General features: G+C 40.8%; 56 protein-coding genes and 1 pseudogene (1 of these 57 running past the window's edge). 39 read left to right on the forward strand and 18 right to left on the reverse strand.

The window, feature by feature from the left end; genetic code table 11:
* Window positions 1-225 precede the first annotated feature (225 nt).
* The 3 genes from L6773_RS15360 to L6773_RS15370 all read left to right on the forward strand — a co-directional run bounded on the left by L6773_RS15360 (window position 226) and on the right by L6773_RS15370 (window position 1,227).
* The gene (locus tag L6773_RS15360) at window positions 226-462 is read left to right on the forward strand and encodes a GxxExxY protein (protein WP_237855326.1); all 237 of its coding nucleotides are present in this window, start codon (window positions 226-228) and stop codon (window positions 460-462) included.
* Between the two features lie 83 nt (window positions 463-545).
* Window positions 546-737: a GxxExxY protein gene (locus L6773_RS15365; RefSeq protein WP_237855327.1), complete on the forward strand. Its 192-nt coding sequence runs from the start codon at window positions 546-548 to the stop codon at window positions 735-737.
* A 184-nt stretch (window positions 738-921) separates the two neighbouring features.
* On the forward strand, window positions 922-1,227 hold the full coding sequence (locus L6773_RS15370; RefSeq protein WP_237855328.1) for a TIGR03643 family protein: 306 nt from the start codon (window positions 922-924) through the stop codon (window positions 1,225-1,227).
* Window positions 1,228-1,304: 77 nt separating this feature from the next.
* On the opposite strand, the gene L6773_RS15375 is transcribed toward L6773_RS15370, so the two are convergent.
* Complete coding sequence (locus L6773_RS15375; protein ID WP_237855329.1) at window positions 1,305-2,444, reverse strand: nuclear transport factor 2 family protein; 1,140 nt, start codon at window positions 2,442-2,444, stop codon at window positions 1,305-1,307.
* Window positions 2,445-2,737: 293 nt separating this feature from the next.
* Here L6773_RS15375 and L6773_RS15380 point away from each other — a divergent pair, with 293 nt between their 5' ends.
* Window positions 2,738-4,399 (forward strand): N-acyl-D-amino-acid deacylase family protein, encoded by a 1,662-nt coding sequence (locus L6773_RS15380; protein ID WP_237855330.1) that lies wholly within the window; start codon window positions 2,738-2,740, stop codon window positions 4,397-4,399.
* Window positions 4,392-5,720: an AGE family epimerase/isomerase gene (locus tag L6773_RS15385; protein ID WP_237855331.1), complete on the forward strand. Its 1,329-nt coding sequence runs from the start codon at window positions 4,392-4,394 to the stop codon at window positions 5,718-5,720. The genes L6773_RS15380 and L6773_RS15385 overlap by 8 nt, the downstream gene beginning before the upstream one ends.
* A gap of 199 nt (window positions 5,721-5,919) precedes the next feature.
* On the opposite strand, the gene L6773_RS15390 is transcribed toward L6773_RS15385, so the two are convergent.
* Both L6773_RS15390 and L6773_RS15395 read right to left on the reverse strand, forming a co-directional pair.
* Window positions 5,920-7,419: a hypothetical protein gene (locus L6773_RS15390; RefSeq protein WP_237855332.1), complete on the reverse strand. Its 1,500-nt coding sequence runs from the start codon at window positions 7,417-7,419 to the stop codon at window positions 5,920-5,922.
* A gap of 165 nt (window positions 7,420-7,584) precedes the next feature.
* Window positions 7,585-8,052: an META domain-containing protein gene (locus L6773_RS15395; RefSeq protein ID WP_237855333.1), complete on the reverse strand. Its 468-nt coding sequence runs from the start codon at window positions 8,050-8,052 to the stop codon at window positions 7,585-7,587.
* Between the two features lie 181 nt (window positions 8,053-8,233).
* On the opposite strand from L6773_RS15395, the gene L6773_RS15400 reads away from it, so the two are divergent.
* Window positions 8,234-9,913 (forward strand): peptide MFS transporter, encoded by a 1,680-nt coding sequence (locus L6773_RS15400; protein WP_237855334.1) that lies wholly within the window; start codon window positions 8,234-8,236, stop codon window positions 9,911-9,913.
* 305 nt (window positions 9,914-10,218) lie between these two features.
* Here the strand turns inward: L6773_RS15400 and L6773_RS15405 are convergent, their stop codons facing one another.
* A complete protein-coding gene (locus tag L6773_RS15405) occupies window positions 10,219-10,902 on the reverse strand; it encodes an ankyrin repeat domain-containing protein (RefSeq protein WP_237855335.1) in 684 nt (227 codons plus the stop codon).
* Between the two features lie 238 nt (window positions 10,903-11,140).
* Here L6773_RS15405 and L6773_RS15410 point away from each other — a divergent pair, with 238 nt between their 5' ends.
* Window positions 11,141-11,536, forward strand: a complete 396-nt coding sequence (locus L6773_RS15410; protein ID WP_237855336.1) for a VOC family protein — start codon at window positions 11,141-11,143, stop codon at window positions 11,534-11,536.
* Here the strand turns inward: L6773_RS15410 and L6773_RS15415 are convergent.
* From L6773_RS15415 to L6773_RS15430, 4 genes are all read right to left on the reverse strand, one after another.
* Window positions 11,533-12,021 (reverse strand): ASCH domain-containing protein, encoded by a 489-nt coding sequence (locus tag L6773_RS15415; protein ID WP_237855337.1) that lies wholly within the window; start codon window positions 12,019-12,021, stop codon window positions 11,533-11,535. The two genes, L6773_RS15410 and L6773_RS15415, sit on opposite strands and share 4 nt — an antisense overlap.
* 46 nt (window positions 12,022-12,067) lie before the next feature.
* Window positions 12,068-12,412 carry a DUF6122 family protein gene (locus L6773_RS15420; RefSeq protein ID WP_237855338.1) on the reverse strand — a complete coding sequence of 115 codons (345 nt, stop codon included), beginning with the start codon at window positions 12,410-12,412 and terminating at the stop codon, window positions 12,068-12,070.
* Between the two features lie 26 nt (window positions 12,413-12,438).
* On the reverse strand, window positions 12,439-12,810 hold the full coding sequence (locus tag L6773_RS15425) for a VOC family protein (protein ID WP_237855339.1): 372 nt from the start codon (window positions 12,808-12,810) through the stop codon (window positions 12,439-12,441).
* 95 nt (window positions 12,811-12,905) lie between these two features.
* Window positions 12,906-13,640 (reverse strand): FkbM family methyltransferase, encoded by a 735-nt coding sequence (locus L6773_RS15430; protein ID WP_237855340.1) that lies wholly within the window; start codon window positions 13,638-13,640, stop codon window positions 12,906-12,908.
* Window positions 13,641-14,263: 623 nt separating this feature from the next.
* Between L6773_RS15430 and L6773_RS15435 the strand changes: the two genes are divergently transcribed.
* From L6773_RS15435 to L6773_RS15445, 3 genes are read left to right on the forward strand one after another with little or no spacing between them, the layout of a single operon-like run.
* Window positions 14,264-15,304 carry a Gfo/Idh/MocA family protein gene (locus L6773_RS15435; protein WP_237855341.1) on the forward strand — a complete coding sequence of 347 codons (1,041 nt, stop codon included), beginning with the start codon at window positions 14,264-14,266 and terminating at the stop codon, window positions 15,302-15,304.
* A 30-nt stretch (window positions 15,305-15,334) separates the two neighbouring features.
* Window positions 15,335-16,123: a PIG-L deacetylase family protein gene (locus L6773_RS15440; RefSeq protein ID WP_237855342.1), complete on the forward strand. Its 789-nt coding sequence runs from the start codon at window positions 15,335-15,337 to the stop codon at window positions 16,121-16,123.
* 14 nt (window positions 16,124-16,137) lie between these two features.
* Window positions 16,138-17,067, forward strand: coding sequence for a sugar phosphate isomerase family (locus tag L6773_RS15445; protein WP_237855343.1), 930 nt, complete (start codon window positions 16,138-16,140; stop codon window positions 17,065-17,067).
* A gap of 310 nt (window positions 17,068-17,377) precedes the next feature.
* On the opposite strand, the gene L6773_RS15450 is transcribed toward L6773_RS15445, so the two are convergent.
* Complete coding sequence (locus tag L6773_RS15450; protein WP_237855344.1) at window positions 17,378-18,808, reverse strand: amidohydrolase family protein; 1,431 nt, start codon at window positions 18,806-18,808, stop codon at window positions 17,378-17,380.
* 588 nt (window positions 18,809-19,396) lie between these two features.
* Between L6773_RS15450 and L6773_RS15455 the strand changes: the two genes are divergently transcribed.
* The 6 genes from L6773_RS15455 to L6773_RS15480 all read left to right on the forward strand — a co-directional run bounded on the left by L6773_RS15455 (window position 19,397) and on the right by L6773_RS15480 (window position 25,726).
* Window positions 19,397-20,044: a hypothetical protein gene (locus tag L6773_RS15455; RefSeq protein WP_237855345.1), complete on the forward strand. Its 648-nt coding sequence runs from the start codon at window positions 19,397-19,399 to the stop codon at window positions 20,042-20,044.
* Between the two features lie 61 nt (window positions 20,045-20,105).
* Window positions 20,106-20,894: a hypothetical protein gene (locus L6773_RS15460; RefSeq protein WP_237855346.1), complete on the forward strand. Its 789-nt coding sequence runs from the start codon at window positions 20,106-20,108 to the stop codon at window positions 20,892-20,894.
* A 253-nt stretch (window positions 20,895-21,147) separates the two neighbouring features.
* The gene (locus tag L6773_RS15465; protein ID WP_237855347.1) at window positions 21,148-21,651 is read left to right on the forward strand and encodes a P-loop nucleotide/nucleoside kinase family protein; all 504 of its coding nucleotides are present in this window, start codon (window positions 21,148-21,150) and stop codon (window positions 21,649-21,651) included.
* 89 nt (window positions 21,652-21,740) lie between these two features.
* The gene (locus tag L6773_RS15470; protein ID WP_237855348.1) at window positions 21,741-22,331 is read left to right on the forward strand and encodes a Crp/Fnr family transcriptional regulator; all 591 of its coding nucleotides are present in this window, start codon (window positions 21,741-21,743) and stop codon (window positions 22,329-22,331) included.
* A 79-nt stretch (window positions 22,332-22,410) separates the two neighbouring features.
* Window positions 22,411-23,889, forward strand: coding sequence for a nitrilase-related carbon-nitrogen hydrolase (locus L6773_RS15475; RefSeq protein ID WP_237855349.1), 1,479 nt, complete (start codon window positions 22,411-22,413; stop codon window positions 23,887-23,889).
* A gap of 223 nt (window positions 23,890-24,112) precedes the next feature.
* A complete protein-coding gene (locus tag L6773_RS15480; protein ID WP_237855350.1) occupies window positions 24,113-25,726 on the forward strand; it encodes a serine hydrolase domain-containing protein in 1,614 nt (537 codons plus the stop codon).
* 572 nt (window positions 25,727-26,298) lie between these two features.
* On the opposite strand, the pseudogene L6773_RS15485 reads toward L6773_RS15480, so the two are convergent.
* Window positions 26,299-26,649 (reverse strand): annotated as a pseudogene (locus L6773_RS15485) (alpha/beta fold hydrolase); the annotation flags it as partial.
* Window positions 26,650-26,684: 35 nt separating this feature from the next.
* Complete coding sequence (locus tag L6773_RS15490; protein WP_237855352.1) at window positions 26,685-27,617, reverse strand: NAD(P)-dependent alcohol dehydrogenase; 933 nt, start codon at window positions 27,615-27,617, stop codon at window positions 26,685-26,687.
* A 582-nt stretch (window positions 27,618-28,199) separates the two neighbouring features.
* Between L6773_RS15490 and L6773_RS15495 the strand changes: the two genes are divergently transcribed.
* Entirely contained in the window at window positions 28,200-28,499 is a 300-nt protein-coding gene (locus tag L6773_RS15495; protein WP_237855353.1) for a hypothetical protein, read from the forward strand.
* A gap of 234 nt (window positions 28,500-28,733) precedes the next feature.
* Here L6773_RS15495 and L6773_RS15500 read toward each other — a convergent pair whose 3' ends face one another.
* From L6773_RS15500 to L6773_RS15510, 3 genes are read right to left on the reverse strand one after another with little or no spacing between them, the layout of a single operon-like run.
* Window positions 28,734-29,423, reverse strand: coding sequence for a hypothetical protein (locus tag L6773_RS15500; protein WP_237855354.1), 690 nt, complete (start codon window positions 29,421-29,423; stop codon window positions 28,734-28,736).
* A 3-nt stretch (window positions 29,424-29,426) separates the two neighbouring features.
* On the reverse strand, window positions 29,427-29,942 hold the full coding sequence (locus L6773_RS15505; protein WP_237855355.1) for an RNA polymerase sigma factor: 516 nt from the start codon (window positions 29,940-29,942) through the stop codon (window positions 29,427-29,429).
* Complete coding sequence (locus tag L6773_RS15510; RefSeq protein ID WP_237855356.1) at window positions 29,942-31,009, reverse strand: alpha/beta hydrolase; 1,068 nt, start codon at window positions 31,007-31,009, stop codon at window positions 29,942-29,944. Before L6773_RS15510 ends, L6773_RS15505 begins: the two co-directional genes overlap by 1 nt.
* Window positions 31,010-31,383: 374 nt before the next feature.
* Between L6773_RS15510 and L6773_RS15515 the strand changes: the two genes are divergently transcribed.
* The 4 genes from L6773_RS15515 (at window position 31,384) to L6773_RS15530 (ending at window position 35,901) form a co-directional block, all read left to right on the forward strand.
* Window positions 31,384-33,198, forward strand: a complete 1,815-nt coding sequence (locus L6773_RS15515; RefSeq protein WP_237855357.1) for a helix-turn-helix domain-containing protein — start codon at window positions 31,384-31,386, stop codon at window positions 33,196-33,198.
* 236 nt (window positions 33,199-33,434) lie between these two features.
* Complete coding sequence (locus L6773_RS15520) at window positions 33,435-34,451, forward strand: AraC family transcriptional regulator (protein WP_237855358.1); 1,017 nt, start codon at window positions 33,435-33,437, stop codon at window positions 34,449-34,451.
* Window positions 34,452-34,525: 74 nt separating this feature from the next.
* Complete coding sequence (locus L6773_RS15525; protein ID WP_237855359.1) at window positions 34,526-35,017, forward strand: anthrone oxygenase family protein; 492 nt, start codon at window positions 34,526-34,528, stop codon at window positions 35,015-35,017.
* 41 nt (window positions 35,018-35,058) lie between these two features.
* On the forward strand, window positions 35,059-35,901 hold the full coding sequence (locus tag L6773_RS15530; protein WP_237855360.1) for an NmrA family NAD(P)-binding protein: 843 nt from the start codon (window positions 35,059-35,061) through the stop codon (window positions 35,899-35,901).
* Between the two features lie 683 nt (window positions 35,902-36,584).
* On the opposite strand, the gene L6773_RS15535 is transcribed toward L6773_RS15530, so the two are convergent.
* A complete protein-coding gene (locus L6773_RS15535) occupies window positions 36,585-37,574 on the reverse strand; it encodes an NAD(P)-dependent alcohol dehydrogenase (RefSeq protein ID WP_237855361.1) in 990 nt (329 codons plus the stop codon).
* Between the two features lie 327 nt (window positions 37,575-37,901).
* Here L6773_RS15535 and L6773_RS15540 point away from each other — a divergent pair, with 327 nt between their 5' ends.
* The 6 genes from L6773_RS15540 (at window position 37,902) to L6773_RS15565 (ending at window position 42,283) form a co-directional block, all read left to right on the forward strand.
* Complete coding sequence (locus tag L6773_RS15540; RefSeq protein WP_237855362.1) at window positions 37,902-38,768, forward strand: SDR family oxidoreductase; 867 nt, start codon at window positions 37,902-37,904, stop codon at window positions 38,766-38,768.
* A gap of 14 nt (window positions 38,769-38,782) precedes the next feature.
* Entirely contained in the window at window positions 38,783-39,367 is a 585-nt protein-coding gene (locus L6773_RS15545) for a porin family protein (protein ID WP_237855363.1), read from the forward strand.
* Window positions 39,368-39,571: 204 nt separating this feature from the next.
* Window positions 39,572-40,198, forward strand: coding sequence for a CatB-related O-acetyltransferase (locus L6773_RS15550; RefSeq protein ID WP_237855364.1), 627 nt, complete (start codon window positions 39,572-39,574; stop codon window positions 40,196-40,198).
* A complete protein-coding gene (locus L6773_RS15555; RefSeq protein ID WP_237855365.1) occupies window positions 40,191-40,739 on the forward strand; it encodes a DoxX family protein in 549 nt (182 codons plus the stop codon). The genes L6773_RS15550 and L6773_RS15555 overlap by 8 nt, the downstream gene beginning before the upstream one ends.
* A gap of 1 nt (window position 40,740) precedes the next feature.
* Window positions 40,741-41,421: a hypothetical protein gene (locus tag L6773_RS15560; RefSeq protein WP_237855366.1), complete on the forward strand. Its 681-nt coding sequence runs from the start codon at window positions 40,741-40,743 to the stop codon at window positions 41,419-41,421.
* 46 nt (window positions 41,422-41,467) lie between these two features.
* Window positions 41,468-42,283 (forward strand): UbiA prenyltransferase family protein, encoded by an 816-nt coding sequence (locus tag L6773_RS15565; RefSeq protein ID WP_237855367.1) that lies wholly within the window; start codon window positions 41,468-41,470, stop codon window positions 42,281-42,283.
* A gap of 114 nt (window positions 42,284-42,397) precedes the next feature.
* On the opposite strand, the gene L6773_RS15570 is transcribed toward L6773_RS15565, so the two are convergent.
* A complete protein-coding gene (locus tag L6773_RS15570; protein WP_237855368.1) occupies window positions 42,398-43,585 on the reverse strand; it encodes a metallophosphoesterase in 1,188 nt (395 codons plus the stop codon).
* 192 nt (window positions 43,586-43,777) lie between these two features.
* On the opposite strand from L6773_RS15570, the gene thrS reads away from it, so the two are divergent.
* Together thrS and infC are read left to right on the forward strand one after the other, a co-directional pair.
* Entirely contained in the window at window positions 43,778-45,745 is a 1,968-nt protein-coding gene (gene thrS / locus L6773_RS15575; RefSeq protein ID WP_237855369.1) for a threonine--tRNA ligase, read from the forward strand.
* Window positions 45,746-45,841: 96 nt separating this feature from the next.
* On the forward strand, window positions 45,842-46,366 hold the full coding sequence (gene infC / locus L6773_RS15580) for a translation initiation factor IF-3 (protein WP_369431587.1): 525 nt from the start codon (window positions 45,842-45,844) through the stop codon (window positions 46,364-46,366).
* An 83-nt stretch (window positions 46,367-46,449) separates the two neighbouring features.
* Here the strand turns inward: infC and L6773_RS15585 are convergent, their stop codons facing one another.
* Window positions 46,450-47,553 (reverse strand): acyltransferase family protein, encoded by a 1,104-nt coding sequence (locus tag L6773_RS15585; RefSeq protein ID WP_237855371.1) that lies wholly within the window; start codon window positions 47,551-47,553, stop codon window positions 46,450-46,452.
* 225 nt (window positions 47,554-47,778) lie between these two features.
* Here L6773_RS15585 and rpmI point away from each other — a divergent pair, with 225 nt between their 5' ends.
* The 10 genes from rpmI to L6773_RS15635 all read left to right on the forward strand — a co-directional run bounded on the left by rpmI (window position 47,779) and on the right by L6773_RS15635 (window position 56,035).
* The gene (rpmI, locus tag L6773_RS15590; RefSeq protein WP_237855372.1) at window positions 47,779-47,976 is read left to right on the forward strand and encodes a 50S ribosomal protein L35; all 198 of its coding nucleotides are present in this window, start codon (window positions 47,779-47,781) and stop codon (window positions 47,974-47,976) included.
* A 38-nt stretch (window positions 47,977-48,014) separates the two neighbouring features.
* A complete protein-coding gene (rplT, locus tag L6773_RS15595; protein ID WP_237855373.1) occupies window positions 48,015-48,362 on the forward strand; it encodes a 50S ribosomal protein L20 in 348 nt (115 codons plus the stop codon).
* Window positions 48,363-48,794: 432 nt separating this feature from the next.
* Window positions 48,795-49,799 carry a phenylalanine--tRNA ligase subunit alpha gene (gene pheS / locus L6773_RS15600; RefSeq protein WP_237855374.1) on the forward strand — a complete coding sequence of 335 codons (1,005 nt, stop codon included), beginning with the start codon at window positions 48,795-48,797 and terminating at the stop codon, window positions 49,797-49,799.
* Between the two features lie 71 nt (window positions 49,800-49,870).
* Window positions 49,871-52,282, forward strand: a complete 2,412-nt coding sequence (pheT, locus tag L6773_RS15605; RefSeq protein WP_237855375.1) for a phenylalanine--tRNA ligase subunit beta — start codon at window positions 49,871-49,873, stop codon at window positions 52,280-52,282.
* A 12-nt stretch (window positions 52,283-52,294) separates the two neighbouring features.
* On the forward strand, window positions 52,295-52,543 hold the full coding sequence (locus L6773_RS15610) for a hypothetical protein (RefSeq protein ID WP_237855376.1): 249 nt from the start codon (window positions 52,295-52,297) through the stop codon (window positions 52,541-52,543).
* Window positions 52,521-52,835 (forward strand): cell division protein ZapA, encoded by a 315-nt coding sequence (locus L6773_RS15615; RefSeq protein WP_237855377.1) that lies wholly within the window; start codon window positions 52,521-52,523, stop codon window positions 52,833-52,835. Before L6773_RS15610 ends, L6773_RS15615 begins: the two co-directional genes overlap by 23 nt.
* 67 nt (window positions 52,836-52,902) lie before the next feature.
* Window positions 52,903-53,517 carry a PAQR family membrane homeostasis protein TrhA gene (gene trhA, locus L6773_RS15620; protein ID WP_237855378.1) on the forward strand — a complete coding sequence of 205 codons (615 nt, stop codon included), beginning with the start codon at window positions 52,903-52,905 and terminating at the stop codon, window positions 53,515-53,517.
* A gap of 233 nt (window positions 53,518-53,750) precedes the next feature.
* On the forward strand, window positions 53,751-54,563 hold the full coding sequence (locus L6773_RS15625; RefSeq protein ID WP_237855379.1) for a TIGR00282 family metallophosphoesterase: 813 nt from the start codon (window positions 53,751-53,753) through the stop codon (window positions 54,561-54,563).
* 1 nt (window position 54,564) lies between these two features.
* Complete coding sequence (locus L6773_RS15630; protein WP_237855380.1) at window positions 54,565-55,254, forward strand: ABC transporter ATP-binding protein; 690 nt, start codon at window positions 54,565-54,567, stop codon at window positions 55,252-55,254.
* A 136-nt stretch (window positions 55,255-55,390) separates the two neighbouring features.
* The gene (locus tag L6773_RS15635) at window positions 55,391-56,035 is read left to right on the forward strand and encodes an HAD family hydrolase (protein ID WP_237855381.1); all 645 of its coding nucleotides are present in this window, start codon (window positions 55,391-55,393) and stop codon (window positions 56,033-56,035) included.
* Between the two features lie 123 nt (window positions 56,036-56,158).
* On the opposite strand, the gene L6773_RS15640 is transcribed toward L6773_RS15635, so the two are convergent.
* Window positions 56,159-57,671: the 3' portion of a glycoside hydrolase family 2 protein gene (locus L6773_RS15640; RefSeq protein ID WP_237855382.1), read on the reverse strand. It continues 353 nt past the right edge of the window; 1,513 of the gene's 1,866 nt are visible here — the last part of the coding sequence; its start codon lies beyond the right edge, outside the window; it ends in the stop codon at window positions 56,159-56,161.

A 57,671-nucleotide genomic window follows, 5' to 3' on the forward strand; every position in this document is an offset into this window, starting at 1 on the left:
AGGAAGTGATTTATCTACGTGCCCTGGCTTATGAAATGTCTCAGAAAAAGCTGGATTTCGAACGGGAACTAGAAGTTGGATTGTTAATCAATTTCAGATCTTAAAGTTTAACATTTAAAAGATTGGTCCTCTCAAAGAAAAATCCGTGAAATCCCAAAAAATCCGCGATTCCCACACTGAGATTTTTTCAAAACATCCTGAACCACAGATTAGATGGATTAAAAAATGAACACAGATCTAAAACACAGCCAGATTACAGAAAATATAATCGGGGCTTCGTTTGAGGTACATTCATTCTTAGGGAATGGTTTCCAAGAAGTGATTTATCAACGTGCCCTGGCTTATGAAATGTCTGAGAAAAAGCCGGATTTCGAACGGGAACTAGAAGTTGGATTGTTAATCAATTTCGGATCTAAAAGTTTAACATTCAAAAGATTGGCCCTCTCAAAGAATAATCGGTGAAATCCCAAAATCCCAAAAATCCGTGATTCCCACACTGAGATTTTTTCAAAACATCCCGAACCACAGATTAGACGGATTAAAAGATGAACACAGATCTAAAACAAAGCCAGATTACAGAAAATATAATCGGGGCTTCGTTTGAGGTACATTCATTCTTAGGGAATGGATTTCAGGAAGTGATTTATCAACGTGCCCTGGCTTATGAAATGTCTGAGAAAAAGCCGGTTTTCGAACGGGAACTGGAAATTGGATTGTTAATAAATTTTGGATCTTAAAGTTTAACATTTAAAAGATTGGTCCTCTCAAAATTAAATCCGTGAAATCCCATAATCCGCAAAATCCGCGATTCCAATACTGAGATTTTTTTCAAAAGATCCGAAAAAAACCTTTTAAGAATATCGAACGGTGTAGAATCAAATTTACTTATGAAGGCAATAGCAACCAAGATTTCTACAATTTATGAGCACAGACTATAAAGAAGATTATAACCTGAAATCCCACGAAGCAGACCGAATTATTGGAATGGCGTGGGAAGATAGAACACCGTTTGAAGCCATTGAAGTACAATTCGGCTTATCTGAAGATGAGGTGATCGATTTTATGAGAAGAAACCTGAAAGAGAAGAGTTTTCGCCGATGGAGACGAAGAGTTTCGGGACGAGAAACCAAACACAGAAAACTTCGAAAAGATGAAGTCAATCGATTCGTCTCCCCTGCACAGAACCCGATTACGAACAACCGAATTTCCAAGAAGAAGTATTCTTGACTGATTTTCACCGAATACTTATTAGATATAAAAAAAGCGCTGTATCTAACACAGCGCTTTGAAGTTAATTTTTACAATTAATTCATGGATGGCATGCCATCTCCATCAGGCATGGGAGCAAAATTGGAGTGAACCAATTTCCAACCACCATCCTCTAACTGCCATACTTCGGATGCTCGGGTATGATAATCGACTTCATCACCAGAGTCATTCATGGTATAATTTCCTGTACTTGTATAAGTGGTGATTGCCGTGTCCATCGATTCATTGAAATGTACATCAATCTCATCTACTTCCCACTCATTCCAAGTAAAGCTTGTGTTTTCCATGGGCTCGTCAATAGCCATGCATGGGTTCATGTTTGAAGTACAACCAATCATGCTCATCGTTTCCGGCATGAATTTCAAACTGCCCTCCGTATCATTCGTCATTGTATAACCAATACGTTCTTCAGTGTAAGCTTTGATTGAATCACTCCACGCTTCTTGATTACTTGATCGCCAATAAATTCCAGCATTTCTTTGATATGCTGAGGGTCCGGCTGCATAATTCATCGCCTGTAACTGGCTCTCGAGGGCTTTTTCAAAATCACCGGCTTCAGCATAGTGTTCAGCCCTGGAGTCGTAGGCATTGGGTCCGTCATGCATTGCTATGGTTTTCTCAATCGTTTCTATGGCCATGTCCAGGTCAAATTCTATGTCATCATTAAAGCTATAACTATAAGAAATCATATTGTACGCAGATGATGCGTAATCTGAAAACTCTTCTGCATACTCCTCAAGAGCGGCCATCTGATCTTCACTTGCCATAGCTCCCCAGAATTGAAATAGAGGGATTTCCGGATGGTCACTCGCTGCACTCATTCTAACTCCTTGCCAATCATCTTGTGCATTGACCATAATAGTATACCATACCATTTCAGTCTCCGAAAGATTTGATGTATCTAAATTTTCAAGCTGTTCAGCCCGATCTCCAAAGTTGCCAGCCATAGCTGCATTAATTTTCAGCAGTTTGGCTGAACCACAATCCGGATCAACCATAAGGGCGGCATTTGCCATACCTACTGCAAATGGTGTTTCAAGATTTACCATGTGAGCTATCGCCTGATCGGTGATATCCGATGCCGTTGAGTTGCATGATTTTCCCGGTAACCATTGTCCATATGCAATATTTGCAGATAAAAAGCATATAGAAATCGTTAATATGATATTTTTCATAATTGTACTCTTTTTTTAAAAGCCCTTAAGAAGTGCCGGGCAGTGATTGTTTTTCAGAAATCAAGGTTTGCTTTTGTAAACTCTGATCCCCCTTTTTTTTACAATCATTAATAAACGCTAAATCCACTGAATATCCTAATTGATTGTTTTTATTAAGGTTTTCTAATTTTTGAAATAATGATTGCTAAACCAATTTACCTGGCTATTTGATTTTCATTTCTGTTTGAGTTCAATTTCTTTAAACACCATATTCTAGGTATTCTGGTTTAACCTTCATTTTATTCTATAAATACATGAACAGGCCTTTCATTCTACTTGCAATTTTTTTGTTGATTGTTGTCTCTTGTAATCAACCGGAGCATTATGAAATCATCATTCAAAACGGGCAAATTTTAGACGGCTCAGGCGAGCCGTCCTATTGGGGGGATCTTGCCATCAATGCAGATACGATAGCTGCTGTCGGAGATCTATCAAATGATACTGCAGACACTCTGATTAATGCCGAGGGAATGGCAATATCTCCCGGGTTTATCAATATGCTGAGTTGGGCGAATGTTTCACTATTACACGACGGTCGTTCCTTGAGTGATATTTCACAGGGAGTTACACTGGAAGTGATGGGTGAAGGTTCTTCTATGGGGCCTTTAAACGAGGAAATGAAGCAGGAGATGCTGGAGGAGCAGGGAGATATCAAATTCGATGTTCCCTGGACAACACTCGGGGAATATCTTGATCATCTCACTGAGAATGGAGTTTCTACAAATGTCGCTTCGTTCGTTGGAAATGGGACATTAAGACAACATGTTATTGGCTATGAGAATAGAGAAGCCACACCTCAAGAGATTGATCAAATGAAAGACTTATTAAGAACAGCAATGGAAGAGGGCGCAGTTGGCCTCTCCTCTTCCCTTCTCTATGCACCAAGTGGTTCAGCAGATACCGGGGAACTCATTGAGTTGGCAAAAGTGGCCGCTGAATATGACGGCATCTATATCTCACACATTCGGGATGAGGGAGAGAATCTATTACCATCGCTTGAGGAGTTGATTGAAGTAGCACGCGAAGCAGATATTCGCAGCCAAGTGTATCATTTAAAAGCATCCGGCGAAAGTAACTGGCATAAAATGGACGATGCCATTCAGATGATCCAAGATGCACGCGATGAAGGATTACAAGTGACGGCTGATATGTATAACTATCCTGCCAGTTCAACGGGCCTCCATGTACAACTCCCGGATTGGGTTCGCGAAGGCGGTGTGGATGCAACTATTGAAAGACTTGCAAATCCAGACCTCCGTGAGCAAATTTTGAACGATATAGAGTTCACTCATACTCCTGATAAAATTCTGCTCGTAGGTTTCAGAAATCAGGATCTCAGAAATTACCAGGGAATGTATTTGTCAGACGTTTCGGAACAACTCAATAAATCCCCTGAAGAAACGATGATCGACCTGATTGTGGAAGATGACAGCCGAATCCAGGTTGTTTATTTTTCTATGTCGGAAGAAAACATGCATAAAAAAATCCGGCAGCCGTGGATGAGTTTCTGCTCCGATGCCGGCTCTTATGCTCCTGAAGGTGTTTTTTTGAACTACAGCACACATCCCAGGGCATATGGATCATTCGCCCGGTTATTGGCTAAATATGTCAGGGAAGAACAGGTCATTCCTCTCGAAGAAGCAATTCGTAAAATGACATCACTCCCGGCATCAATCTTGAAAATAAAAAAACGCGGATCTCTTCAACCCGGCTATTTTGCCGATCTTGTAATTTTCGATCCCGAGTCAATTCAGGATCACGCAACCTTCGAGGAGCCTCATCAACTGGCCACCGGAGTTGAACACGTATTTGTAAACGGTAGTCATGTTTTAAGAAATGGTGAACACACAGGAGCATTGCCAGGAAGAGTTGTTCGGGGACCCGGATATCAACAATCGGATGAAATAGATGAATAGTTTATTTCGGAACATTTTCAGTAAAAAAAGAGAGGTATCTGCAGATGCTGAAACTCTTTCCCGACTGAAAGATGAGATAGAGCAATTACTGGTAAAAGAGGTCGATGCCTGGTACCCGGCATCAATTGATACTTCGTACGGTGGCTTTTATACAGACTTGGATTACAAATTTGAACCTGATGGTGATCAGAAAAAAACAATCATTCACCAGGCTCGACATTTGTGGGCAATTTCAAGGGCCTGCAGTAGATATCCTTCAAATAATTCCTATAGAGAATATGCAGATCATGGTTTCAGTTTTATTTCACAGAAATTTTGGAATAACAAAAGCGGTGGCTTTTACACTGAGTCAGATCGAAATGGAGTCCTGGTCAGAACGGATATTCCCATGTCGGCTTTTGGCCAGTCTTTTGCGATATATGGTATTGTTGCTTATCACCGGGTTTCCCAAAAACCTGAAGCCCTGAAGCTGGCAATTGATACTTTTCACTGGCTTGAGAATTATATGTATGATAAAGAGTTCAAAGGCTATTTTTCTTACATAGATCAAAATAGAAAAATCATCGAGCGGCCCGGTGTTGGATCTGTATTGGATGGGAACTGTTTAAAAGGTGTGAATTCAATACTACACTTAGTTGAAGCATATACAGAGCTATACAAGATCTGGCCGGATCCACTGCTTCGTGTACGAATTTCTGAATTACTAGATCTGATCCAGTCTAAAATGATTCAACCAAAAGGATATCTCCATAACTATTTTGACAAGGACTGGACACCCGTTAGGATAAAAAAACGTACTAAATCACATGTAAGAAATTTTCTGTATCTCGAACATGTATCATTCGGGCACGATGCAGAAGCAGCATTTTTGATGTCGGAAACTGCCAAATTGCTAAAAAATCGGAATTCGAATAAAACTTTGGTGAAAGCTAAGCTGCTTACTGATCATTCAGTTACATATGGCCTTGACCGGAGAAAAGGCGGATTGTTTAAAAATGGATACTATTTTGATAGAAGAAGGAAACCAACCCCGATGGATAGATCAAAAATTTGGTGGATCCAGGCTGAAGCTTTGTACACTTTTCTGCTTTTTTCTTCACTTTTTCCGAAGGATGAACAAAACTATTTTGAAATATTCCATCAACAGCTGCTGTATATAAAAAAATACTTCATCGATTATAAATATGGCGGCTGGTTTGAGCAAGAGTTAGACAAGTCCCAAAAGCAAAAAAGAACACCAAAAAGTCACGAATGGAAAGCGACTTATCATACCTATCGTGCGCTTGAGAATTGTGTTGAGTTACTTGATGAAATGTTATGAGATAATAAAATAAGATAAGAGTTTGTTAAGGATTGTCCCCCTTTGAAGGGGGCAATGGGGGATGAAAAGTCGTTAATTCAAAGCTTAACAATGAATATTTGAGTTAAATCTTAGCTCAGAGTGTCATCCCCCTGGACTCTAATGAGCCACTTCCCCCTTCGAAAGGGGATTTTTTAGACTTATTTGTGTATCTCTCACGTTAATTTAGCGTTAAAGTTCTTGCCTGCTCTTTCCCAATCAAAGACCTTCTCCGCTCTGGAGTGCGTTCCAACTGTTTTTCGTAAGCATCGATTGCCTCGTTGTTTCTTCCAAGTTCCGTTAGAACATCACCTAATAGTTCATAAGAAGGTTTTACAATCGTTGGCGGGCCAAAACTGACCGGGAGTTCAGATTCAGCTATTACAGCCTTCTCTAAAAGTTCTAATCCTTCCTCGTGTTCACCATTCTCAATCAATAATAAACTTTCAATTTGCATGATTTGAATATCCAACTCCTCATCCTCATTGTACATACTACTGACATTCAAACTCTTCAGGTCTTCAAGGAATTGAGTTGCTTCGCTGATGTTATTGTTTTTTAGGGCAGCCAGGGCTGATGTAAAGTAATAATTCCTGCCGGCAGTGGTTTCTGTTGAAAAATCCTCCTTCCATTCATTGATTGATTCCCAATTCTCAGTATCAATTATTTGATGTGACATCATCACCCCATAATGCCAAAGCTCTCCAAACAAATTATCTCCGGACCCCTCTCCTTCAACCCGCTCTTTACAGGTACGGAGAATATCCATAGCTTCGCCAGCTTCACCCTTTTGAAGGTAACCATACTGTAACCACCAAGGATAGTGGCCGCACACCGTTGTTTTTTCATTCAGTTCTTTTTGTCGATCTGTTTGAACTCGTCGGGCAATAATATTTGCATCCACTACGTCCTCCCACATTCCCAAAGCCAGGAAAATATGAGAGGTCATATGTTGAGCGTGAGCCGCAGCGGGTGCGATTTCTGAATATACTCTTGCCATCGGCAAGCCCAACGGAGCATGAACAGGATCGTCAAAGGAATGGATAAGATAGTGTGCTGCTCCGGGATGTTTTTGGTTTTCAGTCCAAATAGGCAAAAGTTCTCCGGCTGCATACATGTAGATCGAATAATCTCGCCCCTCATGAGCAGTGCCAAGTATAGATAATCCGTAAAACGCAGCAGCTTCATGGTCATCCGGGTAGGTATTATGTAAATCTTCCATAGCATCCCGGTACAAGAAATCGCGCTCATTTTTACTTTTATCTTCAGATTCAGATGTATTCCCGTACAACAACTCCACAGTCATCAGATAATCTTTTTCCCGTTGCGTAGGCGCATTTGCCTGTCGTTCCTCCACTGAGTCCCCCAGTTTTTCCAGTACTCTCCGTGCTTCATTACGATCCTGCTGCATCCAAATTGGATGATTATGTGTCATCGCTTCACCCCAGTAAGCCAGTGCAAAATCAGGATCCGTTTCCTGGGCGCGACGAAAAGCGCGGGCTGCATCTTCATATTCAAAATTGTGAAGGAAGAGAACACCTTCAATAAAATCTGACTGAGCAGCGGTGGATCCTGAATTGGGAAAATTAATTTCACCAAGAAGATTTTGCTGTGCAGAAAGTGGTTGATAATATAGTAGGAAGGAAATGATGAGGAATAATATTGAGGAAGGTTTTTTCATGTAATTGAAGTTAAATTATCATCTGCTTTTTAAGTATAAATTTTGAGATGGATAGAGAGACAAGTTGTTACACCTTTATATGTACTTATTTAACGAATATAAAACAACCGGATCAATTTACCACTTTACCCGGGTCAATTAGTCTGAAAACTATTCTGATTGAATTTATTCAAGCCGTTCATTAAAAATGAGAATACCCAGTTTGTCATATAATAAAATCAGGCGACCATCTTCCAGTTCGTACTTTTTTACTTTTGTAATTGCACCCGCGAACTCCTCTCCCCAAGAGGGTTGGCGGCAAAGTGCTTCGGTTATATAAAACTCACCTACTGTGATTTTACCATCATTCTTAGCCGCATATTTTCCACCGTAATGATTGCATGCTGCTTCCCCTGCAAATTCCGACTCGTTTAAAAAGCGCAGTGTGTGAACCTCATAATCATATAAATCTAATTCATTACCATTACTGTCGATAAATGTCACCAGCTCCCAGGGCCTTTCGAGTGTTATACGATCAGTTGTATGGTGTCTGCCAAAATCTGAACAGGAAAAAATGAAGAGCAATAAAAGAACCAGGCTGTTTTTTTGACTGATCAAAATGCCGAGGTGTGATTTTTCTTTTTCAATGGGCATACATTTTCACGATTAACTTAAATGATTCAAATAGTTAACTGTACTACACTTTAGAAATTGGAATTACCTATCAGTTTAACTCTGCACGCTCGTCAATCGCTTCTTGCAACGAAGTAGCTGTTTAGGTATCATGCTCCTTTTTGAGCACTTATTGGAAACGCTAATCAAAACATCTTAATACATGGCCGACGCTACGCAAACTTCTCAAAATGATTTTTTTGGTCATCCGCGGGGATTATCAACTCTATTCTTTACGGAACTCTGGGAACGCTTTAGTTACTACGGAATGCGGGCCCTGCTGGTTCTTTATATGACCGCAGAAACGATGACCGCAAATCCCGGGCTTGGGTTTAGCGTTGGAAAGGCTACAGCAATTTACGGGCTGTATACATTTTTTGTATACGTACTTTCACTACCCGGAGGCTGGGTTGCTGATAAAATGTGGGGACAGCGTAAAGCCGTATTTATTGGCGGTTGTATTATTGCAGGCGGTCATTTTAGTATGGCGATACCCACCATTGAGTTCTTCTACCTGGGATTAGCCCTGATTGTGATTGGAACCGGACTATTGAAACCAAACGTCAGCTCTATGGTTGGTGACCTGTACCCCGAAGGCGGTGCACGACGAGATGCAGGTTTTTCTATCTTTTATATGGGAATTAACTTCGGTGCCATTTTAGGTCCCCTGCTTTGCGGCCTTCTCGGTGAAGGATACAACTGGCATTACGGTTTTTCTCTTGCCGGTATTGGGATGGTTTTAGGTTTGATTTCGTACAAAATCGGCGGTAAATATTTGGGTACAGCCGGCGACCTTAAAACGGGTGAATCTCAAGAGATTATTAAAAAACGAAGTCAGCGTTTTTATGTTGGAATTTCAATTTTTGCAGCTATTCTCGTTGTACTTGGTTTTCTAATGACTTCAGGTGTAATCAGTATTACCCTGGCTACACTTGCAGAGTATCTTGGCTATGCAGCCGTTGCTATTACAATCGGATTTTTTGCTTATATCATATTTTTTGGTGGACATACCACTGATGAGAAGAAGAAACTTGGTGTTATTTTCTGGCTCTTTATCCTGGCAGCTTTGTTCTGGAGTGGATTTGAACAAGCCGGTTCTTCCTTAAACCTGTTTGCGGCGGATCTTACTGACCGTTCATTTGGCCCGAGTGAGTTTCTGTCCAGCTGGGGAGCACTATTTATTACACTGATCATTGCCATCCCATCTTTTTATGCTGCTTACAGGGTGATTCAAAATGATAAAATCTGGAAGTTGGCGAAGGTAGTTGTCGGAGTTTCATCCGTAGCTGTAATTGCACTTCTATTTTGGATGTTTTACAATATGGGTATCGGTTGGCAAATTCCTGCTAGTACATTGCAACTTATTAATCCACTCTTCATCGTAATTTTTGCCCCTATTTTTGGATTTATGTGGACCTGGCTTTCCGCAAGAAATGCAAATCCATCGATTCCTGTAAAGTTTGGAATGGGGCTTTTTGGTCTCGCAGCCGGATTTTTTGTCCTGTCCTGGGGTGCAGCAAATGCCACTGAGGCCAATCCTGTTTCCCCCGCCTGGTTGGTGGTTACCTATTTCCTTCATACAGCCGGTGAACTTTGCCTCTCTCCTGTGGGTCTATCTTCTATGACAAAACTGGCGCCAAAATCACGAGTCAGCCAAATGATGGGAATTTGGTTTGTAGCGGCCGCTCTTGGCAATCTTTTTGCCGGATTGATTGCGGGACAGCTTGAAACACTCGCTCCAGACAGCCTATTCTGGAATGTAGCACTCATTATTGGCGGTGGTGGAATTGTAGCCCTGTTAGCTGCCCCACCCGTTCAAAAATTGATGGGCAATGTGGAGTAAAATTTAATCCCGCTCAGTCTGTCGCGACATTCAGGGAAGGCAAAATGCGTTTTCGACTCCGTTCCAACCAAAAAAAGGCCAGAACTGCACCTGCCTTTCAACAAGGTAGGCTCAAACTGACGTTAAAATAGATTTTGGCACAAATTGCTAACTTGCGCCAGTTATGATATCGAATGAGAAACCTTTATAGATAGATACTTAAAACCAAAAAGGCTTCCCCCGCAACAAGGGAAGCCTTTTTTATCTGACAGTAGTTGAGCAAAAAGAACAGACCTTCCGCTATGTTCGGAAGGATGGGTATGAGGTCACTGTACCTTGCTGTCTGCCAGATTTGAAGCTGTAATAGTAGGATTTGTAGCTAAAATTTCAGCCACAGATGTATGTCCATTTTGTTTTGCCCATTTCAATGCACTTTCTCCATTTCTGTTTACAAGGTCTTTTGCATCATTTCGCAATAACAGGTTTACCACGTCGTAATGGCCTTTGGCAGCGGCCAGCATAAGTGGAGTTACCCCTGTTTCACTCATTATATTGATGTCTGCTTGATTGGCTATAAGTGATGTCATGGAATCGTAATTACCTGTCAATGCAGCAATATGTGTGGGCGTCATCTTATCATTGTTGCCATAATTGGGATTGGCACCTGCTTGCAGAAGAATGTCTACTACCTGGTTTCTTTCATTGATGATCGCAATTGTTAACGGAGTGTTGTAGTGAGCATTCATTTCGTTAACATTTGCGCCCAGTTTGATCAGGCTTTTGACCATCTCTTCATTCCCTTCACTAATGGCATAGTGCAGAGCAGTATTTCCTTTATTGTTTTGAGCGTTGATATCCGCACCATCCTCAATAAATTTGTGAATTGAACTGATGTCATTCATTTTTAAAGCTTCGAACATCTTTTTTTCGTGATTCGATTGAGCAAATACACTAGAAGTAGCAAAAACAACTAAGATTGTAAGTATCGATATAACCTTATGTGTCTTCATAGTTAGGTCTCCGTTTTATTTGGGGTTTTGTTGAGTTGAGTTTTTATAGTTGAGCAAAATCATTTTTGATTTGTTTCGGGGTACGCCCTGTCTCCGAAAAAGGTTTCAAAATTATTTTCAAAAAAGCGGTTTTTTTTAATCTCCTTCCCATTTCTACCTTTTAGACGACGAAGTATTTAAAAAAGGTCTGATTTCATTACATTGGGAAGACGAGTAAAAAAGCCAAACGTTACATTTTATGTTTGATTTAATCTTCGACCATTACACGATCAGAGTAAAAGACCTCGACAGAAGTGCAGAGTTCTACCAAAATGTGCTCGGATTTTCCGAGATCGAGAACCGAACTCAAAAAGCACACATCCGATGGTTTTCCATGGGTGAAGGTCGTGAACTCCATATTGCAAAAGGAAATTCAGATATTATAAAAACAAATGTAGGTGTGCATATAGCCCTCCGCCTAAAAGATTTTGACGGATTTTTATCGCATCTCAACAGGTATAATATTAATCGGCACAACTCAAAAGGCATCCAGGACAGCATTACAACTCGGGCCGATGGCATTCGCCAGGTCTATTTCCAGGACCCGGATGGATATTGGATTGAGGTGAATGAGGCAGCTACTCTTGAAGATTAGTCGCTTTTATTCTTAGGATACACCACCTCAAATTGTTCAAAAACAATTGGCATATCCTCATCTACTTCGTAATAAGCACCGTCAAAAACCCGTTTATAATACTCCCAATGAGTCCTGCCCCAATACTCAAGTGAGCCATCTCCTTCACCTTCTAATGCCGCATGCTCGGACGTAATTTCCCGAAACTTCAATAGCTCAACATCTTTGGTCTGTATAATGCATTGAGCCGACCCTTTCCAATCCGTTACGATATTCAAATCTCCTTTATTGGGGATATCCAAACCTTGAATCTCCAATTTCCAAACGGAGGGAGAAGTTGCTCTTTTTTTACCTCTTAACACAAGTTCTGCACATTCATCTGCATCCTTTTGGTTATCACAAAAGTGCCAGGCGGGAATCCCTGTTACCAGTGATTGATCTGAAATCCCAAGATCATTCAGATAATTCCACCGCATCTCTTTCACTGAATTCTGCACTAAGCTCATCGAAAAAATTAATTGTTTGTATCTACTCTAACTTTAAGATCATAAATCAAACCAAACAATCCGTCCAGTCCAAAAACATATGAATCAAAAGACCCAGTCCCAGCAAGTGTATAATTCTCACTGAAGATGAAGCGCCGGTCTTTGTTGAAAAATTTTTATAAAGAAGTGGAATCAAAAACATCAAGAAGTAAAAAAGAATGGGAATAGATGTATGCAGCGGATGGAATCCGATTGAGCATCGGTTAGGATCATAGATCGGATCAGCTATGAGGTGATCAACATCTACGATCATCGTTAAAATCATTATCAAAGCAGCACTCCTCCACTTTTGATTGTAAAAGATAAATGCAACTACAAGAGGAACTGCAAAATGCAGAGCGATGTGAATCATTAAAAATAGGTTTAAATCCGTTTCAACTACATGTGCTGATCCACCAAAATCGGGTTCCCGTCCGGGTCTGCAATCACAAAACTGGCCGGACCTTCGGTATCTTCATCCGCCTCAATATCAAATTCGATACCTTTCTCTTTTAGTTCTTTTTGTAATTCGCGAACGTCTGTGAATGAATCCAGTTTTTCTGCATCCTGATTCCATCCGGGATTAAAGGTGAGGATATTCTTGTCAAACATCCCCTGGAACAGCCCGATGATGTGATCTCCGTTTTTCATGATAACCCAGTTCTGCTCGATGTCTCCACCAAACTCTTCGAATCCCAATTTTTCATAAAACTCTTTTGAAACATGGATATCTTTAACTGCCAAGCTGATTGAAAAAGCTCCTAATTGCATGGTTCTGTCTCCTATATTTGTAGTGAATTTACGTGAGTTTAATTCTTCCGGGAACTGTGCTGCACATCAAAGAAGCCCGAAAGTTGGTAAAATAATTATCTTGAACGCGGTAATCTCAAATACTTCTTATGGTAAAACTGAAAGAGATTGCTATGGTACTGGTCTAAAAAATCTCGATGGATGTAAAAACAATCTAAACCCGGAATCTCTTTAATCAAACAGTAATCGTTGTCTTCAAAAATAGATCGTAGTTTATCAGAAGGTCTCTCTATGGTAATAGATCGAAATTTGTATTCATTGAAATCAAATTCGCTCAATATTCTCTCTTCTGCACCTTCCACATCGATCGATAAATAGTCAATCACTTTTGGTGCATTATTCTCTTTTAAAACTTTCCGGAGTGTAGTTGTGTGTATTGATATCACTTCTCCCTTAAAGTCATCAGAAGCGGTGTTATCCAGGTCGTCATCAATGATCCCGCTCATAACGTGTCTCTGAATAAACTCAACCTCTCCTTCTTGTTGATCAAGACATACGTTCAGACAAGTTACATTCCTGTTTTTCTTTAAATCGTGAAACTGTTTCGGGTTAGCCTCAATACAAATTCCACTCCAGTTATAGTCAATTTCCAGCAAGTAGGAATTACTGATATGAAGACCGTCAAATGCACCGATATCTACGAAATATCCGTTTTCTTTCTCATTGAAAGCTTCCCCGTATACCCAAAAATCCTGACCCGCCTGCGAAATCGAAATTCGACGAAGATTCAGCTTTTTCCTAAAGATCTTTTTTGATGATACAGGTAATAATTTTCTTAAGAATTGAATCAAGTTGTTCTTTTTATGAGTTGAATCTGTTTTGCGGTTAAGATCTACCCAAGGAGTGTCCCCCCTCGAGAGGCTTGAAAAAATAAAGATTCTAAAGTAATCAGTTTCGTGGGATCAACCATGAAGAACCGATGGCCCGAAGGTATACGAAGACCAAAAGTTTGATATTACTAAGCTTCGTTTATCTTCATGACTTTGTGCCTAGGTGCCAAAAAAACTGATTGCTACATTTGTTAATCCCTTTTATCTCAGCCTCTTGTAGAGAATAATTCGTCCAATTTTAACTCAATCGCACAAAGCGTTAGTTGATAAAAATGCAGATTAAAAATCATTCCATCACCTGTCAATCTGCATCAATTTTCCTTTAATCTCAGAATCTATTCATAATCTAGTATTGGACCTATAATTACAAAAATGCTTTAGAAAGTTTAGAAGAGATAGAAATGAGCCCCTCCATAAAGCATTAAATATGAGTAGACTTTTTTTATCTAATAAATGGGACCGTATCCAGCAAAAACTTTGCAAAAGCTTTTGGTTATACCTGTTAATAATTTGTATCAGAGGTTTTATAAAAATACATTGAAATATTGAACCAAACTTGCAAAGCAGAATCAAAATCGATCCCTATGAGTAATTTAAATGTCGGTATCGTTGGCCTCGGGTGGGTGGCCGGCGCTCACATCGAAACGTTCAAGAATGTTACGGGAGCAAATGTAACGGCCGTATATTCGCGAAGAAACCTGGATGAAAATCAATTGCAAAAGCAGTATGGAATCCCTTTAAAGGCATACGATGATTTTGATGATATGCTTGCAGATCCTTCGCTTGATATTATTGACATCTGCACGGAACATCCGCTTCACGCCGAACAGGCAATTGCTGCTGCGAAGGCAGGAAAGCACCTGATAATCGAAAAACCGATCGCTTTAAACTACAAAGATGCCAAGTCTGTCGGTGATGCCATTCAGGAAGCCGGTGTACAAGCTTGCGTATGCTTTGAAGTCAGGTTTAGCGGCCAGGGATTGGCGATTCGTTCGATGATTGATGAAGGCCTTTTGGGTGACATTCATTATGGCGAGGTGGATTATTATCATGGCATTGGGCCTTGGTATAACCAGTACAAATGGAATATCAAAAAAGAGGAAGGCGGTAGCAGCCTTCTTACAGCCGGATGCCACGCACTAGATCTTTTACTTTGGTATATGGACGCTGAAGTGGAAGAAGTAACAAGTTATAGTAATCAATCCAAAAGCCCGCATTTTACGCCATACGAGTATGACACGACCTCGGTAACTCTGCTGAAGTTTAAAAACGGCCGACTTGGCAAAGTCGCATCTGTCATTGATGCACTTCAACCGTATTACTTTCATATACATCTAACAGGAAGTGAAGGTAGCGTGCTCGACGATCAGTTTTACAGTTCAAAACTCAAGGGAACGACTAAAGATCGCTGGAGTCGGATAGCCGCACCACTGATCGATTCCGGTGATGTGGATGACCATCCGTACCAACCGCAATTCCAGGAATTTATTGAAAGCATAAATAGGAATGAACCCATGAAACTGACTGATTTCAAAACAGCTTTTTATTCTCATAAAGTTGCATATGCAGCGGACTTGTCGGCCAAAACCGGACGTCCTGTAAAACTGTCTGATTTGGATTCATAGAAATACCGGGTAAATCTCAAAAGCAGGTAAATGTCTAAAAATCATAAGAATAGCAATAATTCTGTGCTGGCCGTTGTAGCGCATCCCGATGATGCAGAATTTTTATGTGCGGGTACATTATCACTGCTTCATCAAAAAGGATGGCAGATTCACATGGCCACGATGACCGCAGGTGATTGTGGCTCTCGAAACCTACCGCCCGAAGAGATCAGTCGCATCCGAAAAACCGAAGCACAAAAAGCCGCCGATGTTATTAATGCAGGTTACAAATGTTTAGGAAGTAAAGATCTGTTCATTATGTATGACCGGTCAACTTTGTTAAAAGTTATCGAACAGATCCGCCGGGTAAAACCTGCAATTGTTCTGACTATGAGTCCGTCATGCTATATGGTGGATCACGAAACAACAAGTAAACTTGTGCAATCTGCCTGTTTTGCTGCCGGCATTGTAAATATTAAGACAGATCCCGTTTCGCCTTATTTCCATGTTCCACATCTGTATTATATGGACCCGATGGAGGGCAAAGATAAATTTGGAAACTTCATAGAACCGGGTTTTGTCGTGGATATCACACCGGTTATTGATACTAAAGAAAAGATGTTGGGCTGTCACGAAAGCCAGCGCAGTTGGCTGCAGGAACACCACGGGATGGATGAGTATATGGACACCATGAAGCAGATGTCGGCAGAGCGGGGAAATCTGGGTGGTGTGAAATACGGTGAAGGCTTCAGGCAGCATCTTGGCCACAGCTTTCCACAAGACAATCTTCTTCAAGAAGTGTTGGAAAATGGCGTAAAACCAATCAAACAAAAATCATAAGATCACTAGAAAAGATGGCACGCAAACAGAGTATAATGGCACCCGGTTGGTGGGATTTTACAACATTAGATGATCAACTGCTCAACGATGCAGCACGTCTGACTGAAAAAGATCTTCTCCAGCTCAGCCGCGATGGTTTCAAAGTTGTTTTTTATGAAACGCTTGAGGAGTTTTACCTGGCGGAAGCCCTTGAGTATATCAATGCCTGGAAACAGTCTTCCGGCAATGAACCAGCCGGCATTTGCGGGCCAATCGGACCTACAGAACAATTGCCACTTGTTGCCAGGCTGGTCAATGAACTTCAGATCAACCTGGAAAACGCACACTTTTGGGGAATGGACGAGTGGGTGGTAGACGGCAAAGATGTGGATGAAACTCACCCATTATCATTCAAAAAAGCCGATATGAAGCTCTGTTTTAACCGGATTGATCCTTCACTGAAGATGCCTGAAAGCAATCTGCATTTTCCGAAAGCCGACACTCGTGAATTTACAGAAAGCTGGGACGGGGTCAGGTGTGTGGTTATGCAGGGCGGTCAAGGAGAGATTAAGCACTGGGCGTTTAACGACCCGGTAAAAAGGGAAGGCAAATACAAGGATGCGCCTCCCAAACCAGAAGAATACCGGAAGTTAGGTACACGTGTTGTGGAACTTCATCCCTCCACAATCACTCAAAACGCAAGAACCTCCGGTGGCGGTGTGGTAACCGGTGTACCTACGTCGGCTGTTACGGTAGGCCCGGTTGAAACATGGAAAGCGGAAAAAGTATCAATCTGGCACGGAGGAATGCACGACAATCCGTTTGGAATGCGTCTAACTACACTCATGATCAGTAAGAAAATTGCAGATAGTTCCGTACCCATGTCTCTATTAAGTGATCACTCGAATGTGCAATTTAATTTTTACCGGCCGGCCATTAAAAGCTGCGATGTTGAGATGCATTGACATAGCAAATAAAGCTAATTCGGTATAAGAATTTTATATAACGTCAGTTTGAGCCTGCACTGTCAGCAGAAAGGCGCAGTTACGGTCGTTTTTTGGCCGGAATTACATGTGAAGTATTTTATCATTTTGTTCTTTGTTATCCCGAACTCACATATAATACATTTTTTCAGGCCTTACATACTGTTTGTTATTAGCTGATTCAAAACATGTCAGCTCTCTTTAACGGCTTCTTCTGCTGCTAATCTATCTGTATGTTCGATGTATCTACATTAACTCTACCCGGACTTGCCAGAGTCTGATGGATTGATTTTTATAGATCGCCAATCTCTATCAGTTTTCCTTTAATTACAATATGAGTTCTTGATCTCATATTAGATATATCTGCTGATGGATCCTCATCCATAATCACAATATTAGCAAACTTGCCCTGTTCAAGTGTTCCAAAATCATCAAATCTCTGCATCGCTTTGGCACCGTTTTGAGTAGCCATCACGATCAGGTCTGCGGGATCAATTCCTGCTTGCTGCATCGCTTCCATCTCGTCAAAAATGGAAATTCCATGCAGTGTACCCGGATTCCCGGCGTCGGTTCCAACTACAATGGGGATGCCTGCATCATAAACCTTCATCAAGTTTTTTGCATCTATTGGATTCACCCTGTGTTGGTCCGGATCAAAGTTTCTGAGATTTTCAAGAAATGCCTCGTTAAATCTCGGATGGTCACTAAATTGTGAAGCCGTTTCAATCAAGATCCTGGTTTTTTCATCAACACAGCCTTTCGGGTCGTAAATCTCCATTGGCGTAATACCGGCAGCTGCCTGGTAAGCTATTCTATATCCACTGCTAACGATAAGTGTTGGATTGTAAAATGTCTCATTCTCCTTCGCCAGTTCAATGAATTCATCATCTACTTCTCTGTCACTCACGCTGTGAACCAGCAATTTGGTGCCCTGCCTGAGTGCCGCTTTTGCCTGATTGAGTGAAGTAGCATGGGCTACCATCATATTCCCTTGTTGTCTGATCTCTTGTGCCGCCGCCTCTACCCTTTCCATATAATTGTCATCATCAGCCGCCAGCTGCCAAAATTTGATTCCGGTTGATCCCAATTCAGATAAATATTGAACTGTCTTTATCCCGGTTTCTGCACTGTTCAAATGTACAAGTACTTTATCGGATGGCAGGTCAAATGGCGCATTCAATGCAGGTGTAATCAGGGGCCCGGCAGCAGCAACGTGAGGTGCTTTTGGGTTCTGCTCTGCCTCTTCTTGAAAGTCGATGGACCAGCTAAAACCTCCCACATCATAAACCCCGGTTATACCCGAACACAAATAGGCGTTGTAATACCGTTTAGGATTCTGTTTTTGATAGGCTGCAACATCGGGATATGGAAAAGTATCAGTGAGGTCTAAAGCGTCCGGGCGACTGTCGAAGAAACCGGTTTGAAAGAAATGAACGTGGGAATCAATCAACCCGGGAGTGATAAATTTTCCATTGAGATCGATTACTTCTGCATCTGTTGGAACTTCGCAATCGGATTCAGTTCCAACGCAATCAATTCGCTGCTCATTGATGATGATTATGCTATTTTCGATAGGTTGTGAGCCAGTACCGTCAAAAAGTGTAGCACCTTTTATAACTGTTGTAGTTGATTGTGGCGCAGCATATGATTTATCTGATAGTGTCAGGAAGATAAATAATAGATACAGAACAATAGAAAAAGAGGTCAGATTGATTGGTTTCATAAATAATAGATCAGTTTTTACTTAAATAACAGTATCAAACTATAAAAACCAATAATGACTCAAAGTTTGAGCAACATTACAAATATCTTCAAATCTCAGGTTCCATTTTTAAACTGAACCATCTTTCTCAAATTTCCAGGATAATGCTCAATCCCTGATCGCTATTATTTACCTTTTAAGTTCAACTTATCTGCCAACATTTCGAGTTTTTTACCCGATCAACAGTCATATTCACCAGATAAGAAAATAAATGTCACTACACTTTAAGTACCAAATACAATCTCCTTACACTTTTTTAGGGCTGGCTTAGAAAGTGGTTTTGATTCTTAAAAATGCATTCTACACTTTTTTCAAAAAAGGAAGGACTGACATCAAGGGAATGGGTAAAAACGAATAAATTGTAGGTAGCCTCAAGCACCAGACCCTAAAAGTCCCAAATCTCACCAATAAGTCCGCAATTACATTTCAGGACGATTCAGCTGCATTTCCTATCTACCTTTGGATTGTAGATTCGATAAAGTGGATTTTTTAAGACTGAATCTATCAACAAACATCAAACCGATCATTTAATCATAAAAATTCAGAACCATGAAATACCTAATCTTTATTGTTTTTACACTGGCCTCATTTAGCGCTTATGCTCAAGAAAACTCGCCTGAGGGTAAAGAAACTGAAGTCACCCATAAATGGAGGGTAAGTATACCTTATATCGTTCCAGATGAGATTATCTATGGTTATGGCAAGCGTACAAGTATTCAAATGGTAGAATTGCATGTAAAACGTAAACTGGACAACAAAAACATTGTAGGTGTGAAGTTTGCCACCTGGCGATTGTTTCAACCCATGGGAATCACCTGGTGGGATGGTGTTGTCGATAAAATAGAGTCTGGGAGTGACTATTACGATGGATATTTAAGGGAAACAGGAATTGGCGTCTCATACCAACGCATGCTTTGGAAAGGGTTATTTGCTTCTGTTGAAGTCCTTCCGCAAATTCAAACCTACACTGATTTAGACGGTGAAAAAATCAAAAATGGATTTAAGCTTTATAACTCGCTTCATTTGGGTTATCACGCAGCATTTGGGAAGAAAAAACGATTTTTCATAGAACCTCAGGTTCATATCAACCAGTGGATGTTTGATAACAATTCTCCTGAAGGATTTAAGGAGTTTGATGACAAATATGGAAACGTCTTTCTTTTTGAGCCGAACATTTACTTCGGGTTTAATTTCTAAAATTTATACCTCATGTATCGTCCTTGTAATAATCACGACTAATTTGCTTAAATATTTTTAGATGAAACGAATCCATCTATTTGAATTTGAAGATTTTGCCTGGTTTCCCGAATGGCTGCGAAGATGCATGACGCGATTAATTATAGTTATGCACAAACTATTGGGAACCAGTAACAAGGTTGCTGGTTTGCTTGCTAAGGTTTTAAAAAAATCTGAATCATCAACTATTTTGGATTTATGTTCCGGAAGCGGTGGCCCCATGCCTGACGTTCTGGATATCCTGCGTGAAAAGCATTGCATGCCAAATATCAGTTTAGTCTTGACTGACCTCTATCCCGATACTGAAACAGCAGAATTTTATAACAGTCAAGGTGGAGATAACATCAACTATCTGACTATCCCCGTTGATGTTACTCAATTAGATGGCCAAATGGATGGACTCAGAACAATGGTTGGAAGTTTTCATCACTTGAAGCCTCAAGAGGCAAGAAAACTATTAACCACATTTCAAGAAAGTGCTAAACCTGTGTGCATCTTTGAAGTCAGCGATAATAGTACTCCCATAGCACTATGGTGGATAGCATTTCCCATTAACTTTATTATGACTTTTTTTATAACTCCCATGGTTAGACCCATGACTTGGCAGCAGCTTGTTTTTACGTATCTCATTCCTATTATTCCAATCTGTTTCGCATTGGATGGTGCTGTTTCAAATGCCAGAACCTATACCCTTAACGATTTAGATGAGTTATTAGATGGGATTGTTTCCGAAAATTATATTTGGGAAAAGGGAATTATTGAGGGGAAAACGAATCAGATTTATTTGTTAGGTATTCCTAAATATTCATGAAATTCATGACCAGCCCAACAACAAATATGCTCTGTGCCATTGTAAGGCTTAGTGAAAACTAGAAACTGAATGTTCATTAGGATAAGCGGATGTTCATACTTTGATGTTGACTCCCATTTCTTCATTTTATCCTGAATATTTCAGAATAACATGAATAAATCTTGCTTACGAAGCAAGGATAACCTCAACAGCGTTGATCATATGCCAATGTATGTGCAAGCAGGACGAAAAAAAATGAAATAAGAAAAACTGAATGAGTAAAATACATATTGTTTTTGGACCTCAAGGGTCAGGAAAATCAACATATTCAAAGAAATTAACAGGCGAAGTTAAAGGAATTCATTTGGCAATAGATAATTGGATGTGGAAATTGTATGGAGATGATCTTCCTAAAACAATGAATCTAAAATGGATAATGGAAAGAGTTGAAAGATGCGAAAAGCTAATATGGGAATTATCAAAAAATATATCTAATCGATGTGATGTGATACTTGATCTTGGATTTACTAAGCGAGAGAAAAGGAAATTATTCCAGCAATTAGCCGAAGAAAACGGTAAAGAGATTCAATTACACTATGTGTCTGCAAAACATCCAATTAGACGAAAACGAGTTTTAGATAGAAACGTGAATAGAGGTGAAACTTTCTCATTCGAAGTAACACCAGAAATGTTTGATTTTATGGAAGGGGAATTTCATAAACCAAGAGAAAGCGAATTAACGAATGCAGTAATAATAGATAACAACCCTAAAGAATAGAAGCCAGCACCTAACATTAGATAAGAAGTAATAGCTCCTTCGTCGCTACTACTCTTATTTTTCACCGTTGTAGCAAATAAAAGATAATCATGAATTTCGAACAGATTAAAGAACGAACAAGACCATTAGTCAACAAGGTGTCACCTATATCCGAGGGGTCTTTAGATTTGGTGAGTGACTTGATTGTAGTTGAAGTTTATGAAAAAGGAGAGGTGTTTATCGATAGAGGCAAAAATAATAACAAGGAATATTTTGTTTACGAAGGCGTCTGCCGGAGCTTTTTGCTAAGCCCGCAAGGTGAGGAAGTAACTATATCTTATTTTCTTGAAGGTGATGTACTCTCTCCGAATAAAACGAGAACAGCTAATCAAATATCTCACCTCAACTATCAAGCACTTACAAAGCTAACAGTAGCCAGTCTAAACGCTGACATGTTTGAGCAGCTCATGATAAACCATACTGACATTCGCGAGTTTGGTAATACGGTTTTACAAAATGAACTTCTTGCAAAAGTTGAAAAAGAAATAGCACTAGCCTCCCTGAACGCTAAAGAAAGGCTTATTCTTTTTAGAGAAAAATATCACTTTCTGGAAAATCTAATTTCACATGTTGACATCGCCTCCTATCTGGGAATTACAAATATTTCCCTAAGCAGACTTCGTAAAGGACTCTTGAAGTAAAATGCCATTCTTTAACAAATGTTAATGGAATTGAAATCAACATCATCAATCTTTGTAGTGAACTTAAAAACAAAGAAAGATGAAGAACTTTTCAAGTACCACCACACAAGGATTTAATATAAATCAAATTAATCCACTATGGTATCTCGCAATTGGAGTAGCTACCATGGCCCTAACTCACATGACCTTTAGTATTGAAGTCATGGCTTGGGTTTCAAGTGTTCCATTTTTAATTTATCTAAGTCTCACAGAAGGCTGGAAGTCAAGATTAACCTTTTTTCTCGCTTTGGTTTTGGCTTGGTCATTGGTTGTAACGAAGATTATTAGCGATCCAATTCCATTAATGCTGGTCTTCCTCTACTCGATTCCAATTAGTTTATTTCACCTGCCGGGATACTTGATCTGGAGCAAATTTAAAGATCAGAAATATGCGCTGTTTCTATTTCCTGCCGTCATGATCATAATGGAATGGATTCAATACACTTTTACACCTCTTGCCAGTTGGGGTGTAGCCGCTTATACCATGCACGATAATGTATCACTTATTCAAACAGTATCCCTGTTTGGGTTGGCCGGTCTAAGCTTTCTGATTTATTGGGTGAATGTCTCAATTGCCAATATTATCATCAAACGAAAAATCTCTATCCCAACATTTCAGCTTCCGTTAATTATGCTGTTTCTGTTCATTTTTTTTGGCTCCATCCGATACGATATGAGCAAAGCCAATGGCAGCGACACAATAACTGTTGCAGCAGTTGGAACAGACTCGGAGGCAAGTGGTTTACCATTGCCAACTAAGGTAAGAACTGAACAGACTAAAACTGCACTGTTTAAACGAACCAGAACTGCAGCGGAAGGTGGTGCTAAAATAATATCGTGGAATGAAGCTGCTATATTTATAATGCCTGAAGATGAGAAGGAATGGATAAACTCCATCAAGGAACTAGCCGCTGAACTCAATATCACTTTGGTCGCTTCTTATGTGTCACCTATTTCACAATCTCCCTTGAGGTACGAGAACAAGTACCAGTTTATCGATTCGTCAGGAAACATTACGCATACTTACCTCAAGCATCAACCCGTACCGGGAGAACCCGCTGTGCAGGGAAAGTCGCCTTTAAAAGTTGCTGATATAAAAGGAACAAAAGTCGGAGCGGCAATTTGCTATGATTATGATTTTCCGTATCTGGCAAAAGGATATGGTGAATTAGGGGCAGATATGGTTATTCTTCCGTCAAGTGATTGGAGAGGCATTGACCCTGTTCATACAGAAATGGCAGCCTTTAGAGCTGTTGAGCAAGGTCACTCGGTACTTCGTTCAACGCGTTTCGGGCTCTCTGCAGCAATTACACCATACGGTGAAATGGTTTCACAAATGAGCAGTTTTGACGATAATGATAAAATCATGTATTCACAACTTCCTACCAAAGGTGTAACTACTTTATACTCAGTTATTCAAGATAGCTTCGTCTACCTGTGTATTGGATTCTTACTGTCGTTCATGGCTATTGCGTATCGATCAAGAAATAAATTAAAACCTATAAAAAAAGATGATTGATATAAATAAATAGAAGTATGTTACTATTACTTGCTATAACAAAACCTAAACTGCATTAAAAAGCAGTTTAGCCAAATCGTTATACGGCATATTGAAATAATAAAATCCAATATCAACAGTGAAAAAAGCTCCAATATTTATTTTTCTGATACTACTTGTCCTTTCTTGTCAGAATGGGGCATCGCAATGGAAGGGGTCTGTCCTGACACAACCCAGAGAGCACTTGACAGTTGAAGAATTGCTAGTAGGTAAAGAACAGCCTTTTATAGATATGAGTTATTTTGCAAAACCCGAATGGGCGAAGAATGCAAAAGATTCATTTTCCGGCACTATTACCCTTCATATCACCGAATTGAATTACCCCAAGGAAAAAGAATATTATCCGGGAGAGAATATTTTTCCGGAATTGCATTTAGACTTCGTTTCACATAACGGAGAACTGATTCCATTAATCAAAGAAAAAATCAGTACAAGGAATCAGCTTAGCAGCTACTGGGATGTTATGGTTGGAACGGGGAAACTGTGGTATGAAGAAAATGATGGTGAATGGAGTCGTGCTTCGTTCCCTCTTACCTTAACAGATAGATGGATTGGCACAGCCAGAAATTGTGTAGCAACATTTGTTTATAAACCGGAATCGATAAGCAATGTTTGTTTACAATGCAGTCAAGAGACCGCAGATATTGATGATAAAGGAATTGCCAATATCAATGGCATATTATCTGCTAATTTTCAAGCAAAGCAATTCGCCGATTCAATTCAAATAATTGAACAACATAATCTATCTGAGTCACGAAGACTACCAATGCATCCTCTAAGTGAAATTGATTTAAATAATGAAGTTGCTGACTACTTTGAGAAAATGATATTTACAAATGCACCAACAAGTTTGGGTGCTTTTTTAATGGATAGTACACTTTACTTACATCCACCTAAAACCCGCCATGGGTTGTATCCCTATCCGAGTGAAATGCGTCATGGTTTATATTCCGTTACCAAAAGTATGGCTGGAGCTTTAGCATTGATGTATTTTGAAGAACGTTACGAACAAGATGTTTTCAATGAACTTGTCTCGGATTATGTACCAGCACTAGCTGACCATGTGGGTTGGAGGGATGTGACCTTTTCTCAAACACTCAACATGGTTACAGGTACTGATGGAGGCGAAGACGCAGCACGCCTTTTAAATACATTAATCATTGCAGAAACAGCAGAAGAAGCCATAAATAACATTGCTAAACTCGGTGATTTATTAGAATCGCCCGGCCAAAAATTCCATTATGCTACTACGAATCTCTTTGTATTGTCTTATGCCCTGCAGAAATATGTAGAAGAAAAAGAAGGTGCTAATGTCAATTATTGGGATTTGGTGCATGAGCATGTACTTGTTCCTATTGGTGCAGAGTATTTCACTGTGCTGCATACCATCGAAGAAGATGAAAATGAAGCAATTCCAATTTTAGGTTATGGTGCATTACCAACCATTGACGAAGCAGCCAAAATAGCTTTGTTGTTTGCTAATGAAGGGCGCTTTCAGGGAATACAAATCTTGCATAAAGAAAGGGTAAAGGAAGTTTTTGCGGAAACAGATTGGAATGGATATCACACCAACAATGATTTTCGAGGGTCGAACTATCAACACGCATTTTGGTCAAAAGAAATAAAGACAGAGGAATGTAAAATACGAGCTACTTATATGTTAGGATTTGGAGAAAACTATGTAGTGTTCCTACCTAGTAAAGTAATTATTTTTAGGTTTTTAGATGAGCATGATTTGGATATTGATAAGCTGATAATATCTGTAGAAAACCTTAAATCTTCATGTCAACAGGAATAAAAAAATACGCTATATAACAATAGCTAAAACGGCAAAAGGCTTCAATCGTCGACTTCTGCGTTTAACCTGCTACTTATTCGGTTTGTAAACTAAAGCTTTATGAACGAAAAATTCGTCAATTACTTCTCTAAAATATCGCCTCTTTCAAGTGAAGAGTCAGAAGCGATTCTCTGAAAGTATGCAAACAAAGACATTCAAAAAGGACAGCTTTCCGTCAATACCTATTTTATTCAAGAGGGATGTCTTAGAGAGTATATCCTAACTGGAGGTGAAAAAAAAAACCACCCATTTCTTCACCGAGGAACAATGGGCGATTTCATTGAACAGTTTTTTCCAAAATAATGCTGCAAAATACAATTAGGTTTGTGTGAAGGATACCACGGTGGTTGTATGAGATAAACGGCAAGGCCAGACCTTTTCAAGCAATTTCCGAGATTTGAAACAATTTCCCGAAACATCATGGAAGCTGCCTTTGCAGAGCAAAGAGAAGCATTAACTTCCTACTATACTGACTCAACTGAACAGCGATATCTTAAGCTGCTAAAATCAAGACCCGAACTTGTGAAGCGAATACCCCAATCATGGCCTACAAAGGTGACATCTTTGTATCCATAGTGATCGAGAATTGCTGCTCGATCACCGGTCAAGTGTTCAATATCATAATCGATTACTTCGGAAGGACGAGAAGAGTTACCATATCTGCTCTGATTTTGGACAATGACATGATAACCCGCTGCGGCAAGAGTTGGCACCTGGTAACGCCAGGGAAAAGCATGTTCCGGAAAGCCGTGGCAGAGTACGATAGGGTTACCTAAATTTTCCAGACCTGCTTCAAAGACTTCGAGTTCCACACCGGTGACTGAAAAAAGAGTAGGCTTGGGAAAATCGGTTGGGTTAAATTTGGTATTAGTTACATTTGTCATTTGTACGTGTTTTAAAGAGTATTAATAAGACAAGACTAAACAGTAATAATCACATTTCCTCTTTTATGCCCTTTCTCAACATAAGCGTGAGCTTCGGCCATTTTTTCCAAAGGATAAACACGATCTATCAATGGTCTGATCTTCCCTTGTTCTGTTAAACTTTTCAGGTGTAGAAAAGCACTTTTTGGCGTCAAAGGTGTTCCATGATCAATTGATATGTATTTACCCTTTGGAGTAAGTGCTTTTTTACTTTTTTCTTTAATGACTGAAGATTTTGATTTGCCAACAGCGTCTATTACATATTTATAAGTTTTTAAATGTAACTCAGCGTCATGCGCAGTGTAATCAATCATAGTATCACTACCTAAAGACTTGACTAATTCAAAGTTCCGGTTACTGCACACGCTGGTGACATTAGCTCCTGCAAGTTTCGCCAACTGTATTGCCATTGTTCCTATACTTCCGGAAGCTCCATAAATTAGAACGTTGTCACCATTGTTAATGTCAATCTTATTCAGCAAATGTGCTGCGAGTAATCCGCCATAAGGGATGGTTGCTGCCTCATTATGGCTAATATTTGTAGGCTTAAGGGCAATGTTCCAGTCTTCTGGCAGGCATATATATTCTGCGTAGGAACCAAAATGACGCTTTAATGGTGAGACCGAACCATATGCAAAAACTTCGTCTCCGATATTGAATGAATGAACATTCTTCCCTTTATCTTCAACAACACCGGAAGACACCATTCCTAAAATTGGATTTCTTGGCCTTCCAAAACCGAATATGAGTTGAAGTATAAATTTTTGAATAGGTGGTTCATTCAATCTGCGAATAAGAACATCACTTGCAGTAACTGAGGTCGCATGTATCTTAATAAGCACTTCATCATCTTTTGGTGCTGGCATTTCGATTTCAGTTAACACTAAATTTTCAGGCCCACCGTACTTTAAACATTTAACTGCTTTCATAATTCTTATTATTTGTTCTGTCAGCAAAATTGGCTTTAGTAAACTTCACTTTCATTGACTTGGGTTAAGAAGTGAACTATAATATCTGAGGATATACAACTGATACGGTTACAAAAAGAAGTAATGAAACGATTGACTAAATTCATAAACAGCAATATTTCAGGTCATAGCTGTCCAAAACGTTTCTAAAGTTGGAAAGAATCTTTGTTTTTCGAATGTATGATCAGATTTGGTGTAATTTTCAAAATTGAACCCCTGCTTGAACAAACCGGGAACTGTCTCAGACTCTACGTCTTCTGATTTCAAAATAAATGTTTTGGACAGATATGATTTCAGGTATAAAAGTTTTGGCCTTTTCATATTAACCAATGTAGTATACGTGTTTATGCTAACGGTTACGATTCCCAAAACAATGGGATTCTCGAATGGAATGAAATTGTTAGAAATGGTGCCAACTGGTTATGACCTGGATTATGTTAGCGAATTATTCAACTCGCTTGGAGAAATTGGGCGTGAGACTTATTTAACGAACCAGATACCTGTGGATATGATTTATCCGCTACTTTTCGGGCTGACTTACTGTTGGCTATTGGCATATTTTCAAAAAAATTAAACAAGCTCCACTATCCATTTACGTATCTATGTATTGTACCAATTATTGCGGGAATAGCCGATTATTTGGAGAATTTTGGAATTATCGCAATGCTAATAAGCTATCCTGATTTGACAGAGATTTCAGTAAAAACAACCAGCACCTTTTCCCTGATAAAAAGTCTTTCAACAACTGCTTTTTTTGTTGTCCTGATTATCGTTTTAGTGTCACTTGTATTAAAAACCGTAAACAGAAGAAAAGCAAGGGCTCTAAAGGTATGGATTACATAGCCACCCACTGGAATGGCTACGACACCATACAGTAACCATTCCCCCCCTCATTCTTATAATATAATCGCCATATAACCTATATATGGTCTCTTATACGAACAGGCCCTGGCATTATCCGGAAAAATATCCTTCACCTAAACAGTTCCGATGTTCTTCTCAAGGGATGTATCACAGATTGATTGTAGAAGCTTATATAAGTGAATGACATTAAAAAACCAACAGGTCTGCAAAGTTTTAGAAACTTCGAGGTTCTTTCTCGCGCTTTGGATCCTTTTCAAACTCATCAATCTCATTAAGAAACCCCAGCGCCTCATTCAGCTGGCTCCCGCTGCCCTGAAGCAGCCAGTTCAGCCACTTTTTATCGGCATTCTTTGGGTTCAGTTTTCGATGCATCCACCATGCTACGGGAATTAGCAGTCCGCTAAGGATAAAATTCCAGGACAGAGCTGAAATATCGGTTATAGCGATGAAATCTATCCCGAACAGAACTTCTGAAATCCAAACCACGAAAGCCATGTAAAAAGGCAACATCCAAACAGCAATTCGAAGATTTTTTATAATTGCGGTTTTGATGCTCATCAACCTTTTCTGTAGTTGTAAAACCGGCATCGAATAATCGATGGTGAGAATCAGTTGAAGCTGGTGAATGGCACTCGCGCTTGCAATGAACGACCAGCCCGCAAGAATTCCACCGGCGATCACATAATTCCAATTCTCCCAATGGGTTGCGCAAAAATGCATAAAGTATGCTCCTGCTAACAAGTAGAATGTAATCGTGATGGCTTGCTGCCAGACAAGGCTTTTCAATTTGTTTTGCGCCCGGTCCAGGTTCACCTTTCTCAAAAGCTCAAGGTTGAGCCGGTTACTCTTTTCCAGTTTATCCTCAAGCCGGTTCCAGGTTTGCTGTAAATTTGAAAGATCCATTTTTTACTCTGTTTTAAAGTGTTCTTTTAATTTATTTTTGATCCGGTAGATTTTGGTCCCCACGTTACTTTCCGAGAGATCCAACACCTCCGCAATGTCTTCGTGACTATTACCGTCTAAATACATAATCATTACCGCCCGGTTTAACTCATCCAGGTTTTGAATAAAATGGCGCAGTTGAGCGACTTCCCGATCCATCGTCTCTTCATTTTCTTCTGTCTTGATTTGAATAATGTTTTCAGGCATCGGGCTGATGTATTTCTTCCTCGTTTTAGACTTCCGGTAGAACGAAATCGACACGTTTAACGCCACCCTGTACATCCATGTAGTTACTTTAGATTGATGATCGAATCGCTCGTATCCTTCCAAAAAATGATACATGATTTCCTGTACGAGATCTTCCTGGTCATTCGGATCGTTGCAGTAACTGTTCACCACTTTGTAGATGATCCCCTTATTCTCCTCAATAATTTGAATGAGATCATCTACTCGGTTTTTATCTCGTCCCCTGCCGGTCATTAGTTCAAGTTGTTTAATTCAGCCCATTCTTTGATTTTTATCATCGCATCTTCGCTGTGGCGTATCCCGTTGTGTGTGGCGCCTTCAACAATTAACAGTTCACCCTCTGAATACTGCTCCATAACCGGTTGAAATTTGGCGGCTTCCATCACTTCATCTTCAGTTCCTACGATAATTAAGAGAGGTTTGTTGACCGCCCTCAGGCCATCCCTGTAATCAGCCGGAGCGTTACTCACATTACTCCGATGACTATACTTCGTAACCGGGCTGTTTTCCGGGAGATTAAAAAAGAGAACATTCAGTGAGTCAAACTCGTGATTTCCCACAGAGTTTAGCATCGACAATCCTATGATTCTTTCGATATGCAGTTTTAAAAAAGGTTCTTTTGATTCATCAGGGTCAGCCGGTGCCGTTCTCATCGTGGGATTCGTGTGGCCCAGTGTCGGAGCTGTTAAGAGGTAACCATCTACTTCCGGAAAGTCGTCTCTCATTGCATATCGAAGAGAAATTCCGCCGCCCATAGAGTGACCGGCAATGATGATTTTATGATCCGGTTTTTCCTTCTTGATGTGGGTCACCACGTCAGCCAGATCGTCTTCATACTGGCCGATATAATCCACATCACCCGGACGACCACCGGATTGACCATGTCCCCGAATATCCATGGCGTAGACTTCAGCCCCGGTCGCTTCCCGCAAGAGCCCTGACAGTTTATTGAACAGGTAACTATCACCCAAAACGCCGTGAGATAAAAGAATCGTTGTATTTGATTCCGAAGAAAAATGACGGGTGAATAATGTTTCGCCATCACTCGCCTCAAAAAAAGCTTCCTCAAATGAATTTGGCTGCTCAAACCCAAGATCTGCAAATGCTTTGGGATCCATCGTAGTGGCCGGTGGGTTCTCAAATTCAGGTTCCGGTGAGTGAATCAACGCGAGTGCTTCCTGAACGATGCTTGCACTATCTTTTGGCATCTCCATTTGCCCGAAAGCGTATTGTGAAAAGATAAGGTTTGATGCTAAGATCAGCAGTGCAGTGATGGTTTGAAGTCTGATTATTTCTTTCATGATTTCGTGTTTTTATAAGATTCATTTACCTAATAAGTCGCACGTTCATCAAAAAAATCACAGAATATTATTTCGGCAGTGAATGATAAAGTGAGTTCAACATAAGAATATGTAGTGGAGTGTCCCTCCGCCAGCTGGCGGAGGGCAATAGGGGATGTAAATAACATTTTCTGCAATCAAAACTTCATGCCCAACTTCAAATTATTACTTGGTCATCCCCCCTGCTCTCTTTGTTCGCTTTCCCCCTTCAAAGGGGGATTTCTAAAAGCTTTGTATTACATCGAAATCGAATTGTAATTTTCTAACAGCAGATTGGCTTCAAAACCCGATTATAACTATACTGATTGCGGGTTTAAACTGCTTTATCTTATTTCATGAATCAAAAATCCATCGCTGTCCTTCCTTTTGTGAATATGAGTTCCGATCCCGAGAACGAGTATTTTAGTGATGGAATTACAGAGGAGATCATCAATGCCCTCACCGGGATCCGTGAGCTCAAAGTAACAGCACGTACTTCATCCTTTGCTTTTAAAAACCGACAAGTGGATGTTCGGCATGTAGGAAACCAATTGGGTGTTTCCACCGTACTGGAAGGTAGCATTCGCAGATTAAACGACCGTGTTCGAATTTCAACTCAGCTGATCCGAACAGACGACGGCTTTCATATCTGGTCTGAAAAGTACGACCGTAATCTTGTGGATATTTTTGAACTCCAGGATGAAATCAGCCTAGAAATTGCAGAACAGATCAGGGAAAATTTTGGCCACCTGGAAATAAAAGAACGCCTTGTGGATGCTCCGACCGATAATATTGAAGCATATAATCTTTATCTGAAGGCCCGCTATAATCACCTGAGATGGGACGCCGAGGGTATTGAAAACGGGATGAAATATTATGACCAGTGTATCTCCATGGCCCCAAATTTTTCATGGCCTTATTTCGGAGCCGGGTACTGCCATTCGATGTTCGGTTCATGGACACCGAATAAAGAATCATTAGATTATGCAGAAGAATATATTGAGAATGGATTTCAATTGGATAGCTCATCCTTCCTGGGGCACTACAGCAGAGCCACACTCCAGTTTTGGGGACGTTGGGATTTCACTCACGGACATGATTCTTACAAGAGATCAATGGCGTTGAATCCGTCATACACGGAAGCAGAGGAAGGACTGGCGGAACTTTATACTGCCATTGGTAATTTTGACCGTGCGATGGAACATGCACAACATATTCTCGCGCTCGACCCCCTTTCTAAAAATCATCACTATACCATTGCAAACATATATTACCTGACGGGGCGTCCAGAAAGAGCTCTTGAATTCTTGGAAGCCGGTCTCAAGATCGATCCAAACTTCACTCATCTCATTGAGTTGACGCAGCTTTGCCTGATTGAATTAAAAGAAGAAGGAAAGCTGAATGATTTTCTAAACCAGAATCATTTGGCTGAAAATAAACGAGCCTCAACAACCCTTTATCAACTGATCCATCAGCCTGAAAAAAATGGATCCTACAATTTCCTAAATGATGACGAACGTGTGAGGTTGATTCCATGGTCCATGTTCCTTCATACCCATTTGGGGAATCAAAAAGAAGCCATGGGGTTCCTAGACAATGCTGTAACAAATAAGGAAGGGCAGTATATGAACTTCAAAAGTATGCCTTTATTGGAGCCGCTTCGAAATAATCATCGCTACCATCAATTAGTTCAAACTACATTTCATCCATCTCTATTGCCAAACACTGAAGCAGAGAATGATTCTTCACAAAAGGAGCCTAAATTTTCAATGAATACAGAAATAACTGAGTCAACTTCAGAGGAATCGAATTCTTTGATGGAGGAAGTTGAAATTGAACAAGCTCTAAATCTTCTTGATCATCTGATGAATGGAGAGAAGAAATTTCTCGATACTGCTATTTCACTTCGTTATTTAGCTGAAAATTTGAATATCCATCCAAATAAGCTTTCGTGGCTCCTTAACGATCGCCTTTCGATGAATTTCAATGATTACATTAACAGCTTCCGCCTCGAAACATTTCAGGAAAAAGTGTTGGATCCGGCCCATAAAAACTACACGCTTTTGGGTCTCGCATTTGAAAGCGGATTTAACTCAAAATCAGCCTTCAATGATTATTTCAAAAAGAAAACCGGAACCACACCGAGAAAGTGGTTGAAACAGAATAAGTAGTTAAATGGCATAACTTAAACTCAGTTCGAGATAAGAGTTTGTTAAGGATTGTCCCCCTTTTGAAGGGGGCAATGGGGGAAGAAAAGTCGTTAATTCAAAGCTTAACGATGAATATTTGAGTTAAATCTTAGATCAGAGTGTCATCCCCCTGGGCTCTTATGAGCCGCTTCCCCCTTCGAAGGGGGATTTTTTAGACTCATTTATGTATCTCGAACTCACTTCAATTTAAAAAATTTATGAGTTTTGTTTTAAAAAGCATATTCAAAAAAGTTGTGGATCAGGCTGAAAGAGAAGGCTTGCCACCTGAAGCCGTTTCTCATTTGGGAATTGAGGACATTCTTAAAAATGAGTCTAAATATGCTCCTACTGTTCCTTTCTTTGAACTCTATGAGATCATCGATCAGTACCTGGACCCCGGGTTTTCCATTCGGGTGGGACAATTAATGGTGCTTGACGATTATGACGTTCTTGGGCTTGCCTGGAAAACCTGCCTATCTCCGAGAGATATGTTTAAAAGATGCGACCGGTTCTTCATCCTCATGACGGATACACAACTCTACAAGGTTCAGGATGAAGGAGAAACCGGAAGCATTACCATCTACAGAGATGCACCGAGACGGGGAATTGAAATCTCAAATGAATCTTCGATTGTAGCCACTTTAACAGTCATCCATAAAATAACCGGAGTTGATATTCGTCCCCTTAAAGTTTCATTCGTTCATAATGCACCTGAAAATATAGCTCTGTATGAAGATTACTTCTCATGCGAAGTTCAGTTTGGTCAGAAGTATAACAGGCTTGTCTTTAGATCTGAGGATCTGGATACAAAATCGTTGAAAGCGGATCAAAGTATCAATCATTTCATGATGGAGCGCCTGCAGGAAAAGGCTGAAGGGATTGAAGTCAGTGCCAATAAACTGTTGAACGACACCCAAAATATTATCAAAGACGCATTACCCAGCGGTATTCCATTTGCAGCAGAGATCGGCAGACATCTTGGAATGAGTACCCGAACACTCAGCCGTCGGCTTTCAGAAAAGGGAACTACATACAGGCAACTGGTACAAGATACCCAACAAGAGATCAGTACTGAACTCCTCAAAAATACCTCAGAAACAATCAGTGAGATCGCCTTTCAAACCGGCTTTTCTGAACAGAGTGCCTTCAACAGGGCTTTTAAACGATGGACGGGCCAATCGCCACTGGAATATCGGAAAAGCTCAAAATCCACCACTTTTGGCTTGAACGGGTAAACCTTTGGCAGCTTCTGTCAAGTAAGTACACTCCTGTAATTCGATATTGCCTCTGAACTTAAATACAGAGGAATATGGAAATCACACTTAAAATCATCGTCTTATACATCGCAATCCTATTAACCGGATTGTCAGCCGGACTCTTCTATGCATGGCAGGTTTCGGTGATTCCAGGTACAAAACTAACGCAGGATTCGACCTACATCGAAACGATGCAGAAGATCAACCGGGCGATCATCAATCCACCATTCATGCTGATATTCCTGGGATCTCTTCTCATCCAGATCCTGAGTGTTATTCTTTACTGGAACACCGAAATGTCCCTATGGTTGATTCTTTCAGCTACCCTGGTGTATGGTGCAGGTACGATCATTGTAACCGGATTGGGAAATGTACCGCTGAATGACGCTCTGGATGAATTGCACCTGGATGATCTGAGGCAAGATGAGATATCTAAAGAGCGACATGATTATGAAGTACCGTGGAATCGGCTGCACCTCATTCGTACCGCTTTTGCCGTGCTTTCTTTTATGCTGCTTCTGGCTGCTGCATTCAGCACCTCTTAATCCAAAAATTACATCTAAACTCAAACTAAAATCATAAATTAATGGAAAACAATTATTTAGTTATCGGAGGAACCGGTAAAACCGGGCGTAAAGTCGTATCAAATTTAAAGGAAAAGGGATTTAACGTTCGGGTCGGATCCAGAAGTGCCACTCCCCCTTTTCAATGGGAAGATCCTTCAAGCTGGAGTCAAGTACTTGAAGGTATCGACAGAATGTATATCGTCTTTTATCCCGACCTGGCCGTTCCGGGAGCATATGAAGCTATCCAGAGACTTGTTGAGGTTGCAAAAACTGCCGGAGTTAAGAAAGCCGTACTGCTTTCAGGAAAAGGAGAAAGAGAAGCTGAACGCTGCGAACAACTTATTGTAAATTCGGGATTAGATTATACGCTGGTGCGAGCTTCCTGGTTCAACCAAAATTTCAGTGAAAGCTTCTTTCTTGATCCGATAAAATCCGGCGATGTGGCTTTGCCTATGCCTGAAGCAAAAATTCCATTCGTTGATACCGGTGACATTGCTGATGTGGTTACCGTCGTCCTGACTGATGAAAAACACAACGGACAAACCTATGAAGTAACCGGCCCCAGAAAGCTGACCTTCGGCGAGGTGGTTCAGGAAATTTCGAATGCTACTGGAAAACCCATCAAATTTCAACCGGTTGCTCTGGATGATTATACCGAAGGAATGAAAAAGGCCGGGCTATCTCTCGACTACATCTGGCTTTTTGAATATCTCTTTAAAGAGGTCCTCGGAAATCCTAATAACCAGGTAGTAAGTAACGATATTGAAAAAGTATTGGGGCGAAAAGCGAAAGACTTCTCTGAATTTGCTGCTGAAACAGCTGAGGCGGGAGTATGGGATCAGACTGTTTCTCAAATAGCATAATGTCGATTCGAAGTTACCCTGTCACTTCAAAATAAAATCTAAAACTAAGTTACCCTGCACGGCAAGTGCAGGGATTTAAATTCTGAACTGGTATTAAATTGAAAAATATCACTCATGAAAAATTTAAAATTATAAGCATGCTGCAATTCGTTAAATAATCGTTTATATCCTGGGAATTTTAGCATTTGTTGGTTCATTCTTTATTCCGATAATGTATGACCCTGAACTTCAGGCCAATATAGTTTTGATGGCAGCGATCATACCGGCCGCATTCCTGGGAGCTCATATCTATTACAAAAGAGGGCATAGTACCAGTGGCTTTGCTTAAGCTCTTGCAATGTTCTCAGGTGCAATAAACCTTGATTCAATTATTACTGTCCCGGTCTTTATCATTCCCAATGGGGGTACTCACCTTTCATTCTTTGGAGATCCCGGTTTCTGGCTTATTGGTTTTGAATATATAGCTATGGTTGGAGTATACCGGCAATTTAAAGTGGTTAGAGGCATACACGTTCGACAAAAATAATATTCCGCTGAAGGAATTTTTGATACTTACCAAAACAACTGAATCATGATTAAGGGATCATTAATATGGCTAGGATGGCCCAATCAAAGTTTTAAAAAGAAATCCAAGAATTAGAAATTCATTACATCAGTTAATCCTGAAAAAACCGGAAGTTGAATTAGACATCATGATTCAGAACTACATTTCCAATCTTATCTCCGGTTAATACATATTGGAAAGCTTCTTTTATATCGACGAATGAATACCTGCGGTCAATTACCGGATCAAACGAGCCATCCTGGATTCGGGCTAGGATATACTCTAAACTCTCCGTGATATTATATGGAACAGGGAATTTTACCTTTTTCCCGTTTTTAAAAAATCCGAGAAGTGCTAAGACAGGATTCTGTGCTTTCGGCCCTAATTCAGAGGAGATATACACCCCATGTTCGGTTAGCAGGGGTTTACACCTGCCAAATGTACTCTTGCCAACTGCATCAAAGACAAAATCATACTTCACACGATCTTCGGTAAAATCCTGCTTATCAAAACAGATAACCCGATCTGCTCCCAGTGATTTGATCAACTCATATTGATGAGATGGACAAACAGCCGTAACAGCCGCCCCATGATATTTCAGAAATTGCAAACCCGCTGAACCAATGGCACCGGTCGCTCCATTCAGCAGTACTTTCTTCCCCTTTAAATTCTCCATTCTCTTGATAAAGTTGTAAGCATAATGTGCTCCCTCAAATGCCGCAGCAGCTTTTTCAAACGATAAGGAATCGGGAATATTTATGACTCCTCCTTTTTCCTTTATAAGCATACACTCTGCGTGAGATGAAACTCCATTATCTCCAAATCCACCAACGCGATCACCCTTTTTAAATCGTGAAACATCTTTCCCGGTTTCCACCACCGTGCCGGCAAAATCGGAACCGGTAACGGGATTTCTTGGTCGTTTGAACCCGGCAACTAAACGCATTATTGCCGGTTCACCTGTTAAATAAGCACAATCGGTTCTGTTTACTGTTGATGCATGAATCCGTATCAGCAATTCATCATTCTTGGGGGTTGGTATCTCTTTATCCACAAACTGAATCGCTTCTTCTTTACCGTATTCCGGGTGTTCAGCAACTTTCATTGAATTCAATGTTACTTTGTTCATTCTGGTATCTTTATCGTGTTAAATAGTCATCAGACGTAATTTGGTAACGTTTTTCAAGCGATTCGTCCAGATTTTTAAAAAATTGTATGAATGAGATTACGCACTTTTTATAAAATAAGTTGAATCGAGCATTGATTCTTTACGCGAATAAAAGAGAAACAAAGATGCTTAGCCATCGAAAGTAGCTTTTTCAATTTTATTAATTACTCATCCCCTCCAACCTCAAAACGTCCGGGATCTCACGAAGAGGTCCTAAATCATAATCCCGGACGATAACGAACGCCAGCTTCCACATCTTTGGTGCAGAAACTTAAATAAAACTGCATCATGGAAAACATTTTACTCGCAGGAGCAACCGGATACTTAGGAAGACGGATTGTCAGGGAATTGACGGTTTGGGGAATTCCAACTGCGGCGATAGCGCGAAACCCTGAAAAATTGAGCGATGCTGATCCTGAAATAATCAGGGTACTCAAAGCTGAAGTTACTCAACCGGAAACCTTAGTAGGAATCTGCGACGGAATAGATACGGTAATTTCTACTTTAGGTATTACACACCAACAGGATGGTTTTAGCTACATGAATGTAGATTACCAGGCCAACCTGAATCTGCTCCGCGAAGCCCAACAAGCTGAGGTTCGAAAATTTATCTACATCTCGGTGATTGATGGCGACAAGCTTAGACACCTCGCCATCTCAACCGCCAAAGAAATGTTTATGGATGAACTGAAAGCCTCCGGTCTGGAGTACACAGTTATACGGCCCAATGGCTTCTATTCTGATATGCGGCAGTTTCTGAAGATGGCTCAAAAAGGAAAGATTTATCTCTTCGGGAATGGTGAATATAAGCTGAATCCCATTCATGGGGCCGATCTCGCAGAGGTTTGTGTTCGGGCCATTTCTCAAAAAACGAAAGAGATCACGGTAGGCGGACCGGACATCCTTACCCATAATGAAATTGCCGAAATGGCCTTCTCTGCATGGGGCAAAACACCAAGTATCACTTATCTGCCGGACTGGACTCGACGTGCCATTATTACCGGAGCAAAGTTTTTTTCTACATCAAAAAGGTACGGAGCCCTTGAATTTTTACTGACAATGATGGGCCGCGACAATATGGCTCCTCGCCACGGATCTCACAGGCTGCAGGATTTTTACAAGCGTGAAATAAACAACATCAAAACCAATAACTAATAGATAATAATACAATGAGACAAGCAATAACAACAATTAAACAGGTAATCATAGCAATTATTCTCATGCTTTCGAGCATGCAGGCAATAGCACAAGACAATCAAATCGAACCCAACCGCAAAGGATTTGTCATTGGCGTAAGTGCCGGTGCAGGATATCTTTCGATTGAGGGGGACGCGGCACCCAGCACATTTGAAGATGGCGGCCTCCCGTTTCCTAACCTTAAGATCGGCTGGATGATTAATCCAAAAACCGCGCTGCTGCTTAGCATACCCGGTATGGGATATGAGATTGACGGCGTGGACCGAAGTTTCGACTCGGTAGTACCCTCCATTCAATACTGGCTGCGGCCTAAGTGGTGGGTAAATGTCGGCTTTGGCCTTGGAATGGATTCCGTTGCGTTCTACGAAGATGACCACGGACAGGACAAACTGAACGTGGGCCCTGCCGGGATGATCAGTACCGGTTTCGAGATCTACAAACGAGGCAAATTTACAATCGACCTGCAGGGTACCATTCACGCAGGCCAAATGTACACGGGCGGAGATCATTACGATGCCGGTGCACTCTTGGCGGGTGTGGGCTTCAACTTCTATTGATCTATACAAATCAAATGAATACTAACCACCAAAATTTAAATAGCGGGGGAATTCATTGAATCCTTCGCTTTTCAAATAGAATCAAACCAACTTTCATAAATTATCGTGAGTTCGAGATACACAAATAAGTCTAAAATGTCCCCCTTCGAAGGGGGACACTCCTTAACAAACTCATATCTCGAACTAAGGTTAAATTAATATCATATGACCGGACCCGATAAGAACATTGTCTTTCCACTCAAGGATTATAACCGCCTCTGTTTTCTCAAAAACATTATAGAAAATCCGAATATCATTGTGGGGGATTACACCTATTACGATGATTTTGAGGACGTTCACAACTTCGAAGAGAACGTCAAATATCATTTTGATTTTGTCGGGGATAAACTGATCATCGGTAAATTTTGCATGATCGCTTCGGATGTAACTTTTATCATGAATGGAGCGAATCATCTGACCAATTCAATCTCGACCTATCCGTTTGAAATTTTTGAGAATGGTTGGGAAAAAGCGATGGAGGGTAAAACCTACCCGGTAAAAGGCGATACAGTAATAGGCAATGATGTTTGGATCGGGTACAACGCCACCATTATGCCGGGAGTTCGGGTTGGTGATGGTGCCATCATTGCGACAAATTCAACCGTGGTAAAAGATGTGAACCCGTACTCTGTCGTTGGCGGAAATCCTGCGAGAGAGATCAAAAAAAGATTTTCAGATAAACAGATTGAAAAGTTCTTGGAGATTCAGTGGTGGAATTGGAAGATCGAAAAAATCACAGAAAATTTGCCGATTTTGACAGCTAACAATCCTGACGCCCTGGATCATGTTTGAAAGATTCTTGAAAAAATGCAGGCAGATTCGCTCAAAAGATCAACTGATAAGTTTCATCGAAAAGCTGGAGAGAGTTGGCAAAGCATTTTTTGCTCCCGTTGAAATCAAGTCAATATTCATAAATGTGCTTATCGCCATTCCCAGAATTGCATTTGGAGTCATTTTAATTTCAGATGTCTGGCGAAGAAAAATCGGTATGCCGGTCAATGAAACCTCAGGTTATGTAACTCAATTGATGGAAATTCCCGGCTGGCCGGATTGGATTGACAAAAACATGATCCTCTGGATTGATATCGTAGAAAAAATCGGCCAGGGCAGCGTTTTCATCTTTGGATTTAACACACGGCTTGTGGCGTTTGCCATGATCTGGACATCGCTCGAGCGCTGGTTTAACGAATTTATGATAGAAACACTCGTTCTCCCCTTGTACATTCTTTTTATTTCTGTCTGTTTCTACTCACTGATTTTGGGATCAGGGAAAATTGGGATTGATTACTGGATAAGCCGTAAACTTGACTCTAAAAGGAATAAGAATAGCTAACATGAAGAAGTTTTTGAAATGGGTAACTGGAGTAATGGTGTTTCTCACATTCGTTGTGACAACGTTCTATTGGTTTGAGGGTGAGAAAGAAGTCAGAATATTATGTTCAATGTTCAAACCCGGTCAATCAACAGAACACGTGATTCGAACTCTTGATACCGGCCACCATCTCGACTATATGCAAGAAAACAATCGGATCAGTGTAGACAGTCCCAAAACACTTGGCAGTTCCCGGTGCACCATAGAATTTTCAGAAGGCGGTGAGGTGATTTCAAGTCGCTACTCACAATCATTATCTCTAAACAAAATCGCTGCATGGATTGGAGTTTTCGGATTCCTGGGTATGGGCATCTTCCAGTTTCTGCTGGCTCTTGGTTACCCATACGGCAAACTGGCCTGGGGTGGATTTTATGAGAAACTACCTGTTTCGCTGCGAATTGGAAGTGGAATTGCAATTCTGATTTATGGCTATGGAATCATCGTTCTGCTTGAATCTGCTCAAATCATTCAAGTTATGAACAATCCTGAACTGGCAGAATATTCGGTGTGGATATTTGCTGCTCTTTTTGCATTGAGTACGATTGGGAATCTTCAATCAAATAGCGAACTGGAAAAAAGAATTATGACGCCCATTGGAATTCTTTTTTGTTATGTTTGCATCGTTGTGGGAATGGCCGGATAAAGAATATCTATTCTCTTAATAGCTTGATTCATCTTATTTTGAATGAATGCTCCGGCAAACCACAAAACGATTATTCGATTTTTACCTGAACAGCAGTATTCATGTAGCGCTTGCAGTTTCCGCATTTGCTGCAATCACCATGATCAATTTAAGGCTGGAGATCGATCTGTATCTGTTGTTCTTTATATTCTTCAGCACGATTATCGGGTACAATATCACGAAGTACACGGGAAGCCATCAATCCCCGGAAGCCGGAACAGAGCCAAGACAAAGTATTCTGATCTTCTCCATTCTATCTACTCTTCCACTACTCTATTTCATGTTTACTCAGCCACTCTCTATCATTATCATCTCTGCATTGATGGGGTTGATAACAATCTCATATAGTTGGCCTTTTCTATGGAGGCGTTCCAACCTGAGGGATATCACAAGCCTAAAAATTTTTGTGATCGCTTTCGTTTGGTCCGTCGTAACTGTCATTCTTCCGGTGTTGCCAGGTGCACTTACATTCGACATAAACCTGATCATTGAATTTGTTCAGCGATTTATATTTGTTCTCGTACTCACCCTACCTTTTGATATTCGAGATGCCCGATTTGATACCTATCAACTTGCCACAATTCCACAAGTGATTGGCATTAAACGCTCAAGAGTATTTGGAGTCTTTTTACTTTCCATTGTCGTACTCTTTGAATTTTTAAAAACTCCGCTGTTGATTGACCAGGCACTGATTTTAGCTGGAATTTCTATTCTAACCGCTTTCTTCGTGATGCGATCCGTCGTAAAACAGACCCAATATTATGCCTCTTTTTGGGTGGAGAGCATCCCAATTATTTGGTGTGGGTTATTGATTCTTTTTTGATCTGAAGAGACATGGTATGTCTCCTACTTTCACAAAATTAACTGCTTTCTCTAAGTTTTTTATTTATAGCTATTTCGAAGCTTCTATCAGACATACCATGTCTTTTGTAGAATCTCACTGAACCGTAATCACCGAAACTTGCGCAGGAGCATTGTATCGAATAGGAGAAAGTGTAAATCCGAGTCCGCTGTTCACATTCAGGAGCATATTTCCAAGATTCCAGTGGCCTTTCACGTAAGTAGTTTCAGACCGCACGGCAGTAAATGGATAGAAAAAGACGGGAATACGAACCTGTCCCCCGTGCGTATGGCCTGATAATAGTAGATCCGTTCCGCTTTCCTGCGAAAACTCAATTAAACGATCCGATGCCTGGTGACTCGATACAATTTTAATTCCATCATTCGGTGTACTGTTGATCAGTTGCTGAAGTTGACTTCTCTCAAGATTATAGCTGTAAATTTCTGTTACGCCGGCGATAAATATTGGAGTCCCGTTATGATCAATTTGAATGTGTTCGTTCTCCAATACTTGAATGTCTCTTTGTTCCAGAGCCTCTACAATATGGTCTGGTCCGGCCCAATAATCGTGATCCCCAATAACAGCATACACTCCATACGTTGATTTTATTTTCTGAAGTGCATCAGCTCCCTCCTGCACATGCCCAATACCTTCCGTAATCAGATCGCCCGTAAAAAAAACAAGGTCAGGTTCTTCTTGGTTAACTAACTGAATGTATCGATCCATTTTTTCAGCAGTCGTAAAGACATCTGCATGGAGATCTGTAATATGTACTATATTTAAAGGTGTCTGAAGCCGAGTACTGCTCTCCCCGGGAATTTCGTAGGTGATTCGTTCAACCACCATTCTGTTTGTATCCCAAACCATTTTTGCTGCTGTAAAGAGCAGTGTAAAGGCTGCCAATGTTAAAAATGTCTGAGCAAATCGAAGCTTGAGAAACTCTGTGCTGAAGCTTGAAAACTTATTAAAAACAGGTAACAGAAGATCATGTAGAATTAACCAGTTCAGCATCACCCCGGAAAATACAAAGCCAAACCAAAACAGGTAGATCATGAAATGCGGATAATCATCCACTGAAAATGTACCCTGCAAATTGAATTGCATAAGACCGGCAGCCGGGAATGCTACAAACAGCATCACAAGTATTACAAAAAACGATTTGAACATCCATATTGATTCAACCTCGACGATCGATAAACTTCTGAAATATCGAAAGCCGAAATAGGTAAGAAAAAGAACCAGGAGGATACTGGCGTACAGCACCATTCGTAATGGCCAGGGCATATTCAAAAAAATTAATTCAGAATTAAATAAGTCCCTAAAATATCATACTTAGATTTAAGTTGAAGGATTGTTCTTGATTTTTCAGAATTTTTACAGGCTTTTATTTCTCTTTTAAAGGTACCCAAGTATTTAGTATTTTTTAGGTTGATTAAAGAACCACTGAATTAAAAGAATTACGATTAACAAAACTGGATGTCAGAAGATTTAGTTACGCTTACCTTTCCTGATGGTGCGAAGAAAGAATATCCCAAAGGAATCACCGGATACGAAGTTGCCGAAAGTATTTCTAAAGGTCTCGCCCGCAATGCGTTAAGTATTACACTTGGAGATGAAATTAAAGATCTCGATCAACCCATTGAACGGGATGATACCATAAAAATTAACACCTGGGACACGGAGGACGGTCAGTATACATTCTGGCATTCGTCCGCACACTTGCTAGCAGAGGCGATCCAGGAACTCTACCCAAATGCAAAGTTCGGTATCGGTCCGCCGATTGAAGATGGATTTTATTACGATATCGATTTTGGTGAGGAGTCCTTTGGGCAGGATCAGCTCGAGGAGGTTGAAAATAAAATGATAGAGCTGGCTCGCAAGAAATCTGATTTTGAAAAGCGAAATGTATCCAAAGAAGATGCTCTCACGTTTTACAAGAAAAAGGGCAATGAATACAAGGTCGATCTGATTGAAGATCTTGAGGATGGAAATATCACGTTCTATCAACAGGGCGATTTTGTTGATCTCTGCCGGGGACCGCATATTCCGGATACCTCTCCCATCAAAGCAGTAAAACTTACCAAATTGGCCGGTGCTTACTGGAGAGGTGATTCAGACAGCAAACAATTGACTCGAATCTATGGAATCACGTTTCCAAAGCAGAAACTTCTGGATCAATACCTGGAACGGATTGAGGAAGCGAAGAAACGCGATCACAAGAAACTTGGGAAAGAACTCGGTATCTACATGATGGACAGCCTGGTGGGTCCCGGTCTGCCGCTCTGGTTGCCCAACGGGACCGTTTTACGCAGAACACTTGAAGCATTTCTGCGGGACGAACAGAAACGACGAGGATACCAGGAAGTCATTACACCACATATTGCCAATGTGGACCTTTACAGAAAATCGGGACATTATCCATACTACAAGGAATCTCAGTTCAACCCAATGGAGGTGGATGATGACGAGTATATGCTCAAGCCGATGAACTGTCCACATCATCACCAAATTTATTCGAATGAATTGAGAAGTTACCGGGAACTGCCGGTTCGATTGGCAGAGTTTGGAAGCGTGTATAGATACGAGCAGTCCGGTGAGTTGAATGGACTTTCAAGGGTCAGAGGATTTACCCAGGATGATGCCCACATCTACTGCATGCACGAACAGCTCAAAGATGAAATCAAACATGTAATTGAACTGACCCAGTTTGTATTTAATACATTTGGCATGCCGGTTGATATCCGCCTCTCGTATCGGGACGATAATGATGAAAAATACGGCGGCGACACTGAGTACTGGGAACGAGCTCAGAAAGAGATTAAGGAAGTAGCTGATGAGATGGAACTGGATTATAAAATCGCTGAGGGCGAAGCTAGTTTTTACGGGCCCAAAATCGATTTCATTATTCGTGATGCTATCGGACGAAAATGGCAGCTTGGAACCGTCCAGGTGGATTATGTAATGCCCGAGCGATTTGATCTGACCTATGTCGGCTCCGATAATGAGAAACATCGTCCGGTGATTATTCATCGAGCACCATTCGGTTCAATGGAGCGATTTGTAAGTATTTTAATTGAGCACTTTGCCGGAGATTTTCCACTTTGGCTTGCGCCAAAACAAATTGAGGTTCTCCCTATTTCGGATGATTACCTGGATTATGCGAATCATGTGGCGCAAAAATTCGAAGAACTGGGAATGAGAGTTCACGTTGACTCGAGATCTGAAAAAGTCGGTTCAAAAATACGTGATGCTGAAACCAGTAAAATTCCATATATGGTTATTGTTGGTTCCCAGGAACAAGATGACGGAACAGTTTCCGTTCGCCGACATAAAATGGGGGATATTGGAACGTTTACCCTAAATGATTTTTTAAATAAATTAAAAGACGAAATTGAAAACCGTTCCCTTCCTCCTTCACAGGAGACGGAAAAAATCAGTAATTAATTTTTTAATCTTTTTTTCTGATTTTTAAGTATAATCAATAGTTTATTTTTAAATATTAATAAAACGAAGAGGTAACTTATCGCAAGAAGACGACCCATAAGAAGAAGACGGAATGACGACCGCCCAAATGTCAATGATGAAATACGATCATCAAAAGTCCGGTTGATCCGTCCGGATGAAGAACACGAAGTCGTATCCATCGAAAGGGCTTTGGAAGTTGCTGCATCCTATGACCTTGACTTGGTGGAAGTGGCTCCGAATGCCAAACCCCCGGTTTGCAAAGTCATAGATTTCGGCAAATTTATGTACGAAAAGAAGAAAAAAGAGAAGGAAGCAAAGAAGAAGCAGCATACCATCCAGGTGAAAGAGCTTCGATTCCGGCCGAATACCGATGACCATGATCTGGAATTTAAAACACGTCACGCCAGAGAATTTTTAGAAGGCGGCGACAAAGTAAAAGCTACGGTACAGTTCAGGGGGCGGGATATGCTCTATACTGAGCAAGGTGAAGAGCTATTAAACAACCTTGCCGAAGAGCTTGATGACGTCGGAAAAATTGAATCTAAACCTACAATGGAAGGACGGCGAATGATTATGATCATCGCTCCTGATAAAAGTTAAATACTGATTTTTCTAAAATATTGAAGCGAACAGTTTCTGATTTACAACGTCAGAAATTTGTTCGCTTTTTTTTATCAAGCCGGTCAAACCTTTATAAAGATTTTTTTCTTGTAGAGAATGTAAACCGGAATGAAGCATAGAAAACAGTAAGAGAGAGCCCATATCAATGAAGCAAGATGCGGTTCAATTCCGAATGAAGTCAATCCATCCATGAAAAGTGAAACCAGGCTTTGATCTCCAATCCATGCTCTGTGAGTTACAACTAAAAACACACCCGACAGCACATACGCGGTAATGGCATTGGTACCAAACACTACACCCGCAAATGTGCCTTTTGATTTTCCCAAAAGATCAATCCAGTAGTAGCAGGCACCCAAAACCATGGATGCCAATCCTGAGGTGTACAACACGTACGAACTTGTCCAAATATGTTTGTTGATTGGAAACACCCAATCCCAGATGTTACCCAAGGTGAAAGCTGCAAGTCCGCCAACCATTAAACCGATCACTTTTCGGTCCCGTGATCGATCACTCACAATTAAATAACCCGCTATCATTCCGGTGATTCCACTTGCAATCGTCGGGAGTGTACTCAACAAACCTTCCGGATCCCATGTACCCTGGTACAATCTGCCCGGGATAAAGGTAGTGTCTATCCAGGCGGCGATATTACGTCCCGGTTCAGCCAGGGATAAACCAAGTTCTGGGTGAGGAATCAGCGCCATTACCAACCAATACCCAATAAGCAGCCCCCAGCCTATCCAAAGTTGAGTTTTGCGAGTTGTATACAATAATAGAAGCGCACAGCTGAAAAAGACGATTGCGATCCGTTGCAGCACCCCGGGAAGACGAATATTTGCAAAATCAAATTCAGGAAAGAGTGCCAAAAAAATTCCCAAAGCGAATATAATAAAAGAACGTTTTAAAATTTTGGGAACCATCTCCTTTCTTTCCCTCCCCCGTTCCAGGTACTTTGTATATGCAAGAACAATAGATACACCAACAATGAATATGAAAAATGGAAAGACAAGATCCGTAGGTGTTGCCCCATTCCATTCAGCATGGGTCAAAGGCGGATACACATAACTCCACGAACCGGGTGTATTTACGATTATCATCCCCATGATCGTGAGTCCCCGGAAAAAATCTAAAGATATTAATCGATTTGATGGTGCTTTAGCAGTCAAAACAGAATTAAATTAATTTTTCTATTCAGTTATACTATCCACGAAAAAACACTGCTAATCTACATTATTTCATGGTAAGTATGCACTCTTTCCTTTGAAAGATTTAGAAAGCAAATCTCTTTGAGGCACTAAATTCGATGAAATCATTTAAGATAAAATTGCTTTTTTAAAAGGAGAAAGGTTCTTATCTTGAAAGTCTGTTAATTTTCAGAAAACACGGATACTATGCCAAAAATGAAATCAAACAGTGGTGCTAAGAAGCGTTTTAAGAAAACCGGAAGCGGTAAAATTAAGCGTAAAAAAGCTTTTAAAAGCCACATTTTGACAAAAAAATCAAGCAAGAGGAAAAACAATCTTGGAAAAGACACATTGGTTCACAAATCCAATGAAAAGTCTATTGAACGATTGATTCCTTATAGCTAACACAAAATTCAATAATAACCTTTAAAACGTAAATACAAATGCCACGATCACGAAATCTGGTGGCTTCCCGTCGCCGTCGCCGAAAAATTTTGAAACAGGCGAAAGGTTACTGGGGCAGAAGAAAAAACGTTTATACCGTTGCTAAAAACGCGGTAGAAAAAGGCCTGCAATATCAATATCGAGACCGAAAGGTTCGAAAGCGATCATTCCGGCGTCTTTGGATTACACGTATTAACGCTGCTGCCCGATTGAACGGAACCACCTATGCCAAGCTCATTCACGGCTTGAAAGAAAACGAAATAAATCTCAATCGGAAGATGCTTGCTGATATTGCAGTAAGAGATCCTGAAACATTTTCTGAAATTGTGAAAGAGGCTGGCCAATAAGCCTCTACTGCTATTCAAACCGGCAGATCCATTGGATTTGCCGGTTTTTTTTGGCTTTAAAAATTCCCTGAACTTCAAGACATGGTATTTTTTGTGTTATTTTAAAATCTGGGTACTGGCATCTAAATTATTGCTATTTTTTGGTGCTTTACCTGCAAGAAAAAATACCATGTCTCACCCAAAAATATGATGATAGGCTCTAACTGGTGCAAGTTTGTAACTCGTACCTGGAGTTCGCACAAGTTACAAACTTACGCGAGTATTGGGTGGGGAGCTCTCCTCCATCGAGATGTGCAGATCCCCAAATTTCACCATATCTCAATAAATCAGGAATGGTTTACTTTCCCCCTTCAAAGAGAGAACTTTAAAAAATTAGTTCTAAAATCCGTTATCTTCCTTAGAAGAAATTAATTACGAAAGTCTACATAGTTCATGCTCGATAAAATCAATGATATAAAGGAAAAAATTCAAAGCTTCAGTATCGAAAACGAAGATGAGCTTGAAGCATTTCGGCTGGAGTTTCTTTCCAGGAACGGAAAAGTTCAATCCATGTTCGGCCTCATGAAAGATGTGCCCAATGAAAAAAAAGCTGAAGTGGGTAAATTGATGAATGAAGTAAAGAACCTGGCCCATCAAACTTTTGAGAATGCAAAAGTTGAGTTACTAAAAAGCGAGGAGAAGGAGTTCGGTGCTCTTGAAGATATTACACTTCCCGTTGAGTCAACATATACGGGTTCTTACCATCCACTGAATCGAGCCCTCAATGAAATCAAACAGATTTTTTTGCGTCTTGGATTTAATATTGCCGATGGTCCTGAGCTGGAAGATGATTTCCATAATTTTACGGCTCTGAATTTTCCGCCGGATCATCCCGCGCGTGATATGCAGGATACATTTTTCGTTCGAAAATCGGAGGAAGAACAAGACCTGGTCCTGCGGACTCACACATCCCCGGTTCAAATCCGGCTGATGAAGGAAAAAGAACCGCCTTTACGATCTATCATCCCCGGACGGGTTTTTCGCAATGAAGCTGTCACTGCAAAATCGTATTTCCAGTTCAACCAGGTTGAAGGGCTCTATGTAAATGTACGAGTGACTATGGGTGAACTGATTGAAACCCTGGTGATGTTTGCTCAACTGATGTACGGAAGTGACGTAAAATACCGGGTTCGTCCCTCCTATTTTCCATTTACTGAACCCAGTATTGAGATGGACGTTTGGTGGGAAAGCGAAAAAGGCGGACAATGGCTCGAAATTCTCGGCGCCGGAATGGTTGACCCAAACGTTTTTGAATCAGTAGACGTCGACTCGGAAAAATATACCGGCTTTGCGTTTGGAATGGGCGTCGACCGAATTGCCATGCTTCGATATGGTATCGACGACATCCGCCTGCTTTACGACAACGACATTCGATTCTTAGAACAATTTAAATCATAAACTCTGAATTCGGTGAATGTTCATTGAATTCAGCATGTCGATGATCATTCGCTGATCTTTCTTGATCCATTATGAAAATTTCTTACAACTGGCTTAAACAATATCTTGATTTCGACCTCACCCCTGAGAAAACTGATGAAAAACTGACTTTGCTTGGTCTTGAAGTTGAAGAGACCGAAACAGTTGGGTCTGATTTTGAACATTTCGTTGTGGGGGAAGTGAAAGAGGTTCGGGCTCACCCTAACGCTGATAAATTGGTTCTTTGTGATGTTGACCTGGGCGACGAAACTGTTCAAATTGCCTGTGGAGCCCCCAATGTTTCTGCCAATCAAAAAGTACCGGTTGCCAAAGTGGGTGCTACGATTCCGGTACCGATGAAAGATGGCTCATATCTCACCATCAAAAAAGCCAAACTTCGCGGGGAAACTTCCAATGGTATGATCTGTTCAGAGTCTGAACTTGGGCTGAGTGACGATCATTCCGGAATTATGGTAATGGACGATTCAATTGAAACCGGAACTCCTCTGAAAACAGCACTTGACGTTGAAAAGGATACGGTATTTGAAGTTGCTCTCACTCCCAATCGCCCGGATGCTTCATGCCATATCGGAGCAGCCAGGGATCTTTCTGCAGTTACGGGTGGTGAGCTAAAAAATCCCTATTCCAACATTGATGAGAAAGAAAGCAACCTAAACGACGATATTTCAATTTCAATAGAGGATGAAGACAAATGCCATCGATACGTAGGCATTATTGTAGATGATGTGAAGGTGGAAGAATCACCGAATTGGTTAAAAAACCGGTTGACGGCCATAGGCCTTCGTCCTATTAATAACATTGTGGATGTAACCAATTTCATTAATCACGAAATTAGTCAGCCTCTTCACGCTTTCGATTATGACCTTATTGGCGATAAAAAAATCGTTGTAAAAAGTTATGACGAAGAGAAGAAATTTATCACCCTGGATAGTATAGAGCGAACGGTTCCGGCCGGATCACTTTTTATCTGTGATGGAAATGGCCCTGTAGCAATTGCAGGAGTGATGGGAGGCGAAAACAGTGAAGTAACCGAAGGCACAACTAAAATTCTGATAGAAAGTGCATATTTCAACCCGTCCTCCATTCGAAAGACTTCAAAAAGCCTTGCACTACAAACAGACAGCTCCTATCGTTTTGAACGAGGAATTGACCCATCTATACAGCAAAAAGCAGCATGGAGAGCTGCAGAATTGATAGCAGAATTAACCGGCGGAACCATCAATCCAAATGTTGTGGATGTACACCCGGTTAAGACTGAGCCTATTGATGTGGCACTGCGAGTATCAAGAATCAACCACCTATTAGGTACAGAACTTGAAAAGGAGCAGGTAGTTAACATACTTTCTAAACTTGAGATTGAGGTCTCTTCATCTGATGAAGATAAACTCACTTGTATCATTCCAACCTTCCGTCCGGACATCACCCGCGAAGTTGACCTGATAGAAGAAGTTGGCCGAGTGTATGATTACAACAATATTCCGCGACCGGACTCATCTCCTTTTATCTCTCCGCAGCCCTTGTCTGACCGGGAAGAGTTCCAGGAACGCATTCGAGAGCTTGTAAAATCACTTCGTTACAAAGAGATCAGCACAAATTCTTTGTTATCGAAAAAAGAGGCAGATCTTTTGGCTGATGAAGATTTTCAAATTCACTCCCTGAATCCAGTATCACAGGAAAATACAACGCTGAGGACTCATCTCACCGGAGGATTCCTTAAAGCGGTTCAGTATAATCTCAATCGAAATGCAACCCAGCTTCGATTTTTCGAAATTGGTCACATCTTCAGAAATAGTGATGAGGGAACCTGGATTGATGGTATAGAAGAACACGTACATCTTTACATGGGACTATGCGGTCAATCTAAAAAAGACAACTGGCAGAGCGATGAAAATGATTTTTCTATTTTTGATCTGAAAGCAGATCTCGAAGCTGTTTTTAACAATCTTGGTATCTCTGATTCTATTGTAGCTGAGGCAGAGGGAAACAATACCATCGTTTATAAGTATGCTAATCAAGAGGCATCAACTTTAAAACGAATTGATTCTGAATTGTTGAAAGGCTTTGACATTGAAGCGGATGTATATGGAGCAGAAATTGATCTGACACTCTTACTTCAGAATGGTATCGGGAAGAAAGAGATGACCTATCAACCGATTGTGAAATTCCCCACATTTGAATTTGATGCAGCCTTTACGGTAGACAAGGGAGTTCGGGCGGGTGATCTCGCCAAAGAGATCAAAGAAACGGCCGGTGAGATTCTTCAATCTGTTTCCGTTTTCGATGTATATGAAGGCGAAAACCTTGGCGCAGATAAAAAAAGTATTGCATTTCGGCTGACTTTTTTAGATTCTAATAAAACATTGAACATCAAGGATGTAGAGCCTGTTGTTCAAAAAATTGTACAAAAACTTGAAAAAACCGTCGGAGCCAAACTTCGATCTTAATTTCCTAAGTCCATGGCTGTGAATGAGATCCAAAAAGAGACATTCCAAAAGTTACTGGATCAGATACGTACTCGTGTTCAGCATTTAAAAAAGCAGAACAAAGAACTGAACCGCGAGAATATGAAATTGAAGTCAAAACTGAATGAGCTTCAAAAGGATCAAGCCGATATTTTTTCGAACATCAGTGAATCTGAACGAATTGCAATGCGCCACCAGGTAACTGATTTAATCGAGAAGATTGACAAATACCTGGAGGATTGAGATGGAATCGATTAAAGTAAATATTCTTGGCAAGCAGATCCCTCTCAAGGTTGAGGACAGCGAGGTAGAAAATACCCGGAAAATTGCCCAATATGTTGACGAAAAATTTAAACTTTTCCGGAACCAGTTTTCTAATCAGCCCGATTCTACAATTATGATCCTGGCTTGCCTGAGTATCACGGAAGAGCTTTTTGAACTTCGTACCGAGCTCAATCAATCCGATGAAAAGGAGAGCGAGTTGATGGATAAAATCAACGACGAAATCTCAAAGCTCATTAAAGATATTTCTTAAACTCACCGAGCGCAGGGAATGCTTTAATACCTATCCATGTTTCCATTTTTGTATTCAAAGAATGACTATGTATAAAGGCGAACGATTTAACAGCTACACACATCTCATTGGCAGTATCGGTTCAGCGGTAGGGTTGGCTGTGCTCATCTATATAGCTGTTCAAAAAGGTGGATTTTGGAGAATAACCAGTTTTACTATTTACGGCTTGAGCCTGCTCACTCTTTATACCTGCTCAACGCTCTATCACAGTTTTCGCGGTAAGTGGAAAAACATCTTTCGTAAACTGGATCATATTTCAATCTACCTGCTGATAGCCGGTACTTATACACCATTCACTCTTATCACGCTTCGCGGAGATATTGGATGGATTTTATTTGGAGTTGTGTGGGGACTTGCTGCGATAGGCATCGTTATCGACCTCCTTCATAAAGCAGGCAGCAGAATTCTCCAGGTTGCAATCTATTTGGGCATGGGTTGGATCGCATTTTTCCTTTTTGATACGCTCATCAGCCGAATTTCGATTGAAGGTTTCTCATGGCTAATGGCCGGCGGGCTATTCTATACGATGGGAGTTATCTTTTTTGCCCTGAGTGATAAACACAGACTTGCCCATGGAATTTGGCATCTGTTTGTACTGGCCGGTAGTTTTAGTCATTTTGTGACGATTGTACAGTACGTTTAACCCCATGTAGCTCGGCTCGCCTGAGCCGAAAATTTCAATTTATCCATTTACTGAATTCTATCAGTTTCAATTTTACGAGTGGCTCCTGTAAAATGATCCCTGCGATACAAATTGGATAGAATTTAAGAGAAACGGGTCAGCGACCCGATCTACGTTATTTCAATTTTTCTTTCACTCTCTCCCCTAAAAATCACTACTTTCCATCTTGTTAATTTTTGATGTCAAACCATTTTATGTCTGATACAGTAAGAGTTTTTTTTATTTCCGATATCGTTGGTGAACCCGGGCTGGCACTGCTCGAAACCATTTTTCCATCATTACGAGACAAATACGATCCCGATTTCATCATTGCCAATGCTGAAAATTCCCATGAAGGCCGCGGGCTGAACCGTCACATCGTCAAAAGACTTTATGATCTTGAAGTAGATGCAATCACCGGCGGAAACCATTCGTTCGACAAATGGAAAATCTTTTCCTACATGAAAACCGACGACCACCTCCTCCGTCCTCTCAATTTCCCAAAAGGAAATGCCGGTTATGGATATGGAATTTATGATATCGGTAAAACCGGTTTTAAAATGGGTGTTTTAAATTTACAGGGACGTACATTTATGGCGGATATTGATGATCCGTTTTCTACCTCGGATTGGGCTCTGGATCGTATCAAAGAGGAAACAAACCTGATTTTTGTTGATTTCCATGCAGAAGCCACAGCAGAGAAAATGGCGTACGCCTGGACAGTTGACGGCGAAGTTTCCGCAGTGGTGGGAACTCATACACATACCCCCACAAACGATGCCCGAATTCTGCCAAAAGGCACAGGATACATTACTGATGTGGGTATGACCGGTCCGTTTGATTCTGTGATTGGCATGGACAAAGATACCTCCATCCGGCGATTTACCCTGGGAACACCTCAGCGCTACAAAATTGCCAAGAACGACAACCGAATGTGTGGTGTGGTTGTGGATATTGACACAGAAACAGGGAAGTGTACCTCCATTGAACCGGTTATTTACCCGGAATTTCAGAACAAAGCAGATTGAAATGAGTGACGATTTTGTACTCCAGTGCTCCGATATTCATAAAGAATTTCCATCCGAATCCGGAAATGGTGTATTGAGAATTTTACAGGGTGTAGACCTGCAAGTTAAGAAAGCTGAAATTATCTCAATTGTCGGTTCCAGCGGCAGCGGTAAAAGTACTCTGCTCCATATTCTTGGTGGACTGGATCATCCCACATCCGGCGATGTTTTTTGGGAAGGGAAATCGATCTACCGGTACAATAAAGATCAGCTTGCCGAGCAACGAAATAAGCAAGTTGGTTTTGTATTCCAGTTCCATCATCTGTTGCCGGAATTTACAGCTATGGAAAATGTTATGATGCCGGCCCTGATCCAGGATGTCCCCTTGCCAAATGCAGAAAACAGGGCAAAAGAACTGCTGGATCGATTTGGAATGAGCGGCCGCCTCAACCACAGGCCTTCACAGTTATCAGGCGGCGAACAGCAGAGAGTTTCGATGGCAAGAGCGCTGACCAACAATCCTGCAATTATTTTGGCGGATGAACCAACCGGTAATCTCGATGAAAAAAATACGGAATCGATCCTCAGTCTTCTTTTCCAGCTACGGGATATGGAAGAGGTTTCGATTGTGCTAATCACACATGAAAAAGATATTGCTACCCGGTGTGATATTGTTTATTCACTGCATAATGGAACATTGAACGGAATTTAGGTGCACCCTCCAGGGTTCAATAAGCCATCTTTTAACTACTGCTAACTATAAACCCCCGGAGGGTATAGTTTTTTAAAAATTCCTCTTCAAATGGGGGACACTCCCCAACAAATAACTCATTAAAAAAGAAAATGAAATGATCTCTTGTGTAATTTTTGATATGGATGGCGTCATTATCGACAGTGAGCCGATCTATATGCAGGTTGAACAGGATCTGTTCAAGGAAGTGGGATTGGAACTTTCCCATGAAGAACATGCCACCTTCGTGGGGCGATCAGACTTGTGGAAGGTACTCAAAGAAAAGTACAAGCTGGATATCAACATTCAGGAAATTCATAAAGAGGAAAACAAGAGATACCTGGATATTATTAAAAACTCTTTTGATGGTTCTCCTATTAAAGGTGTTGTTGATGTAATTGGAGAACTTCATGACAACAGCATCAAGCTTGCACTCGCCTCATCGTCCGAAATGAAGAATATTGAGTTGGTGTTAACAAAGTTCGGCCTGCTGAACTACTTTGATTTGAGAATTAGCGGTGCTGACCTCGAAACTTCCAAACCGCACCCGGAAATCTTCGAAAAAGCAGCTAAAATGGCCAACAGATCTCCGGAAAACTGCCTGGTGATCGAAGACTCCGCCAATGGCGTACGAGCCGCAAAAGCAGCCGGGATGCAATGTATCGGTTTCAGAAATCCAAACTCCGGAAACCAGGATCTCTCGACCGCAGACTGGATTATTGACAGTTTCGATGAGTTTGATTTGGAGAAGTTAGAAGGATGAATGACAAATCCTCCCCTCTTGAGAGGGGACAGATACTGGAGCGTTCAGCGAAAGTATCAGGGGTGTGTTCCTGTGTATTGGTTAACAACACACAGTTACTCTTTTAAGTTAAGACCCCTTAAATCACTCCTCCCATTCCTGTTTTTTCTTTTCGTACCAATCCTGTATAGTGAAAAATGCTTTTTTCTTGAGGCCCTCGTCCGAAATCACACCTTTTCGATTCCAAAAATCCTGGAATCTCGGCAATGGGCGTCTCGGGGAGCGAAAATCTTTTAAAAGCCAGGGAGAAGTTCCGCGAACAAATGAGATATTATCGATCATCTCCAGGTTGCTTTCATAAACAGCATCCTGAAACTCTTCTGTCCAACGCTCGTTTTCGTCACCGTGATATCCCTGCAGAGCCCCTCCTCCGAACTCACTGAGGATAACCGGTTTATTTGAATCAGATTCCCAGCGAAGATCCGAGCACTGTTCCGGAGGCATATTTCCATACCATCCGCAATAACTATTCACACCAATGACATCTACGACCTCTTCCATGGGATCATGAATCCCGATTACGCCTTCTCCCCTGCTCTGTGTTTCAAGAGCTGCTGTAACAAGCCTTGTGGAATCGAGTTCACGAACAGCTTCTGCGAGATTCGATAAAAATGTAAATCGTGCTTCGCTCCTGGGCGTTTCATTAGCCAATGACCACAAAATCACGGATGCCCGGTTATGGTCGCGGTCAACCATCTCTCTCATTTGCCGTTCAGCGTTGGCATAAACCTCGGGATTCTCGAACTGAATAGTCCAGTATACCGGGACTTCCGACCAGACTAAAATTCCCATTTTGTCGGCCATTCGTACCATATGCTCATTATGCGGATAATGAGCCAAGCGTACGTAATTACCATTCATCTCTTTCACCCAGCCAAGCAGTACCTCCGCATCAGCAGAATTGTTTGCTCTGCCGCCGCCAAAGGGACGACTTTCGTGAATACATATTCCGCGCAAAAAAATCGGTTCGCCGTTCAAAAGAATTTCCCCGTCTTTCTGTCTAATCGTCCGAAACCCAATCTGATCTTCAATGGTTTCTTCAGGTATTTCAAGAATTACATCATAAAGTTTGGGATTCCTTGTTGACCACTTTTCAAGATCAGCCGTAAACTCCACTTCAGCGATACCCATTTCATCTGTACGAAACTGTTTTTCAATATTGGCTTCGGGGATTTTTATAGTCAAAGTCTGATTTGCCCTATTAGAGCCGTTCATTTGAACCCACCCTTTCACTGTATTACTTGATTCCGGATCGAGTTGAATAAAATAATCTTCAATAAATGTGTCGGGTACCGTTATCAGAGAAACAGAACGGGTGATCCCGCCATAATTCCACCAGTCTGTATTTACAGTGGGAACTGCCTCACGCTTGCGTTGATTATCCACTTTAACAATCAAAGTATTCTGTCCGTCATTTAGATGATCTGTCACCTCTGTATTAAAAGGAGTAAACCCACCGATATGGTGTCCAACCAGCTCGCCATTCAGATATACATGAGCTTCGTAGTTAGCAGCACCGAAATAAATAAACTGTCTCTCATTCTCATTCGGTAAATAATTGAATGTCCTTTTGTACCAGACGGTACCTTCATATAGA

Source organism: Rhodohalobacter sulfatireducens, from assembly GCF_022012475.1.
GTDB classification, from domain to species: domain Bacteria; phylum Bacteroidota; class Rhodothermia; order Balneolales; family Balneolaceae; genus Rhodohalobacter; species Rhodohalobacter sulfatireducens.

What these genes read in the sequence shown, in the direction of transcription:
- L6773_RS15445 (WP_237855343.1), top strand. Translation starts at nt 16,138, where the DNA reads ATGGCACGCAAACAGAGTATAATGGCACCCGGTTGGTGGGATTTTACA.
- L6773_RS15505 (WP_237855355.1), bottom strand. Translation starts at nt 29,942, where the DNA reads ATGACCGGCAGGGGACGAGATAAAAACCGAGTAGATGATCTCATTCAA.
- L6773_RS15450 (WP_237855344.1), bottom strand. Translation starts at nt 18,808, where the DNA reads ATGAAACCAATCAATCTGACCTCTTTTTCTATTGTTCTGTATCTATTA.
- L6773_RS15535 (WP_237855361.1), bottom strand. Translation starts at nt 37,574, where the DNA reads ATGAACAAAGTAACATTGAATTCAATGAAAGTTGCTGAACACCCGGAA.
- rplT (WP_237855373.1), top strand. Translation starts at nt 48,015, where the DNA reads ATGCCACGATCACGAAATCTGGTGGCTTCCCGTCGCCGTCGCCGAAAA.
- trhA (WP_237855378.1), top strand. Translation starts at nt 52,903, where the DNA reads ATGTATAAAGGCGAACGATTTAACAGCTACACACATCTCATTGGCAGT.
- L6773_RS15400 (WP_237855334.1), top strand. Translation starts at nt 8,234, where the DNA reads ATGGCCGACGCTACGCAAACTTCTCAAAATGATTTTTTTGGTCATCCG.
- L6773_RS15540 (WP_237855362.1), top strand. Translation starts at nt 37,902, where the DNA reads ATGGAAAACATTTTACTCGCAGGAGCAACCGGATACTTAGGAAGACGG.
- L6773_RS15380 (WP_237855330.1), top strand. Translation starts at nt 2,738, where the DNA reads ATGAACAGGCCTTTCATTCTACTTGCAATTTTTTTGTTGATTGTTGTC.
- L6773_RS15565 (WP_237855367.1), top strand. Translation starts at nt 41,468, where the DNA reads ATGCTCCGGCAAACCACAAAACGATTATTCGATTTTTACCTGAACAGC.
- L6773_RS15415 (WP_237855337.1), bottom strand. Translation starts at nt 12,021, where the DNA reads ATGAGCTTAGTGCAGAATTCAGTGAAAGAGATGCGGTGGAATTATCTG.
- pheS (WP_237855374.1), top strand. Translation starts at nt 48,795, where the DNA reads ATGCTCGATAAAATCAATGATATAAAGGAAAAAATTCAAAGCTTCAGT.
- L6773_RS15510 (WP_237855356.1), bottom strand. Translation starts at nt 31,009, where the DNA reads ATGAAAGAAATAATCAGACTTCAAACCATCACTGCACTGCTGATCTTA.
- L6773_RS15475 (WP_237855349.1), top strand. Translation starts at nt 22,411, where the DNA reads ATGAAGAACTTTTCAAGTACCACCACACAAGGATTTAATATAAATCAA.
- L6773_RS15375 (WP_237855329.1), bottom strand. Translation starts at nt 2,444, where the DNA reads ATGAAAAATATCATATTAACGATTTCTATATGCTTTTTATCTGCAAAT.
- L6773_RS15570 (WP_237855368.1), bottom strand. Translation starts at nt 43,585, where the DNA reads ATGCCCTGGCCATTACGAATGGTGCTGTACGCCAGTATCCTCCTGGTT.
- L6773_RS15530 (WP_237855360.1), top strand. Translation starts at nt 35,059, where the DNA reads ATGGAAAACAATTATTTAGTTATCGGAGGAACCGGTAAAACCGGGCGT.
- L6773_RS15420 (WP_237855338.1), bottom strand. Translation starts at nt 12,412, where the DNA reads ATGATTCACATCGCTCTGCATTTTGCAGTTCCTCTTGTAGTTGCATTT.
- thrS (WP_237855369.1), top strand. Translation starts at nt 43,778, where the DNA reads ATGTCAGAAGATTTAGTTACGCTTACCTTTCCTGATGGTGCGAAGAAA.
- L6773_RS15365 (WP_237855327.1), top strand. Translation starts at nt 546, where the DNA reads ATGAACACAGATCTAAAACAAAGCCAGATTACAGAAAATATAATCGGG.
- L6773_RS15525 (WP_237855359.1), top strand. Translation starts at nt 34,526, where the DNA reads ATGGAAATCACACTTAAAATCATCGTCTTATACATCGCAATCCTATTA.
- L6773_RS15545 (WP_237855363.1), top strand. Translation starts at nt 38,783, where the DNA reads ATGAGACAAGCAATAACAACAATTAAACAGGTAATCATAGCAATTATT.
- L6773_RS15465 (WP_237855347.1), top strand. Translation starts at nt 21,148, where the DNA reads ATGAGTAAAATACATATTGTTTTTGGACCTCAAGGGTCAGGAAAATCA.
- L6773_RS15560 (WP_237855366.1), top strand. Translation starts at nt 40,741, where the DNA reads ATGAAGAAGTTTTTGAAATGGGTAACTGGAGTAATGGTGTTTCTCACA.
- L6773_RS15370 (WP_237855328.1), top strand. Translation starts at nt 922, where the DNA reads ATGAGCACAGACTATAAAGAAGATTATAACCTGAAATCCCACGAAGCA.
- L6773_RS15490 (WP_237855352.1), bottom strand. Translation starts at nt 27,617, where the DNA reads ATGAAAGCAGTTAAATGTTTAAAGTACGGTGGGCCTGAAAATTTAGTG.
- L6773_RS15610 (WP_237855376.1), top strand. Translation starts at nt 52,295, where the DNA reads ATGGCTGTGAATGAGATCCAAAAAGAGACATTCCAAAAGTTACTGGAT.
- L6773_RS15435 (WP_237855341.1), top strand. Translation starts at nt 14,264, where the DNA reads ATGAGTAATTTAAATGTCGGTATCGTTGGCCTCGGGTGGGTGGCCGGC.
- L6773_RS15405 (WP_237855335.1), bottom strand. Translation starts at nt 10,902, where the DNA reads ATGAAGACACATAAGGTTATATCGATACTTACAATCTTAGTTGTTTTT.
- L6773_RS15470 (WP_237855348.1), top strand. Translation starts at nt 21,741, where the DNA reads ATGAATTTCGAACAGATTAAAGAACGAACAAGACCATTAGTCAACAAG.
- L6773_RS15440 (WP_237855342.1), top strand. Translation starts at nt 15,335, where the DNA reads ATGTCTAAAAATCATAAGAATAGCAATAATTCTGTGCTGGCCGTTGTA.
- L6773_RS15520 (WP_237855358.1), top strand. Translation starts at nt 33,435, where the DNA reads ATGAGTTTTGTTTTAAAAAGCATATTCAAAAAAGTTGTGGATCAGGCT.
- L6773_RS15410 (WP_237855336.1), top strand. Translation starts at nt 11,141, where the DNA reads ATGTTTGATTTAATCTTCGACCATTACACGATCAGAGTAAAAGACCTC.
- L6773_RS15625 (WP_237855379.1), top strand. Translation starts at nt 53,751, where the DNA reads ATGTCTGATACAGTAAGAGTTTTTTTTATTTCCGATATCGTTGGTGAA.
- L6773_RS15390 (WP_237855332.1), bottom strand. Translation starts at nt 7,419, where the DNA reads ATGAAAAAACCTTCCTCAATATTATTCCTCATCATTTCCTTCCTACTA.
- L6773_RS15635 (WP_237855381.1), top strand. Translation starts at nt 55,391, where the DNA reads ATGATCTCTTGTGTAATTTTTGATATGGATGGCGTCATTATCGACAGT.
- L6773_RS15360 (WP_237855326.1), top strand. Translation starts at nt 226, where the DNA reads ATGAACACAGATCTAAAACACAGCCAGATTACAGAAAATATAATCGGG.
- L6773_RS15550 (WP_237855364.1), top strand. Translation starts at nt 39,572, where the DNA reads ATGACCGGACCCGATAAGAACATTGTCTTTCCACTCAAGGATTATAAC.
- L6773_RS15515 (WP_237855357.1), top strand. Translation starts at nt 31,384, where the DNA reads ATGAATCAAAAATCCATCGCTGTCCTTCCTTTTGTGAATATGAGTTCC.
- L6773_RS15630 (WP_237855380.1), top strand. Translation starts at nt 54,565, where the DNA reads ATGAGTGACGATTTTGTACTCCAGTGCTCCGATATTCATAAAGAATTT.
- L6773_RS15460 (WP_237855346.1), top strand. Translation starts at nt 20,106, where the DNA reads ATGAAACGAATCCATCTATTTGAATTTGAAGATTTTGCCTGGTTTCCC.
- L6773_RS15395 (WP_237855333.1), bottom strand. Translation starts at nt 8,052, where the DNA reads ATGCCCATTGAAAAAGAAAAATCACACCTCGGCATTTTGATCAGTCAA.
- L6773_RS15455 (WP_237855345.1), top strand. Translation starts at nt 19,397, where the DNA reads ATGAAATACCTAATCTTTATTGTTTTTACACTGGCCTCATTTAGCGCT.
- L6773_RS15425 (WP_237855339.1), bottom strand. Translation starts at nt 12,810, where the DNA reads ATGCAATTAGGAGCTTTTTCAATCAGCTTGGCAGTTAAAGATATCCAT.
- L6773_RS15555 (WP_237855365.1), top strand. Translation starts at nt 40,191, where the DNA reads ATGTTTGAAAGATTCTTGAAAAAATGCAGGCAGATTCGCTCAAAAGAT.
- rpmI (WP_237855372.1), top strand. Translation starts at nt 47,779, where the DNA reads ATGCCAAAAATGAAATCAAACAGTGGTGCTAAGAAGCGTTTTAAGAAA.
- pheT (WP_237855375.1), top strand. Translation starts at nt 49,871, where the DNA reads ATGAAAATTTCTTACAACTGGCTTAAACAATATCTTGATTTCGACCTC.
- L6773_RS15500 (WP_237855354.1), bottom strand. Translation starts at nt 29,423, where the DNA reads ATGGATCTTTCAAATTTACAGCAAACCTGGAACCGGCTTGAGGATAAA.
- L6773_RS15385 (WP_237855331.1), top strand. Translation starts at nt 4,392, where the DNA reads ATGAATAGTTTATTTCGGAACATTTTCAGTAAAAAAAGAGAGGTATCT.